A 45542-nucleotide genomic window follows, 5' to 3' on the forward strand; every position below is an offset into this window, starting at 1 on the left:
TGTACTTTGCGGGACATGAGATGCGCGCCGAGACTGTAATTGGGATCATAAAGGGTATCCCGTTTAACAAGGCTGTCGATGAATAAAATTAGTTCATGTGTCGCCAGTGTGCGTTCGAATATCAAACTGGTCACATCGAGAATTTGTAAATACTGGAGAATCTGATTTGTGAAAATTGATTCTTTCATACTGATATTCATTACTGAGAGCTGGCCGCGATTGACATTGATTGTGACATGCGGTCTGTATGAGAAAAATTTTGCTAAGTCGAGAAAGGGGCGCTCGGCTGCTTTGAGCGCGAGTTGATGCTGCGCGCCGTAGATGGACATCTTCTTGCATGCCATCGACAGTTCGCGGACAAGCGAATGGGCAAGTTCGTTGAGATCGGTTTTGAGTGAGCTTTCAGTGACCGGTTTGAGTGTGTTGTTCATTCTTTTCCCAAAAACAGGCGATGCGTCCGGATTCTGTCGCGACATAAATTCGCGAGCCATCGCTAATTGGCGCCTGCCCTATTGCTCCGGTCAATCTGTGTGTATAGATCGGAATGCCCGTTTCGGCATTAACAACAAACAGATGTCCCCCCAGCGTACCCACTGCCACAAAATTCCCGATTGCAAGCGGCGCGGCTTTGATAACTTCGCCGGCATCAAACCGCCATTTTTCCTCGCCAGTTGCCTTGTCAAAACAAACAAGTTGTCCGCCGCTATGCCCGATGAAGACATTGTCCTTTGACAAAGCCGGAGCGCCCCAAATAGGACCGAGAACTTTGGCTCTCCAGACGATGCTTCTGGATTCCGGGTCAATGGCATAGACTTGTCCTTCAATATCTCCTGCATATACCATACCATCGACAGCGACAGCCGTTGTCAAAGGGCCGTCAGCGGTAATTTTGAATAATTCTGTGCCGTCAGCCAACGAAAGGACATACAGAGTCCCTTTGTCTCCCGGTTGATAGATGCGGCCCTTTTCGAAGCTCGGCCCGGCAATAAAGCGCTCCTTGGCTTTGAACTTCCAAATCTGTTTACCTGTCGCCGGATCGAGCGCAGTTACCAATCCATCGACAGAACTGACAATCAGCTTGTTCTCCACTATTATCGTCCCGGGCGCGGCATCCTTAACGGACTTTTGCCATTTGGCCTCTCCCTCGCGCATATTATAGGCTACCAGCATGTTTCTCTTATGTCCCAGGGCAAAAAATGAGAGGGTGTCATGGCTGATAAAACCGCCATGAGCCAGTCCCTTTTGTTTGACCCGACCGGAGGGTGCTCCGTCGGATAGATTGAAGAATCGAAGCCTCTTCTTGCTACTCGGATATACCAACTGGTCGCTGAAAATGGTGAGGGGCCCAATCGGCTTGTCCCCCTCTTTTTGCTCCCAGAGCAGGGACAAGTTTCCGGTAAAGGATGGGTTATCGATTCTTCCCTGTGCAGACGCATTTCCGCGGGAGTATGCCCATGGTGATTCCGACACCGACTGGTCTTGTCCCAGCTTATATGACTTGGAACATCCGATACCCGCCGACATGAGGATAAGTGCAGCCAGCGCGGCAGTTCTTTTCTTCATTAGAAGTTCCATCCGAAAAAGAAGTCAAAATCTGTTTTAGGGCTGATTGACTTAAAGTCTGTTGTGCGCGAAAAGTCAAACCTCAGCATAGCCAGGTAACCCAAGCTGACTCGGATTCCAACACCGAATGAGCCATAGAGCCTATCGAAATCGTCGTCCCAAGCCGAACCGACATCGGCAAAGATAGCGCCGCGAATTGCCTGGAATCCGAGACCGCCGATAGGCAGACCGATGAAAAGATCATCGATAAGAGGAAAGCGGAGTTCATTTGAAGTGAACATAACATTTCGGTTATAGAAATGACGCCGGTCAAAACCACGGAATGACCACGAACCGCCCAAATAGACGCGTTGAGGCTCAGGGCCAGTCGAGCTATAGGCATAGATACGATTGGCGAAAGCTGAATATCGTCCCAGTCGAACGTAATGTCTGAAATCCGCCGAACCGCTTCGGTTATAATTACGACCCTCGTTCAACGAAGACGTAAGGCTTAAAGTCACATTGTATCGCCGGCCTTCAATAGGTCCGGAAATGTCCCAGAGTGAATTGTCATAGACCAAGCTCAAGGAATTCGTGACGAGAAAGCCTTCGCTGTCCCGAAGACCATAGCGGCGGTCTTTGAGTGAATATCTGGCGAATGTAACAAAATCAAAGCGGTTAAATTTTGAGAGCGGGTAAGAGAGCAGCGCAAGCCCGCCGGCCTGACGCTCAGTATAGTAGAAATCCAAATCATTATAAAATTCATCGTAAAGATGGTACAGCCCGACACCCCAATTAAGCCGCTTCTCTTTGTTCACATGGGTAATGCCCAAATTGAACGATGTCAAAAAGTTGTCTTTTGTGTCGGCTGTATTATTGAGGAGAAAGTAATATGCCTTGTTGCCCAGAATGTCCGAGACAGCCATTTGCAGACCGCCGGTAGAACCGTAGACGGGGTCGTATCCCACAGAAGACTGGGCAATATCAAAGGAATAGTCGGCGTCGTATTTAATCGAGGCGCGGCTATAGCTTGAGTCAATCCTCAGCGGCTCCCAGGTATGCGTCGAAGCAACAATGTTATGCTCCACAGCTTTTGGTTCTTCAAGAAGCTCCATCTGGTAAACTTGGTATGTCATCTCCTGATAGCCGGTATAAACGAGGGTCTTCCCGTCTTCTGTCAGACGCGGGTCGAACGCACCAGTTGCATACACCGACTGACGGGTCATCTCGCTGTTTGCTCCAAGCAGGAAGAGGTTAAAAGATCCCTCACGGTTTGAGCTGAAGAATACTCCCCGTGAAGTCGGCTCAGGCGTACGGTCTTCAAAATTACCGAAAGTGAGCTGAGCTGGCTCGCTGCCAGCGAGTGTGTCGAGCTTAAATATATTAGTGGCTCCCGTCGGACCGTCAACTGAGCGGTTGGAGGCAAAATAAATCGTCGCGCCATCTTTGGAAAAAGCCGGGTCGATATCATAATAATTATCGTTCGTTAAAGGCTTACACAGTCCAGTGCTAATATCGAGCACATATATGTCCGAGTAGCCGCTCTTCTGGAATCCAGTGAAAACAATCGTTTCGCCATCGGGTGAGAAGCGAGGTGAACGGCAGGCGACAATACCATCCATCTCATATCGACGGGTAACTTCTTCTTTGTTCAAGTCGTAGATATTGAGGACATCGCTGCCTTTATTTTTTGAAGAAAAGACTACCTTCCCTTCATTATTGGCATCGATGCCCGAACGAAGCAGATAAAGCGATTCATACGCGGGGCTTCGCTCTCCCTTGACCAGCGTTTTGACGTCTCCGCCTTCCCCGCGCGGTTTCATATACAGGCCAGAGTAACCCATACGATTGGCCATAAAGACAATCCATTCGGTGTTCCCTTCGCCGTCATCCCATGTGATCGGGACACCCTTGACAGCGAATCCGCGGCCTGATATTTGTTCTGACTCCATTTTGGGAAGAGCCATCGAATCCATTTCTGGATAGTATTTTTTCTTTAATGAATAGTGCCATTTCTTGGAAAGCTGTTCGAGGTTATCGCCGAGTGTCACTTTGACTATTTCATCAAAAGTGCGTCCCTTAGTCCAATTTTCATTCAACAAGGCAAGTTTGTCGGAACCGTAAGTCGAATCAATGAAAGTACAAAGCGACTCGCCGAGTTTGTACATATAGAATGTACCTTGGACTACATAGAGATTTTCAATAGTCGGCAGTCGGTTCGAAAGAACCATATCTTTAACAACCATGTCAGCTTCGGTGTCCCATTCCTTAGACCAAAATTCGGCCTGCCCTTCGGTGAACCAGAGCGGCGGAGAACTATGCTGGACAGAGGCCTGACGATTGACAGTATGTTCAAGTTTCGAAATTTGAAAGACGTGGACAAGTTCGTGGTTTATGACATGAAGGAAATCATGATACGAGCCGTTAAAAGGAAGCACTACGCGTCCTTTGAGAAATTCGGTAAAGCCACCGACGGATTCGGACAACATCCCACTGATCACATTGGTCTCGCTAAAGTAGCCAGGCGATGAATAGATAATCAGAGGAATTGGCTTTATGATTTCATGATTGAATTTTGCGGCAAGCGGGCGATAGGCATCCTCGGCGGCACGCGCGGCAACTCCGGCAATCTCAGCTTCTTCCTTATAGAAGTAGATTCTGAAATGCTCGGTGCTCATAACCTGCCAGTCAAATTCAGTATACTGAACTTTGTTTTTACCAAAGTGGTATTGTGCATGTACGGACGTCGGTGATAAAACGAACGCCAATACGGTCAGTAAGATAAGGGCCGATGTATAATATGATTTCATAAAGCGACCAGATGTGTTGTAATCCTTTTGCATGATCTGATAACTGTTCTTTTGGTCTAACACCAAAAAAATAACCCTGTTCCATCTTCTTACAAAAAAGGACGATTCAATATTGAAAAGGGTTCAATACTGTCTTGTAGTATCGGCAACTTTGATGTAAAGGCGAGATTAAACGGGCAAAAAGAAATTGAGGCTAAATAAGCTTTATTGCGTCAAGAATACTGAATACCACCTCAATGTCTCTGCCCACTTCGCGATTTGACAGGGCTGCTTCAGTACGCGTACCATAACCGGTTCTTACAAGAATCGACCTGGCCCCGATAACTTTCGCAAAGTTCATATCGTCTATCGTGTCGCCGATAACAATCGAACGCCGTAGTTCCACTCCTAACTCTTGTACAGCTCCCTCGGCCATCCCGGCTGAAGGTTTTCTACAATCACAGATAAGAGATGTGGTCGAGGGATAATGAGGGCAATAGTATAGTCCATCAAGTGTAATACCGTTGCTTGCCAAAATATTTCTGAGGCGGTCATTGACCGCTTCAACATTTTCTATTGTAAAGTAGCCTCGCGCGACACCAGACTGATTGGAGACAACAACGATCTTATAACCTTTCTGAGTGGCGAGATGCAATGCTTCTACTGCTCCATTTTCCAGTTCGACTTGTGCCGGGTCGGAGAGGTAATGTTTGTTTACAATCAGCGTACCATCACGATCAATGAAAACTACTGGCGCAAGAGCGCTAAGCTTATTCAGTTGAGCAATTGCCGATTGGGCGACGTCGTGCGGTAGTATACGTGTAAAACAAAACTGCTCCGGTCTCCAGCATGGAGTTTTGCCATGGAGCGAACAGGGCCGACAAAATTCATCGGTCTCGATAATAAGGTCGTGTGGTCCCCGCGGTGAAAATCCAAGGGCCGGGTGTGTTGGCCCGAAGATGCCAATTGTAGGCGTCCCGAGCGCTGATGATAAGTGCATGAGTCCGGAATCATTGGCGATAGTCAGACCTGCCTGAGCGATTAGATCTTTGAGAGTCGTCAAAGGCGCATCGATCAGTTCAGAAAATGATGTCGGCGGAAGAAATTTCTCAAGGGTTGATTTGCCTGCCTCGGCGCGGGTTGTTACCCAAATGATATGGGCCCCAGATCGCTCATGAATCAGCTTTGCGGTTTCGGCGAACTTCTCGACAGGCCATTGCTTGTTTGCATGAGCGGCGCCCGGTGCAATTATTACAGTCTGGCTGGGTCTTTTTGCTGAGCTGAGCGCCGGGACGTATTCGAACGAACGTCTGATATTCGGACGTTTGCAAAACGGGATTTTCCCGAGTTGAAGCAGGCAATCATTATATAAATCGATAGTATGCGGCCAGGAATTCGGAATGATTTGAGTCCGGACGATTTTTCGTCGCTCGAAACTCCGTTTGGGATAAACGATAGTCTTCCCCGCCCGGATAATCTTACTTGTCAGCCACGAGCGGGTATTACTATGCAGGTCAAAAAGAATATCAAATCCCTCTCGTTCTATGTCTATAAGCGTTGCCAGAAGTTTCCACAATCCTGAATTTGCAGGCAGGGTGGCGATTTGATCTATTTCAGGCAGAAGCTCGACGGCTGTTCGAAAGCGCTCTTTTGTAAGAAAGACTATATGGGCGGCGGGAAAATGAATTCTGAGATTTATCAGAAAAGCGGATGTGAGAAGGACGTCGCCCAGCGAACCAAAGCGAACAACCAGGATTCTTTGCTGCATTACCAGAAATAATACAGGCCAAATGCCCCTACGGCAAAACAATAATAGGCGAAATATTCAAACTTTCCCTTTTGGACAATCTTTAAGAGGCCTGCCACTGATAAGAGACCGAAAACAAAGGCGAATAAGGCACCAACAAGATAGGGGCCTATGTGCAGACTATCGACTGCTACCAGGGCGTCGGTTTTGAAAATAATTGCGCCGGTAATGGCCGGAATGGAAAGCAGGAATGAAAACTCAGCGGCCTTTACCGCATCGAGACCAGTATACATGCCCATTGAAATGGTCGCGCCAGACCTGGAGATACCGGGCAATATGGAGATCGCCTGCCCGATTCCCATCGTAATTGCATGAAACAAGCTCACTTTTTCGCTGGTGGGCTTGGCAAGTCTAACAAACAATAAAAGAAAGCCTGATATAATCAGCGATGCGGCAGTTGTTCGGGGGTCAGAGAAAGACGATTCAAAAAAATCGTTGAGAAATATTCCAGCCAGTCCGGCAGGTATGGTTCCTATGACAAGATATAATATGATTCTGCGCTCTTCAGTTTTAGCTCTGTCGAACAGAGCGAGCATCAAAGCCCAAAGCTTCTGGCGGTAGTACAAAATGACCGCGATTAAAGTCCCGATGTGGACAACTATTTCGAGCGTTATCCCCGGTTCTTTGACTCCAAGCAAAAATTGGGCGAAGACTAAATGCGCCGATGATGAGACTGGCAGAAACTCAGTGAGTCCCTGAACAATGCCGAGTATAATTGCGTCGAGGTATGTCATAAAATAAAAGCCCCGTTGATCGGGGCTTTCCAGATGCCACTGCAAGAAAACACGAATAATTTACATTATGTTAAAATCAATACCAAAAAAGATGCCGTCGTTGCCATCCAACTGGAATTCAAAGAAGCCCGCCACTGTCGGTGAAAAGTCATATTTCAGGCCGCCATTGAATCCGAACTCCAAATCAGAATTGGAATTGTCGCCGCTGAACCCCGGCCCAGTGTCAAATGATTTTGACTCGAGGCGGATATTGATTCGAGCATACGGACTGAGCGTGCTTCCATTTCTCATCGCAAATGGGTACGAACCAATGAGATGTCCTCCAAATTGCACGGCAGAGAAACCATTAACATCGACAAATTCGAAGAGGGCGCCGGTGGCCATATCAAAAGGAGCTCTTCTTCCTTCTTTAACATTCCAAAACTGCCATTTAAAGTCTGCTCCAAATGAAACGGCAAGATCATCGGTGTCTGCGTCATAAATTGCCAGTTTAAGCCGCCCGTCCGTATACGTCGACATTCCGAAAGTAAACTGGCCAAAAAAGGACGTCGCATCGGCGATTCCGGCCCCAATGAGGAAATTTCCCTTCCCTTGCCCGACAGTTCGCGCGGTCGTCAAAGTCCCAAAGGCTGATCCAATTGTAAAGTCGGCCTTTGCAAGTCCTGTTGTTGCAATTAACGTAAGGATAAATAGTACTGTTATTCTCTTCATTATTGACCCTCTCATCTGTGTCACATGCTTAGTTTGACAAGAAATTACCTTCAGACACGGAGCCTGTCACATAAAAAATAGACGGAAAACTGGGATTAAACCGAGTGGGATAACCGTAAAAGCTTGAAATTAGAAGGAAATCAATACAAATTGAACTTGGCGATTCGGTCGCGGAGGGTGTTGCGGGAAATCCCAAGCGTCTCTGAGGCTTTCACTTGATTTCCTTCGAAGTGCTTCAAACACGAGGAGATAACCGCCCGCTCAAGTGCCGACTCAAGGAAGTGATATATGCGGCCTGGCGAATTGCTGATAAGTTTCGGCATTACCGGGTCGATTATCTTCTTGAAAGTTTCGGTGTAGTCATCCTGAAGGACAGAGAGATCGAACTCGATTTTGGGAGTTCCCTCGGCGAGACTTGGGAAGTCCTCGGCCTCAAGGGTGTCATTTTTTGACATTACAAGCGCAGTATGGACATTATTCTCAAGTTCGCGCACATTTCCCGGCCACGGATATTTCAGCAGGAGGGCCATCGCCTTTTTCGAGACCGACTTTGTCTGCACTCCCAGACTATTCGAGAACTTGCTCCTGAAATAATCGACAAGCAGTCCTATATCCGGTTTGCGTTCCCTAAGCGGTGGAATAAAGAGCGAGACCACTTTTAATCTATAGAATAGGTCGACCCGGAAAGATCCTTCCTTCATCGCCTGCACAAGCGATTTATTGGTGGCCGCGATAATCCGTACATCGACCTTTATTGACTCGTTGCCACCCACTCGTTCGACCTGCTTTTCCTGGAGCACACGGAGGAGTTTGGCCTGCGTGAGCATTGACATATCACCAATCTCGTCAAGAAAGAGTGTTCCGGTATCGGCCTGTTCGAACTTGCCTATGCGTTTATAATACGCTCCGGTAAATGCGCCTTTTTCATGGCCAAAAAGCTCTGATTCGAGCAATGTTTCAGGAAGCGCGGCGCAGTTGACCGACAGAAATGCATTATTGCGGCGTTTCGAGTTGCGGTGAATGGCGCGAGCAACAAGCTCTTTGCCTGTCCCTGATTCGCCGAAAATAAGTACAGCGGCGTCCGATTTCGAAACCTGACCGATAAGTTTTGCTATTTCCACAATTTCGGGCGACTGTCCGACTATTTCATCGAGTTGCGTTGTTACAGAATCGGGAGAGGCCAGAGTCGGCAACTTGCGTGAAGCAACAAACCCGCATGCCTTGTTGACTGTATCAATGAGTTTTTCTATTTCGAAGGGTTTGGTCAGATACTCATAAGCCCCCTCACGCATTGCTTCCATAGCATTTTCAGTCGAAACAAATCCTGAGATCATAATGACTGGAACCTGGTCGAGGTGCTTACGAATCTGCTTGAGTACATCAAGACCCGACATCGTCGGCAGATTGACATCGAGCATGACCAGATCGACATCGTTGTTGGAGCTCAGGAAACGACTTACATCGGAGCCGTCTTCGAGAAAATTAAAATGGAATTTATCGCTGTCAAACAAGTTTGCCAGCGAGCGGGATACGTCTTTGTCATCGTCTACGAGAAGTATGTTTTTCATTCGTAATTTCTTTTGTTGGCTCTATAGAAAGAGTATCGGCCAAAATCAGGAATCTTTGAGAGGAATTATTTGCTCTTTTTTGAGGGGGTTCATGACGAAGGTTTGGATGGTGATGCACGAGAACGTACGACAGCCACAAGTGACAAGAGAATGAAGAATCCCTGAACCGTTCGCCTGCGGCGAACCGTTGGCGGAATCGCTACAAGACTAAGAAATTATGAAAATGAGAGGGCCGCGCCGGCCGGAGGTGGAAGATACACCAACCACGGTGTGGAGGGTTTTGCAAGAGTACTTTCCCCATTATGACGTTGGGAAGAAGGTTTAAACTATCGCTCTTTTTCGGAGAGAAATTTGGCCGCAGTGCTCATCCAGAAAAACGAGGCAAAAAGTTCTATCAGAAGGCCAAGGGCAAGTACCCCTGCGACTAACTCAGGTTTGAACCGCTGGATAAGCTGAGGGGAATAGCCTGCGGTTGCCGAAACTAAAGCCGGTCCCGCGAGAATTAGAGCCGAAAGGATAATGCAGGTCAAGGGACGGGAGGCAAATATCTTGAGAGATCGAACAATCGCCTTGAGGGCATTTTCTTTAAAAATCACAACGGATGGCAGGGCAAAGAATAACGGCGAAAGGATCAGAATATAGGCGCTTGGCAGCAGAACAAAATTAAAGGCCATAATTCTGCGCGGGCCGTCGAGCAGAGGCGCAAACCACTTGGGCAGGAATACGCCTGAGAGAAGGGTCAAGCCGTTTATTACAAGCCAGACAATCATCAATTGTACCATAAACGGGAGGGTCGATTTAATTGGGGATTGCTGTCCCTTCGTTCCGAAATAGACTCGCCCGAAGACAATCGCAATCACGCCCAGCGCAAAGCCTTCAAACAAGAAGCCGAGGATGAACTTGGCCCACCCGAAAAATTCCGGAAGCAGAATAAATTGGGTCGGATAGTGCGTATAGAACGTCGCCCGCTCGGGTCCGAATACAGAAAACCAGGCCGACATGATTCCTGAAAAGAGCGGAGACATAAAATCATAATGGGCCAAGAGAAGAAGCGCCAGCAGAATATAATAGGACAAAAGCACAAGCCATATTCTTCCCTGCTTAAACTGCCGAAACGTCTCAACAAAGAGAAAAATGACTTGATTGATTTTCCCAAGTATCGTCATCGCAGTTTTCTACAGTATGAAGACAATAATTTCATTTGATCCGGTCGCCAGACCATGACGGTCATAGACATAGATTCTGTAGCGCATCGTTGTTGCGGTTACATAATCGGTATAGGTGTCTGTCGACTTATTGTTTATTATCGAGACTAATTGATCGAGGGTATCCACAGTTCCTGATGGCGCCCGATAGATGCGATAACTTGCAAAATCAGCGTCTTCATTTCGGGTCCAGGCAAGTTTGATATTGTTTGGATCGGTGTATACTCCAGCAATTGTTACACCTGCAGGAGCGGTATTGGCCGGTGTGGTTGCACTATCTACATTTGAGCCGACCGAGAGTCCAATCGAATTGCATACATAAACACGGTAATAATATTTGCTCAATGGTTCAGCTGTGGTGTCAACAATATTAACCGTGTTCTTGTCCGTTATAGTCTGAACTAACAATGACAAATTGCTTACAAGATTTGTGCTGTGGCGGTAAATACGATACCATGAAAATGCCGAACTCGCATTGACCGTCCAGCTTAAATTTATTTTGAAGGTCGACAGCGCTGTGGCCGAAACAAGCTGCACTGCTTGCGGAGCGCTCTGAATGCTGAGCAGGCTTTTTGCAGTTGATGCAGTAGCCGCATTGCCAGCCTCGTCAGTGAATTTTCCGGTAACTACTGCATTTGCAATCACCAGATCCGTCTGCACGATATATCGCGCCATATACAATCCATCGCTGGCAATATCGCCCGCTACAGAGCCGTCGTCGAACAGTTCAATCTGGCTCAATCCCGGCAATGAAACGGTGGCATCTCCCCCGCTCTCACGGGAATTTAATCCAAAGTAGATGGTATCTGCCGCAGAGAAGGTCTTATTTTGGGGAATGAAAAATACTGAATCAATTGAAGCGCGTGTGTCTAAAATGATTTTGTCGCGAAGGGCTTGGCCAGTCTCCGAGCCATTCACAAAAGTAAGTCGCGCATAGACTGTCTTTTCCCCCTCGCCAGACGACAGGGTGAATGACTTCTGCGAAGTAAATGGAGTCCTTACCGCGTCGGCAAATGTCGAATCCTCGGAGAGGGTGATATGCGTAGTATTCGAAGTGGCATTGATCTGAATTTGGACCGAGCGGCTATTGACATACTTATTGTTGTTATTTACCGTGATTGTCAACACTGAAAGGGTAGCTACTACCGGTGATGAACGTTCTCCCTCTATACCGTCGGCGTTGACAGATGCGACGCTAAACTGATACCGCTGGTTGAGCAGCAGTCCCGTGACGGTAAAGGTGTAGGCAGTAGTAGTCTGACTTTGGAGGAGCGTGGTGCCCGTCGAGTCGTACGTATAGACCTTGAAGCTCACGATGCCAGCTGGATTGGCGACGCTCCATGTCAGGGTGACAGATTGATTATTTAATAGTGCCTGAATTTGAGATGGGGCGGGTGGCGCATCCGGGAGTGGGTTCACAGGATTGCGTGTTTCTATATGCCGGCTACAGCCAAATAAGGCAAGCGCCAACATACCTGTAGCGACAAGTAATCGTTTCGACATGGTCTTTCCGTTGGTTTAGAAGTTGCACGACAGAGTCATCCCCACCTTGTCAATTTGAAGTTCCGGAGCGAGGCTTAATCCCTTGATGGAAAAAGCGCCTCGGTCTTCGGGAAAAAAGAAAATTGCATCAACAACGCTGACAAGCCACACACCGGCGACAGCGCCGATGGAGATCCGGCGTAGATTCTCGGCGTCGTAAGCCTCTTCGCGGGCTTTATTAAGGCGGTTCGCATACGGCGCAAGGTCACCGGGGTTCGACTGTCTTGCGACAGCGCGATCATATTCGTCGGAGAAGGCTTGATGAACGTCAAGCTTTTCGTTGAAATGATCATTGACCAAAAGAAATCCGGTAATTGTCGTTACGGCCAGAAGATGGAATACGTATCCCTTCGATGATTGATCAGTGTAGCGTTGCCCCCAGCCCGGGACAAAGAACGAGCGGACGGCCGCTTTGAGCCTTGTCTTTGGAATAAGTGTGACATCGAGCTGCGAACTCTTTGCAGGATCGATATTCAAACGCGTGCTGTAGCGTTCGTATCCGAATCTCTTCACTATTATTTCGTAACTTCCAATAAGCGGATAACGAAAACTCACCGGCGAAATACCCGTGACGGTCGCCTCGCCCTTAAGCATTACTTCCGCCCCGCCCGGAGTCGATGTCACAGTGAAATCACCTGTTGCAGTATTTTGAGCAAAGAGAACGTTTGATGTTCCCAAAGCCATAATAACAAAAATGACGAAAATCCGTTTCTTCAAATCGCTCCCTTACTTGACTTGTAAAAAAACCTCTGCAACTATAATCGGTTAGTGTACACAATTACTATACCTTTTAGCAAGATTAAAGTCACAAAAAAGCCGATTTCGTACCGGCTAAACCATTATACAGCATGTCTGGACATTTAGCTGAGAAAGTACAAGTTTGAGTGGATTTAAAAAGATAGAAAAGTAGCTCAGCAAGCGCCGCGGCCAGTGACTACAACAATGACTGTCCGGCAGAGAATCCGCACGTCTGCCAAGAGAGACCAGCCTTTTATGTACTGCAGATCGAAACGCACTTTTTCAGTAACGCTGGCTATAGAAGAATCGTAGCCATTTTCGACCTGGGCTAATCCGGTCAGACCCGGTTTTACTTTGAGACGGTGACTATAGCCGTCGACTTTGGTAGACAAATCCCTCACAAAGCACGGGCGTTCCGGACGAGGTCCAACAAGGGACATCTCGCCTTTGAGGATATTAATGAATTGCGGGATTTCATCAATGCGGAACTTCCTTAAGAAAGAGCCGATTTTTGTAATTCGCTGATCATTTATGGACGACCAGACCGGGCCCGAAGCCTTCTCGGCATCATGAATCATGGTGCGAAACTTGATTACATTAAAAAGCGTCCCGAAATGTTGTTCACGTCGACGCTCGCGATCCCGCTGATCGGCAACGCCGACTTTTTTGACAAAGCGGCGATCAGATTTCCGACGGTTCACTCCTACACGAACTTGTGTGTAGAAAACAGGGCCGTTTGAACCGAGCTTTATCAATAGGGGAAGGATAATCCAAAATGGGAGGGTGAGAAACAAACCGGTCGAGGCACCGACAATATCAATAATTCTTTTCATCGCAGCATTCATCTGTGCCTTGAGCTGACCGGATTTGGTCAACGCCGCGGGCATCGCAAAAATATACAATGTTGTAAGCGCAATGAAAAGCAATCCGAACACTTCGCCAAAGAAAAACTTGATTCGGAGGGGGGAAAGGATGAAATCATTATTGTCCGAAAGTGAGTCTCCGGCAACTTCGGAACCGCTGGCATACCCATATCTAACAGAGCCTAAATTCGGCAATGCCACCGAGTTGTCGTTCGTTTGGGAATATTTCCCTTCAAGATTACTCACGCTTCTCCCTGTCCGTTATCCATAAAATACAGCAATACAAGCCAACATAGAGCAAAAGTGCTGCCAATATTTGTTCGCTATCCCTTATACTGGACGCTCGAAACCGTGGTTGCAGAACTAATCTACAAGTACCCGAAATTCAACCTTTTAAACGGCATTGCTAAACTCATACTTTATGAGTGCGCTGGAATGATTATTTTAGTGCTTATTGAGTACTATCAGTCTCCATAGAATTAAAGCATTAAAGTGCAATGTTTTGCGTAATTCGCGAGTAATTATGTGGGAAATACCCGTGTGTACGATAATTGTGTGAGACTAGTATAAGCTTTGGCCATCCAATGGCATTTAGCTCCTACTCCGCTTAATTCCCGAATTTAAATGAGAGCGAAAATCTATGAAGGGCATCGGACGTGTAGGCGTCGTCCGGAGTAAAAGCGTAGTCAAATTCCGCAGATGAAATGCGTAGACCTGCTCCAAAAGATAAGGATGCCACGGTGTTATTCATCTCGGTCGTCAAATAATGGTCAAATCCTGTCCGCAGGAAATATTTTTGGCTGAATCCAAATTCAAGACCGTTTCTCATTACAGTTTCGCCGTAGAGATTTTTCAATAGATCAGCCGAGGCAACCATGAGGTCGTCAAAAGGTCTGACAGCGACCCCAGCTCGCACTGATGCCGGCAAGTTCTCATCTATAGCATCAAATTTCATCTTTGTGCCAATGTTGGTTGCAGCCAATCCGAATGTCACAAAAGGCATTGAATACTTGACGCCAAAATCGGCGGCGTATGCCGAGCCGCTGTATGTATCCAGTCTTTGATTGATGATTTTCCCGGTTGCGCCGACGGAGAGTCGTTCATTGATGGCCATGCCAAGAGAAATACCTCCCGCCCAGTCATAGGCTTGCAGTTCACCAATCACAACGCCATTTTCATTAAAGCTTTCGATCGTCCCATAGTTGAGGTAGCTTATTGAAGCCGCAACCGACAACCTCTCGGAAATAGGCATCGCGAAGCTTCCGTGCTCAATAGAAATATCCTGATACCAGGTAAAGTGACTGAGAAAGACTTCCTTATTCTCCAGATGTCCAAGGCCGGCCGGGTTCCAGTAGGTGGATACGGCTCCCTCAGAGAGAGCGGTGAATGCGCCTCCAAGTCCTGCCGCCCGAGCACCCATGCCTATTTGAAGAAAGTCAGCTGTCGTTCTGCTTGAGTTTTGAGCATAAAGAGGAACCGTTACCAAGAGTGATATCAAAAACGGCACAATGCCATTTCTAATAGTGCGTACTAATCGTGCAATTTGCATAGTTGAATCCCTTCCGGTTATGGTTATCTCCCCTTTATGCAAGGCCAGTGCCGGAAGGGGACGGTTGCTGGTTGGCCGGAGATTAAATGTTGATCTATTGCTGTTGAGCATAACAACCAGTTGAGCCACCATCTGTTAAGCGAGTCATAAAATTACAGAAACTATTTCTCCGCGCTAAAAAAGATCCGTCGAAGAATTGTCGGAGCTTATCTATTTGCTCCTTATTTGGACAGAGCGGTTCCCCAATCAGACTTTGAGCAGGCCAAACGCCAACAACGCACCAGCTTCGGCCTCGCTGTTCAAAATCAGTATGCCTGTACTACTGTTTGTCGGAATATTGACTTGCAATTTGAGTATGTAATGGACAATATCCCACAATGTATTGGTTCGATTGTTTGTTAAGATTTTGAAGCGAATGGGCATTCTGCCGATATAAATAAGTACGAAGTCCATGAGAAGCTCCTCTGTATGAGAAGGTTGGCGTGGTGACGAATTATAAATGAAGAGGGGCGTGTGAAAAGGAGATCAAAATGAAGTTATCCGAACGGATATTATTTTTGTTAACTGTGCCTATGGTACTTTCGCTTCTGGGTTGCGGCGGTTCTGATTCTCCAGTAGAACCACAACCGACTGGACCGATGCTTTCGATTAACAATGTCGCAGTAAACGAGGGATCGAATGCCGTCCTAATAGTTTCACTGAGCGAGACTGTCGGCCAAGCTGTAACATTTACCTATTCAACCTCGCCGGGATCCGCAACCGCCGCCGATTACACAGTCCAGACAAATGTTTCCGGGTCAATTGCGTCAGGCGCGACAACAACAACTATCACCATAGTCACCATCGATGATGTCACTGCGGAAACCAGCGAAGCATTTTCGGTCGTCCTCTCCTCTCCTACAAATGCAGGAATTTCGGATGGAACAGGCTCAGTCACCATCAATGCCAACGATGGCGGCGCTGCAGGAGTTAGCTTCATGAATGATGTCCGTCCTATAATTACTTCCAGCTGCGCAATAGCCGCCTGTCATGGCGACGGCTCAAATCAAGGCAGTCTGACTTTTGGGTCGGCCACATACCCTGAGGTGAGGAATGCAAATGGGGGCAGTGGTCCTATTGTTATCGTCGGTAACGCCGCCAGCAGTAATCTGTACCTCAAAGTAACACCGACGCCGCCATTTGGATCGAGAATGCCAGTTGGGGGCCCGTTTCTTTCGGCAACTCAAATTAATCTTATCCGCGACTGGATAAACCAAGGCGCGCTGAATAATTAAGATTGTAGTCGGGTAGCACCTGTTCCGCGTTCCTGACATTTGTCGGGCGGTGCGATCTTATCTGTGGTATCGGGCGTCCCCGACGGGGCGGTTAGACTCGCCCGACACTATGATTAAACTGTCAGGCGGGGGCTGCCTGACAGTACAGACAGAGTACCCACCGTCCGCCACGGCGGAGTGGGGTACCCACGAGGTGCGGGAATTATAACATGAGATTGCCATCCAACGTGTCGGACAGCAAGTAGGTCAGTCCGCCGTGGCGGACTGACCTACTTAAAAGAAGGCAAAGCAATAACGGTGAGTGAGGGTTCAGCTTCGATAGCTTGTGTTCGTACCAGACCTACAGATTATTTTTGGGCGGCTTTGGGAAGACGAGCTTTCATTTGTTGGTAGCGTTCACGACCGTCTCGAAGATTTTTGGACAGTCCGCGCATTGAACTAATTTGCTCTTTCGCCCGGTCGATTCGTTCCTGGGTTTCAGGGTGTGAGCGAGACAACTTTTCAAACACATTGGTACTTGCGCCTGCACCGACCGCGGCAAGCTTATCAAACATTCCAATCGCGCCATTGGGATTGTAACCGGCATTTTTCATATAATAGATTCCAAAACTGTCGGCCTCGCGCTCGGCATCGCGAGAATACCCGGCGAAAGCCACTCCCATACCGATATTAATTGCTGCCGCAAGCACCTCGCTTGAATTCCCGCCTAACACCAGTTGCGAGGCCAGCCCTACACCGAGTGCGGTCTGCACTCGTTTCACTCCATGCCGGGCAACTACATGAGAAATTTCATGGGCCATCACCGCCGCCATTTCGGCCTCGGATTCCATATGTCTGAGCAGACCAGTGTAAAAATAAACATATCCACCGGGCGCGGCGAATGCATTGACATCATCAGATTCGATGACGGTAAAATGGTACACTATGTCTTTCCGGTCGCTCACAGCAACGATTTTATTGCCCACTTCGGCAAGGTATCTTTGCCACTCCATATCTTTGAAGGTTTTTTCAGTCGAAGCGACTTGCTTGGCCATTCCTGCGCCGATTGCGATTTCCTGGCTCGTAGGGATAATAATAAATGATTTGTCTCCGCCGGGGCCGGTTGTGGCGCATGATGTAAAAAGTGCTGCAACGAGGATGGAGAGGATTAAATATCGCATCCGATTCCTACAGGTTTGCCTTGTCTGCCAAATCACCGATGACAGGCAAGCGATGGTTTTTTCCCTGAAGGGCGAAGTAAATCCCCGCAGCGGCTAAGCCCAGCGCGGCGACCAGTAGTCCCCTAAACACAAAGTCAGCGATACGGTCAATAGAGAAAAGGATGGCAAGCATTTCTATGAAGAAGAGAACGACACCCTGACGGGCATGAAAATAGACCTGTTTGTTTTGCCGCATATTCATAAGAGGTATAAAACAGAGAAATGGCACATAGGCCATAATCGCGGCTACACGGGTCTCTTCATTGAGAAATTTCGCCTCTGCTTTTTCGGAGACAGAAACATTGATAACCACATCGTCCGCGGTTGTAGTGGTCGACGCATCGACGCCTGGCTCCACTGTCGGGTTATGAAAAAATGACTCGTTTGGATTCTGTTCTTCCATCGGGACCTCGATTTCCCCGCGTCATCATGAAACGCGGCATTTTGCTTAGAACGGCCAGAACAGTTCCTTGTCGGGCTCTGGCAATGTCACCGCAATCATTTCCTGTTCGGGCCAACTCTCTAATTTCTTCTCACCATCATAGAACGTAATTGACAATTCCGCAAGTCCAAACCCATCGGGTTGAACGAGATTGCGTCGGATAGCGATTTCTATATTTTCATCAAAAGCGTAACGGGTATCTGCATTGTCGGATTGATCCGCCGGCCCGGACGCATTCTTCAGTTGAAAATTCTCCGAGAAGCCGGATTGAAAACCAACCACCAAACGCGGCGCGGCAAGCGCATTGAGGACTTTCTTCACGGTCAGGTCGACCCGCAGGTAAAAATAATCCCGGTCAAATCCAAAATATATTGTCGAGGCCAGTCTATCCACGCGGTGCATTGTTCCGCCAGCTTTAAGACAGTCAAAAATCCCTGCGCCGCTCCATTCATAATAATATGATATACGACCGTCTATTTTGGGAGAGATGGTTCCTTCGGGAGCGATAAGAGTCGACGCCCGCAAACCGAGCGATATCGGCTTGAATAATGCCTCGGGTATATTGAGGCCGATTAGCGAATATACAGCCATAAGCTGTTTTCTGAAGATGATATCAAATTGCTGGTTATGGAACCCTTGGTGATCGTCGCCGTACCACCAACACCAATCCGAGCCCTCAGCGATATATATCTGAGTCCATGCGGCCTGCAATATAGTTTTATCGAACCGTGGATTTGCTGTAGAGAAGGCGCTCAAGGCATCGCGGGCATCGGTTAACAAATCCCATGCGGCATTATCTTCGGCATGGCCGATCCATATCCGGAAGTTATGATTTATCCATGAGCCGGCGAAAACCGAAGGCAATTCTTCGGAGGTCAGGGTTTGGGCCGCCTCGGTCATTGTCACCATTCTAATCTCGCTGTCACTGCTCAGTCTTTGGTAAAGCAAAGTCAAAAATTCATGGGCATCATCGGGGAAGTATTCCCATGCGTTCTCTCCGTCAAGAATGACAGGAACAACGGTCGAGTTTAAATTGTCGCGGCATCGCTCACGAATCTGTTTGAGATGGCCGATGAAATCAGAAACAGCGCGTTCGGCTGGCCATCCGGAATAGACAAAGCCGATTCTATCCGAGAGAACATGGTCGCGAAAAAATAACTTGAGCCCTTTGAATTGATACATTGAATACAGGGCATTTCGCGGGCGTTCTTTCCCTGATTTTCTCAGTGAATGGTAGAGAATTTCTTCATCGCTTGCCGCCCATGCGATCTTCTGCTGTGCAATCAAGGCCAAGGCATTTTCCGAGACTGAACCTTCGGATGGCCACATCCCAGTGAGCGGTCTACCAAAAAGGGCCTGAAATCGCTCCCCTGACATTCGAATTTGTGCAAGCGCGTCCTCAGGATGAATAAAACGCTGTTTGGGGAGTGATATATCGGGAATGGCCTCCCTGGCGGAATCGGTGTCGCACAGGAGCGGAAGTATCGGGTGATAGTACGGTGTGAATGAGATATCGATTCGATTTTCCAAGTAGAGTGATTTATAGGTCGGAACTATTTGGGCCATCAGCGAAAACTGCCAGTCAAGAAATTTGCGCTTCTCCTCTTCTGTAAAATGCCTCCCCTTGCTGAGCAGTGACTTTATGGGATCCTGGTTCCGAAAAAGAGGGTCAACCCAACAGAGGTTGGACCAGACTTGGATGTCCCGAATTTCAGAAGAGGAAAACAAGGCTGCAAGACTTTCCCCCCCACCGTTGGAGCTGCTCGCTTTTTCAAAGAGTTCATGATACCTACTGTGCGGAGCGATCATATGAGTTGGATTAGCCGAGAAAAAACTCTGAAGGATTTCCCGCTTGTCAAATATGCTGAGTGATTCGGCGTCAAGTCGGCTCAGGTCCAGATGCCGGTCCGTTCCGCCATTTGCGTACAGTTCAAGCTGATCGATGAGCGATGGGACGAGGTTAAATGTTACTTTGACATTTTCATGCGCGGTTGCAAGAAGCGGCATATCAAGATAATCCTTGAGCGCATGGAGACGCACCCAAGGCATGAGGAGCCTCTTAGAGGCCGGCTCCTGATAATTAGGCTGGTGCATGTGCCAGAGGATGGCAACATTCAGAGCGGAATTATTTGGCAAGCGGGTTCCTTAGGATCCCGATTTAGCAGCGCCCTTTTCGGCAAACATTCTTACAGCTTTGACGAGAGCGGGAGCGCTGGGATACTTGGATTCGAGACTATCGATTGCCATTTGGGCGTTTGTAGTGTTACCGGCTTCAAGAAATGTGCGCACCGCAGAGAGGTAGTAATCGGGCTCAAGCGGGCCATCGGGGTACTCCTTCACTGCCTCCAAATATTTGGCGCCGGCTTCGGCAACCTGACCTTGGTTCTCCATAATCGCAGCAAGGCCCGCAAGTGCAGCGGCCCGATTAAGCTTGTTATTTTTATACTTGGAAAGATACTGCTCAAAGAAACGCGTGGCTTCCGGATAAACACGGGACTCGAAATTAATCGTGGCAAGCAGGTAGGTCGCTTGCTCAGCCGCGGGATGGTCGGGATATTGATCCGTAATTTGTGTCAGGGAGAGCACGGCAATCTGACGGTTGCCGCTTTGATAATCGATGACTGCCTGTGAAAGTTTTGTCGATGCTTCCTGCGAGGCATTCGAACGGCTATTCATATAAAATATCAATCCCGCGATAAGAATCGCCGCTGCTACCACACCGATAACTATATATTGCCAGTTCGCTTCTGCCCGCTGGCGAGAGGTAAGCATAAAAGTGGCGAATTTATCTTCTTTAATTTCACGACGTGAAAGTTTGACTTTTCCCTGCATTAGAAATAACTCCCGAAAAAGGTACTGTGAATGGTTTGGCAGTGATTATACGTCCAGCCTGCCGACTTCAATTAAAAAAGGATGGAACATATCTAAATCCCCGTTCTATCCTTTTGTGGTCTTATGATCTATATACGTAACGGCCTTCGCTGAAGCATTGCTCAATTAAACTACTAAAAGTAGCCAGTAAACGTAATATTAAATCTGTTGTCACTCACCTTTGACGTCGGATTTTCCACGATCACTAGCCTAACGGCCTGAGGGTCGGGTGAGGTAATAATAGCAAGTGGGAGCACATAATCTCTCTCATAAGAGGTATGGGAATAGGAAAAGTCGAGGTGAATCTGGCTGAACCGAACACCAGTGCCAAGAGAAAATGTTGTGCTCTTTGGAGTTGTCGCGTTTACCCCGGTAATGAAACCTGTGGTGTCGACAATATAGGTGACATCGGCGGTTGGAAGACTCTCAAATCGAATACCGGCCCGCAAGGGAATAACCAAGCTTGAGGAAAGAGAGTCCTTCATATTCCACAGATACTCTGTTCCCAATCTGAATGATGGGGCGCTGCGATATTTAAGGTGGGCCAGCGTCGGGTCGTTACCCGGAACAAGAGTTGAATAAACCTCGGTGTCAGCTCCAGATGAAACTATGAAGGATGTTCTATTCTTTATTTCCGTCGAGGTAAAGTTGCGATACTCAACATCTCCGGCAACCAACCAACGATAATTAATCTTATAACCAATGCCTGCCGCCAGGAACAAAGGCATACTGATCTTAGTCACATTATTATCAGAAAGAATCGGCAGGGGGTTTGCCCGATCAGGAAGACCATTCGTAAAAGAAGTGAAGTCGAAGCGCAAATCCCTGCTCAATCCAAGGGCGAAAGGAGTACGGACTGTTAGTCCGACAGAGAACCTGCTCTGAGTCCATTTCAGGCCAAGAGTCAAATTCATGCCGGAATAACGGGTCGTATCCAACACACTTTCGTTGGCGGCCACATCTGCTAACTGACCTGGTTTGTCCAGGGGCTCGAAATCATCAAGACTATATCTGGTAACCTGTGAGTTAATTGATTTTCCCAAATAGACGTTGGTCGCTATGCCAAGCGCGAGTTGGTTATAGATACGTGTGCCAAAACCTACGCTGAAGACATCGACACCTGTCTCATATTCCGCAGAATATTTGGCACTGTACAGGCTCGTTTCATTTAAACCATCAAAGGGGTTCGCATCAAATTGTATCTCCAGAAGATTGCCCTCGTTGCGATATTCATCGAAACTGCGGTAGAAGTTACCCGAGAAAACAACGTGATGTCCCTTGATTCGAACCGGAGCCAGGAATGTAAGCATCGATATGGAGTTCAACGAGGCAGTCTGATTGGCAGTAGTCTTCAAGTTCACAAATTCCCCCCGTGGTCGAAACGACCCGAAAGAAATACCAAACATGGGAATCTGCTGAACGTATAATCCCGCAGGATTCCAGCTCACAGCAGTGATGTCGTCAGAAACACCTATATACGCATTGCCCATACCCATTGCTCTTGCCCCTGAGCCGGCAAAACCATAGGTAACGGGCAGACTCGGCAAGGGAACTATAAACTGAGTGCCCTGTTGTGAATGCCCGCTTGAGGCAATACAAAAGCAGGAGAACGCAAAACCGATAAATTTAACCCAACGTTTCATTCCAAACTCTCCCTATTGAAAATAAATCAATGTTCAGCCTATCATCGTAGAGACGCACAAGCCGTCTAAAACGACTAAAGAATATATGACTCAAAGACCGGCATTGTCAATCGATTTCGACCATCAATTTGATAAAATGGGGCTTTGGGGAAGGTCTCTCCTGTTTCTCCAGAGGGATAGACGAATTCGCCCAAAAACTCCACAGTCTCTGGTGGAGATCTGGTCAAAATACCCCCGGCAGGAATCGAACCTGCGACCGCCAGTTTAGGAAACTGTCGCTCTATCCGACTGAGCTACGGGGGCCTTTGGCCTTCAATCAGGCAGTATCGAAATAATCAAACTCGGAGTCGAGCCGAATTTTGCTATTCTGAATCAAAAGAGACGAGGTAATTGATACGGTAGGCCGACAGCTTCTTGTCAAACGGAAAAAAAGTCAGCGCAACGAGACTCGAAATACCAGTAACCTCTCCCCCAAGTCGTTCTACGAGCATTGCTGTCGCAGAGAGGGTACCGCCAGTCGCTATCAGGTCGTCGACAATCACGACCCTGTCCCCCTTCTTGATAGAATCTTCGTGCATCTGAAGTTTGTCGGTTCCATACTCAAGCTCATATTCCTGGGTAATGGTCTTGTAGGGGAGTTTTCCGAACTTCCGGGCCATCACAAAGCCAACATTCAGACGGTCAGCCAGAGCGGCACCAAGAATAAATCCTCGTGACTCTATCCCCACAATTTTAGAGGGCTTGCACGAAGAGACAAATCGCTCCATCCCATCAAGGGCGGCAGTGAAGGCCTGTGGATTCTGAAATAGGGTTGTTACATCATAGAAATTAATCCCCGGCTTTGGAAAATCAGGGACACTACGAATAAACTTTCTCAGATCATCCATTCATTATCTCACTATTTCAAATGTGGTGTAATTCATTGAACGGGGAAGCCACTCAACTGTGAGTGAACGGACATAGCCCGACATGGCGCCAGTCTTCAGGGAATCGATAAAGCCGTCCAGATCGGTCTTTGTTCCTTCGGCGTCCAGAGAGACCGTTCCATCCGGTTCATTTTTGATCCAACCGGTAATGGCGCCTTGCTTCGCCAGTTGAAGCGCGAAATAGCGAAATCCGACTCCTTGGACCCTGCCGGCTACCTTAATTTTGCCCCGGGCTCTGGTTTCGGTCAATCTATCTCATCCTCTTTGGCTTTTCGAAGTCTCGTTTTGACAGGAGTTTCAAAAGCAAGCCACGCCACCTCTTTAGCGTGCAAGCTGAAATTATCGGGGCGACTGGATTTGAACCAGCGACCTCTTAGTCCCGAACCAAGCGCGCTACCAACTGCGCCACGCCCCGAAATAACAGGCTTTTAAAATAGTCCATCATCGTTTAATGTCAATAGATTATAATTGGTGTGATTTCAGCAAGAAATAGAGTCACGACACTTAATCTGGTCGGCTTGTTCTTGGTGTCAGGACGGGCTATTTTTTTGTTCTTTTGGACAACGGTTTTGATTCGGAGAAGTCTTTGAGCCTTTCAAGGGTCTCACGATCTGTAAAATCGAGCTTTACTGGCGTGACTGAGACTTTACGGTTTTGGGTCGCGCTAAAATCAGAACCCTTGCTTGCCTTCCATTTTGGCTTTCCGGCGACCCAGTAATAGGGACGACCGCGTGGATCTGTTTTATTAATAACTATATCGCGATAGTGCCGAATGCCCTGTTTGGTAAATTCATAATCGCGATACGCTTTTCCATTGTCAGGCGGGAAATTGATATTCAAAAAGACATTAGGGGGAAGATCGAAGTCGTCGAGCTTGTTCGAAAATTTGACCACAAATTTTGCGGCGCGAGACATGGGCATCGCAACTTCATAATCAACCATGGAAATCGCCAGAGCGGGGACTTTCAAAATAGCTCCCTCGATCGCCGCTGCAACGGTTCCAGAATATGTGACATCGTCTCCCATATTCCCGCCATGATTTATTCCCGAAACAATGAGATCGGGCTTCCGTTTTTTGAAAAGTACATGCATCGCCAACATCACACAATCAGTAGGTGTGCCGTCGACCACAAACCGCCTCGTATCAAGAGGCCTCATACGAAGGGGACGGTGCAACGTCAGCGAATGCGAACTGGCTGATTGCTCCTGATCAGGGGCGACCATAAATACTTCGTCCTTCTTGGAGAACTCCTTGAAAAGGGCGTTTATGCCATCTGAGAAATAGCCGTCATCGTTGGTAATGAGAATAAGACGTTTAGCAGACATTTTAGCGGCGCTCTTTCTTTGACATTTACGCCCAGATACGTTTCCAAATTTGTCGGATAAATCGCCCTGTGTCAACAAAGGGATTTATATAGGAGCGCGAACCTTCGTAGATTGTCGATACCGGCACCTCAGCGATTCTCGCTCCCACCGCTCCAGCTTTGAAAAGCATCTCGGATTCAAAATCAAACTTCACCGTCTTTAATTGAATTGCTTTAAACAGGTCAACGGGAATCAGACGGTAGCCGGATTGACTGTCCCGAACTCTCTGAGTTGAAAATATCGAGATTATCAGAGATGTCAGATTATTTGTCAGCCAGCGTTCTAAGGGCATGATTGCGCGTGATATCTTTCTGGTTCCCAAAATAACACGCTCGCCGTTATCGAGCGCAAAAAAACGGATGACTTCTTCGGGAAGATGCTGTAAATCGGCATCGAGCGTCAAGACCGAGCGATAGCAATGTTCGATTGCATAATCAAAACCGGCTCTGAGCGCGGCGCCTTTGCCGCGATTTGTTTGGAACGAAATATGTCTAACGTTTAACTCTTTGAGTATCTGGACAGAATCATCTGAAGAGCCATCGTTAATAAAAAGAAGGTTGTCATTGCAGACGTACTGTCGCAGACGAGGCACAAGGTCCGGCAGGTATTTGGCCGCGTTGTAGGCTGGCACAAGGACAAGAATCGATTGGCTCTTCTCAGATGACATATAAGGAATTATACACGACATTCGCCCGCTTCAGATAGTGTGGATAGAGCAATAAAAATAGTCGGAGCCGAAAGTAAACATTTTACCTAGCCTCAACTCCACAATCCGGACAATATCCAAAACTCGAAGAGATTATGCTTTTGCATCCCTTACAAGATCTCTTGCCCACTGGAACTCCACAAATTGAACACAATTTGTACTGTGAAGTGAACCGACTTCCACAAGACTCGCATACTTGCTCAGGCGCATTAACTTGTTGATTCAATTTCGAAATAGGCTCGTCTAAGTGTGCAGTTCCCTCTGGAACCGGTTTGTCTTGCTTTAGACTCTTGAAGAACCTTTTGAGATCAAAACTACTTCCAATCCAGATCCCAATAACATTCAACGTTGCAAAAAACAATAGAAGAATCCCAGATCCAAATTCTTTGGATTGCATAGCGAAAATGATCACGAGAGTCAATCCTACCCACATTACTGTTGCAATCGTCCGCGCAATCCGTTTGTGAGGCTTCGACCAAATCGCAACAATAGTAATTATGCAAATCCCTCCGATTCCAGAAATGCTTCTGTTCGGCAAAACAATAAGACTAAGAATCATTCCTGCATTTGGAATTGTGCAGATCCAACGAAATAACCTATACATTGAATATATAGCCCCTTAGAAATCTGTAGAAGAGATATGTAAACATCATCGCTTTTTCTGTGACACAGATTGCTGTAAGTAGTTATTTGCTATCAAATCTGCTGCTATGGCAGTCTCTGAACTACGGTCATGGTGGAAATATTGAACACTCTCGTACCGACTTTCCAACGCTTTTACTTTATCGAAATACGGCTTTAGATTTGCTGCCTTTAGTCGATACACTCCGTTCAGATGACGTATGACTAGTTGACTATCCATCCAGACCTCTATCTCTTTCCTACAGTATGATGAGGCATTGTCGAGCGCATAAATGAGTCCAGAGTATTCGGCTTCATTTACACTCATTTCACCTAAATACTTACCAGATTCATGCAATTTATTTTTGAGATCTTTACTCCCATTGAGATAGAGAACACCACAGGCCGCCTTACCAAACTACTCCTTCCAGCGACATTAGCATCTGGAACTCGACAGCACGCATCACATACTACAATAAGCTTGGTTATTTTTACATTTGTAGATAGATTAGCGCTGTCCAGAAGTTACTCCTTCTTTCGTGCATTTTCAGTCGAAAAATAAGCCGTAAAAGCTCGAAATAAAAATGGTCGGAGCGACCCGATTTGAACGGGCGACCTCTCGCACCCCAAGCGAGTGCGCTACCAACTGCGCCACGCTCCGACAGCATACTTTCCTGCTTTCATAACGCGTCACCAGCGTGTTACGTTTTCCAAAGTAGACACGAACCAAGCTGATTTCAAGGGAAAAGTTTGAGCAAATCCGCCACGTCTTTGCGGACTTTTCCGATAAGCGTTCGAACACGGGCTTTGGAACTAATCTCGGTTGATTCCTCGCTTGAGCGTTTAAGCATCAGTTTTGCTCGCGTTCCATCGATGGTTAGCTTTTCTGTTTTGCGTAGATGATTGATTCGATTTATCAGTTCGATATCATGGGCTGTGTAGAGCCTGCTTCCACCCCGGTTCTTGCGCGGTTTGAGCGTCGGAAATTCTTTTTCCCAGAACCTGAGGACATAGGCCTCAAGACCAGTAATTTTTGCGACATCGCTTATTGAATAAAAGCGTTTGTCTTCGGTAGCAATTTTTGTCATGACCATCCTGTGAATAAGAAAGTTTGTTACTGCCAGATTTCTGCTTTAAGTGCGCGTCCCATGAGGTCAGCCACGGCTTCAGCCGCAGGTTTTGCTTCAAAGAGCACCCTATACATTTCGTTAGTGATAGGCATCTCCACCTTTTCGCGCTGTGCCAACTGATAGGCCGACCTCGCCGTTTCCACGCCTTCAGCAACCATAGTCATTGAAGATAAAATCTTCGCCAGTTGTTCTCCTTTGCCGATCCGGAAACCCAAGGTTCTGTTTCTGCTCTTTAGCGAAGAACATGTTGTAACCAGGTCACCAATCCCTGACAAACCCGCAAAGGTTGCAGCCTGAGCACCGAGTGTTGTTCCAAGACGCGTCATTTCTGCCAGACCGCGCGTTATCAATGCGCCTTTTGTATTATCACCTAAATGTAATCCATCGACGATGCCTGCCGCAATAGCGATTATATTTTTAAGCGACCCGCCCAACTCGACTCCAATTAAGTCTTCGCTCCCGTAAACGCGGAAATTTCCTATGCTGAAGACGCTCTGGATATGGCCAACAAACTCCCGCGAGACCCCAGCGGCCACAACAGTAGTTGGCATGCCAGAACTGACCTCCTCGGCAAGTGAGGGCCCGGAGAGTGTCGCAATAAACTCCGCTGGAAAAAATGTTTCGTCGGCGATAACTTCTGACATACGTTTGAGCGAGCCAGCCTCAATTCCTTTGGCCAAATTTAAGATGCGACATGGAGAATCCAGGCTGGCGGCGACCGCCCGAATGACTGGCCGGAGATACTGTGAAGGGGTGGCAAGGACTATCAAATCGGCTCGGTTTATAGTAGATGGAATGTCCTGCGATAAGCTAATCAAAGAGGACAGAGGGCGTTCGCCTACTTGTTCGAATGGTCTTCCAGTTTTCTGCAAAGATTCAAAATCGCGGGTATCATGCGCCCAAAGCCTTATTCTATGCCCGGCGCCGTCCAACAGTCCGGCAATTGCCCGTCCCCACGAACCCGCTCCACATATGGCAATAGTCTCAGGCATGACCATTTCTCTTTTCATATTTCGAGCTAAGCGAGAATCTGCTTTCCGTGCCCGAGGCAAGCCGGACAATATTTTCGCGGTGGGTGTATACGATCAGCAAAGCGAGGGCTATGGATAGATAGATGTAGACCGATGCGATAGGCATCGCGAAAATAAATTTCTGAATGAGCAGGGTCACGACAAGACAGATCCCCCCGAGAAGCGACCCAAGCGAGATATAGTGAGTGAGGGCGACGATAACAATAAACACCGTTAGCGCGACCAGCGCCTGCGCAGGCACAAGGGCAAAAAGAACGCCAAGCGCCGTATTCACACCCTTTCCTCCGCGGAAGGCCAGATACACTGGGAAAATGTGGCCAAGAACCGCAGATAAGGCGCACAAGACTAGAAAAATATCTCGATCCATAAATGTTTGATTAAATGCACGGGCTATCATTATCGCCGCTATACCCTTGCTTATATCCAGAATGTAGACCCAGATGGCGACTTTAGGTCCGGCAACACGCCAGACATTTGTCGCGCCGATATTTCCGGAGCCCAGCGCACGGATGTCTGTTATTCCGCGGGACTTGGCAATAAGCAGTCCAAATGGAATCGCGCCGAGAAGGTATGCGAGGAGGATGGGGATTATTATATCAAGCATCGGTATGAATTCACCACCTATGTGCCCCATTCAACGGGTGTATCTATTCTGTCATTATCGTGTCAGTTACCGTTGTCAAGTCGGACGACAGAGCCGTATCAGGCATTTCCGTAGCGGGCCACTCGCTCTGCAACCCAGGAAAGTAGCTTGTCATGGCATTTACCGCAGTATTGACATCGGCGCTGTCGATGTGCTTATCCAAGAATATGACCTGCATCTTCTGCATGAAAGCTGTGTATCTTTCGTCAGAGAGCAAATGCTCTTCCTTTTGTAATTTCTCGCTAAAGCTGGTAGTCAATCTGTCGAAAGCAACGCTGTCAACAGCAAGCGTTGAATCAGATAATACGTTTTGTTTGAATTTCGAGATTCCCACGACGGTAGCAATACGGACAATATCGTCCCTGAAGATAACACAACTGCCGATGAGAATAATCATCAGAACAATAAATGCGGTTGCGACAATTAGCACAATTTTCTTGGTCGAACTCATTCCGCCAGCTTGTAGTTCACTCATCTTTCCTCATCTTTGCTTTGGCATATGCGTGTGCCTTCACGATTATGTTTGACTCTGTGCAACCAATTCAATATATAAGTTTGGGTCGTAAATCCAATACTATTGCACATAAAAGAAAACCCGTCTTTCCTTGCGAAAAGACGGGTAAAATTGTCAAAGTATTGTTTTCAGTCAAGCCGATTTGCTTGCCGCCTTCTTGGCTGTCTTTTTGGGAGCGGTAGCGCTGGCTGCGGCTTCAGACTTGGCCTCTTTCTTGGTCTTTTTGACTTTGGGGTCAATCGGGGCAGGCTTTTCAATCATCAGTTCGATGATGGCCATATCGGAGCCGTCGCCTCGTCGCACACCGGCTTTAATTACACGGGTGTAGCCCGATGTTCTGTTGCCAAGTTTAGGAATTATTTCCTCATAGAAACGGGTGAAGGACTCGCGGGTGCGAAGCACCTGCGCGACCCGTCTTTTGGATGCGAGAGTGTCTTCCTTGCCGATTGTTATAAGGCGATCCATCACCGGCCGAAGGGCTTTCGCCTTGGTCTCGGTTGTCTTGATAATCCGATGAAGCAAAAGCGAAGCCGCCATATTGGAGAGCATAGCTTCGCGATGCGGCTTGGTTTTATTCAGTTTCCTGACTTTGTCTTGGTGTCGCATGATTGGTCTTCTACCTTACCTTTTTTGAGCTTCAAGGAAGGATGAGATGTCCATTCCAAACCCAAGATTCATATCTTCTAACAATGCGCCGATCTCGTTAAGTGACTTGCGGCCAAAGTTGCGGTACTTGAGCATTTCCGGTTCAGATTTTGTCACCAATTCGCCCAAGGTCTGAATATTGGCGGCGCGCAGACAGTTTGAGGAACGAACCGAGAGTTCAAGTTCTTCCACACGGGTCTTGAGAAGATTTCGCACGCGAAGGACTTCCTCATCTTCAGCCGGGGATTCTACGACCATGACTTCTTCGTCCAGATGGATAAACAGTTGCAAATGGTCTTTCATCAATTTGGCGGCGTAGCTGAGGGCGTCTTCTGGGGTAATAGCCCCGTTGGTGGTAATTTCCGTAATGAGGCGATCGTAGTCGGTCTTTTGACCGAGACGTGTGTTTTCAATCTGATAGCTGACTTTGGTGACTGGCGAGAAAAGGGAATCAATAAATATTGTTCCGACAGGAGCATCGGGGCGCTTATTCTGGTCGGCAATAAAATAACCGCGGCCAGCATCGACATCGATTTCCATATTGAAATCAATATCATCGGTTAACTCGCAGATAACCTGATCGGGATTCAAAATTTCAATTTCGGCATTGCTCTCGAACATACCGGCGGTGACTTTTCCTTTTTTCGTTGCATGGAGACGAAGCGTGCGCATTTCATCGGCATGAAGACGAAAAACCATTGTCTTCAAATTGAGCACAATATTGGTCACATCGTCGTAGACTCCCGGCACGGTGGAAAACTCGTGGAGATTTCCTCTGATGCGCATGGAGACAACCGCGGCTCCTTGAATCGACGACAGCAAAATGCGTCGCAGACAGTTTCCGAGTGTTACACCATAGCCGCGCTCCAGCGGTTCGACGGTGAATCGGGAAAAATTAGCATTAGCCGAGGAGTGGTCGCTGACGACTTCGCGCGGCATTGTCAATGGCTTCCATTTCATAAATTTCCAACCTCTTATCAGGAATTTGCGTTACTTGGAGTAGAGCTCCACGATCAACTGCTCGTTTGCCATAAGCGGAATTTCTGAGCGCTTTGGAATGTCGAGGAGTTCCCCTTCCAGCGATGCCTTATTCAAGCGCAACCACGGATATTCCGCTCCGCGTCCAACCTTGAGCGAGGCATGAATAAGGTCAAGATTCTTTGAACTGTCTTTGACCCGGATAAGCTGACGCGGCTTGACCTGATACGATGGAATATCAACCAGCGCACCATCGACGAGGATATGACGATGGCGGATAAGCTGACGCGCCGCTTTGCGTGATGAAGCAAATCCGAGCCGGTGGACGATATTATCAAGACGCAGCTCCAAGAATTGAACCAGGGCCTCGCCGGTGATACCGGACTTGGCGTCGGCATGCTCGAAGTAGTTACGGAACTGCTTTTCAAGCACGCCATAGATTCTTCTCACCTTTTGTTTTTCCCGCAACTGTAGACCGTAGTTTGAGACTTTTCGTCTCATATTCTGGCCATGCTGACCGGGAGGATATTGTCGTCTTTCAATCGCGCATTTGTCAGAAAAGCAGCGGGAGCCTTTGAGAAAAAGCTTCTCACCTTCCCGGCGGCACAATCTGCAGTTTGCTTCAGTGTAACGGGCCATCTATTCTCCTACTATCAATACAAAAATATTCATCATACTTAGACACGGCGGCGTTTGGGTGGGCGGCAACCGTTGTGAGCAATCGGCGTGACATCTTTGATCAACGTAATCTCGAGTCCTGCGGCAGAGAGCGAGCGGATTGCGGCTTCGCGCCCTGCGCCCGGTCCTTTGACCCAAACTTCAACCCGTCGCAAGCCAAGATCAATCGCTTCTTTGGCGGCTGTTCCCGCTGCGGTTTGGGCGGCGAAAGGAGTCGATTTTTTTGAACCCTTGAAGCCGGCCTTGCCAGCGGTTCCCCACGAGATCGTACGGCCTTGCATATCGGCGACGGTAATGATAGTGTTGTTGAAAGTCGCCTTGACATGGACGATTCCATTCGATTCAACACGTCCGACTCTTTTTTTAGTTCGCTTCTTTTTGGGTTCTGCCACGAATATCCTCTATCTTTATTTTATCTTTTACGTCTTTGAGGCTGGTTTCTTCTTCAACCCGCCAATTGACCGTCTTGGTCCCTTACGCGTGCGCGCATTTGTTTTAGTCCTCTGTCCGCGTACCGGAAGTCCGCGGCGATGGCGGAGTCCGCGATACGAGCCGATATCAATAAGGCGTTTGATATGCATGGACACTTGTCCACGCAACGCGCCCTCGACACTGACATCGCTTTCGATGACTGAGCGAAGTTTTGCAACTTCATCGTCGTGCAGCTTATGCACACGGGTGTCAGCGCTGATACCAGTCTTGCTAAGTATCTGCTGAGCTATATACGGACCAATGCCAAAGATATACTGCAAACCGATTTCAATTCGCTTATCTTTGGGCAGGTCAACACCGGCAATACGAGCCAAAGGCACTCTCCTTTATCTCAACATTCATAATCGTTCTTCCTGTGTCAGAATAATTCTGTATCAAATTCTTACCCTTGACGCTGTTTGTGGCTTGGGTTCTTCGAGCAGATAATCCGCAAGACACCGCGGCGGCGAATCAACTTGCAGTGTTCGCAACGCTTTTTTATCGAGGACTTAATCTTCATACAAGACGCTTTCTGAGCAACTCATTCATTATTTATATCTATACGTGATACGGCCGCGCGACAGGTCATACGGGGACAATTCCAATGTCACCTTATCGCCGGGAAGTATCTTAATAAAATTCATTCGCATCTTACCTGAGATATGGGCTAAAACGACATGACCGTTATCCAACTCCACCCGAAACATCGCATTGGGTAGAGGCTCTACAACTTTGCCTTCAACGGTAATCGTTTCTTCTTTGGCCATACTCTCCTTTTTAAGACAGCGTTAATATATCAGGACCGTTGTCCGTGATTGCAATAGTGTGCTCGAAATGAGCTGATGGAAGACCATCCGCAGTAACTACGGTCCAGCCGTCCGGCAACGTCTTCACTTCGTAGGTCCCCATTGTTATCATTGGCTCAACGGCCAAGACCATACCCGCCCGCAAAACTGGCCCATCTTTTTCTGAACCGAAATTAGGCACCTGGGGTTCCTCGTGCATACTCCGGCCAATACCATGTCCAACAAGCTGGCGGACAACACCAAATCCCTGTCCTTCAGCCACTTTTTGCACGGCTGCGGAAATAGAGCCTAATTTATTCCCTTTTCTGGCATTGTCAATACCCGCCATAAGGGATTTCAAGGTAAATTCCATCAAACGGCTCTTTTCGGGGCTGACTTTGCCTACGGCAAAGGTGCGCGCGGAATCGCCATAATAGTCATCGACAATCGAGCCAACATCGACCGAGACAATATCCCCTTCGGCTATGATCCGTTTGCCGGGGATACCATGGACGACTTCGTCATTGATTGAAATGCACGCTGAGGCTGGATATCCATGGTAATTCTTAAAGGCCGGAACTGCGCCTTTTGAACGAATAAAATCCTCGATAAGAGTATCAAGCTCTGCGGTACTCATACCTGGACGCAGGTTTTCACCGACCATATCAAGGGTTTGACCGACAACCCTACCCGCTCGTCTCATTATCTCAATTTCTTCTTTCGTTTTCAGCACAATCACATATTTCCCAATGCGTTTAAACCGCAGTTGCATTCAGGAGAGCCTGAAACACTTTATCAGGCGCAGATTCGGCCGGAATCTCGTACAGCAATTGTTCCGTGCGGTAGAAATCCTCTATAGGCCGAGTTTGTCTTTTGTACACTTCCAAACGGTGCACAACGACCGCCTCGTCATCGTCACTTCTCCGCTGCAGATGCGCGTTATCTTTATCGCATCGTCCGGTAACTTTCGGCACCGCAAGGGGATAATTGTATCCCGCATTACAGACTGGACAAAACCACCGTCCCGAGAGCCGCTTGACGATTTCCTCATCGGAAACCCGGAGCAAAATTACCATATCAAGCGAGATGTTGTTCCCGATGAAAAGCTCCTTGAGCTGTTCGGCCTGTGGAATGGTCCGAGGAAAGCCGTCAAGAATAAAGCCGTCATCGAGAGCGCCCGAGCTAATTTTCATTCGTATCATTTCCATGATCAGGTGATCCGGAACAAGTTCGCCATTCTTCATGAATGATTCGGCCTTTCTGCCCAACTCGTTGCCGAGCTTGACCGCTTCGCGAAGGATGTCGCCAGTTGATAAATGCAACCAGCCTTGCCTCTGCGACAGTCGCACAGCCTGTGTGCCTTTGCCGGAGCCGGGAGGGCCTAAGAAGACCAAGCGCAAGATTACATCGACCTCCCGCGGATCTTTCCTTTCTTCATAAAGCCATCATAATGTCTCATCAAAAGATGCGACTCAATCTGCTGCAGCGTGTCGAGGGCTACGCCAACAACAATCAGAAGACCGGTACCGCCGAAAAAGTAATTAATATCAAGTTGACCAATCAGCACCCAGGGCAGGACGGCAATAGCCGCAAAAAACAACGCGCCGGGAAGCGTAATCCGGGTTAAAATTCGTTCGATATAGTCAGCTGTGTTCTTGCCCGGTCGGACACCGGGAATGTAGCCGCCATTTTTACGCATATTGTCCGCAATCTCCATCGGATTAAAAACAATTGCCGTGTAAAAATATGCGAAGAAAACAATTATGAGAGCGTAGATCATTGAGTACCATAAACTGCCGGGAGCAAGTCCCTCGAGAACAAATGTCTGTACCCAGTCAACATCCGGAAATAGCTGGGCGATAGTCGACGGCAGGAACATGATCGACTGAGCAAAGATAATTGGAATCACACCGGCTGAATTAACCGAGAGCGGCAGGTGAGTTGTGGCTCCACCAAAGACGCGGCGTCCGACAACTTTACGGGGATACTGCACCGGTATTCTCCGCTGTCCCCGAGTAATCATGATAACCGCAGCGATAACCAGAAGCATCATCGCTACCAAAAGAAGAGCAATCCAAAGAGGACGCGAGCCTCCCATAATCAGCAGATATTCCTCGACAATGGCGTCTGGAAAGCGGGCAATGATACCGATGAAAATAATGAGTGAAATACCATTTCCTATTCCGCGCTCGGTAATCTGTTCGCCCAGCCACATGACAAAAATTGTGCCACAGGTAAAGGTCAGAATGGTCAGCGGGATAAAGGCTGCATGGCTCATGTGTACTGCGGCCACACCGTTAAAATTAATAGTCGTAAGAAATGTCGCTGTACCCCAGGCTTGCAGGGCCGCAATAAGCACGGTCAGATAGCGCGTATATTGGGTGATTTTTCTTCGGCCTTCTTCGCCTTCGCGCTGAAGGCGTTGCAAGTAGGGCACGACGGCGCCAAGCAATTGTAACATAATCGAAGCCGAGATGTAGGGCATAATACCCATCGCGAAAATTGTCGCTTTTGCGAACGCCCCTCCGGCAAAGAGGTCCAACAACCCAAAGATAGTCTGTGAGGAAAGCGCGGCTGTGATAACTGCGCCGTCGACACCGGGTGTCGGAATATGCCCGCCAATGCGGTAGACAACGAGTAGTCCGAGGGTAAAGAAAATTCGGTTGCGTAATTCTTCGATTTTAAAAATATCGCCGAAAGTCTTCAGCACGCCACCACCTCGGTTTTTCCACCTGCTGCTTCAATTTTCGTTATCGCGGATTTTGAGAAGGCCGCCGCTTTCACTGTGAATGCCTTCTCGACCGATCCATTGCCCAGAATCTTTACCGGGATACGCGAGTTCTTTATGATTCCTTCGGCTCTGAGAGTCTCGATAGTAACCTCGCTCGATGTACAGCGGGCCAATTCCGCGACATTGACAACCTGATATTCGGTCTTATAAATATTAGTGAATCCAAATTTCGGGAGCCGGCGGTGAATCGGCATCTGGCCGCCTTCTTTACCGTACTTGTAACTCCAGCCGCTACGCGCTTTTTGTCCCTTATGTCCACGACCGGAAGTTTTTCCGAGTCCACTACCTGAACCACGGCCAACGCGTCTGCGAGTTTGTGTTGAGCCCGGTGCCGGTTTTAGGGTATGCAAATCCATAATCTCTTATGCCTCTATTATTTTATTCTGGTGTGGCAGTCTACTTAATTTCTTCAACAGTGACTAAGTGAAGAACGGCATTAATCATACCGCGAATCTGCGGAGTATCGTTATGCACAACCGTTCGGTGCAGTTTGCCCAGACCGAGAGCAGTCATTGTTCTCTTCTGCGGTTCAATCCGGTCGATTGTGCTTTTCACTTGGGTAATTTTTAACTTTGCCATGATATATCCTCTGTTCCGCCTGTCTACAAAAGCGGCCTATGCGCTTTCGCGGAAGAGCGCCTCTTGTTCTTTTGTGCGAAGATGGCTGAGGCCGTTGAGAGTGGCCTTCACGACGTTCGAAGGATTGCGGCTTCCGATAACTTTGGCAAGAATATCATGCACGCCGAGCGATTCCAAAATAGCCCGAACAGCGCCTCCGGCAATCACTCCGGTTCCCGGTGAGGCCGGACGCATTACGACTGTGGAAGCGCCGTATTCGCCGTCGATTCGGTGAGGAATCGTTCCGTTGACCAAATTGACTTTGACCATCGCTTTGCGCGCGGCTTCGGTTCCTTTGCGAATCGCTTCGGATACTTCGGCCGCTTTCCCCAGACCGATTCCGACTTTTCCATTTTTATCCCCAACTGTGACAAGAGCGGTAAAGCTAAAACGCCGGCCACCCTTGACAACTTTCGCTACCCGGTTGACGGCAATTACCTTCTCTTTAAATTCGCGGTTCTCTGATTCAAACTTGGCCAAACATCACCTCATACAATAAATAAATAAAATTCTCACGTTAAAAATTGAGGCCGCCTTCGCGGGCTCCTTCAGCTACTGCTTTGATACGGCCATGGTATCGATGCTTGTTGCGGTCAAAGACCACTTGCCCGATGCCTTTGGCTTTAGATAGCTCGGCTAATTTCATGCCGACCTTTTTTGCGACGGCCGTTTTGGAGTCTTTGTCCGTAATCGACCCCTTGAGCTCTTTTGAGTTTGAGCTTATGCCCACAAGGGTCGTGTTGTTCTCGTCATCGATTATCTGCACAAAAACATTATTCAATGATTTTGCCACAGTCAACCGCGGACGCTGGGCGGTACCAGCGACCTTGGAACGCACACGGGTGCGACGACGGTCGCTTTTAAACGCTTTTTCTTTACTTTTATCTGCCATTAGTTCAACACCATCTCTTAACCGGCTGTCTTACCGGCTTTGGTTCTGACTTGTTCACCGACATATCGCACGCCTTTGCCTTTGTAGGGCTCGGGCTTGCGGAATGAACGAATTTTTGCAGCGGTAAGACCGACAAGGGCCTTGTCCGCTCCGGATATCTTCAATTTATTTTCTTTGGCTTCATAGGCAATGGCGATTCCTTCAGGAGGAATAAACAAAATCGGATGCGAGTATCCGAGGTTCAACTGGAGTACTTTGCCTTTTGCTTCGGCGCGAAATCCGACGCCGATTATTTCAAGCTCGCGAGTGAACCCTTCGGTCACGCCGGTAACCATATTTTGAATCAGCGCGCGCGTTAAACCATGAAGGGCGCGGTGTCTCTTTTGATCGGAAGGACGACTGACAAGCAGTTCCTTTCCTTCAATCTTAGCTGATATCTCCGGATGGATCGTGTGCACAAGCGTGCCTTTGGCTCCGGTCACAGTGACCTTCGATCCGGCGATTTCAACCTTTGCCTTGTCCGGTATTATTACCGGCATTTTGCCTATACGCGACATCTTTGTTCCTCTTTATCCTACCAGCACCGCAGCACGACTTCGCCGCCGATACGTCTCTGTGCGGCATCGTAGTTGGTCATCATACCGGCAGATGTTGAAATAATCGAAATGCCCTGAATGTTATGGGTCGAGAGCTTTATTGCGTCGGATGCAATGTACTTTCGCAGTCCTGGACGTGACACGCGCTGGATTCCTCTAATAACCGGCGCGTCGCCCCGGCTGTAACGCAAATACACGCGCAGAATGCCCTGCTTGTTATCCGGCAGTTCGATATAGTCACGAATATACTTTGTGTCTTTCAAAATTCGCACAATCTCCCGTTTGACATTCGACGCTGGAACATCCACGGCGGGCCGTTTGGCCTTTGAGCCATTGCGAAGTCTGGTCAGCAGGTCTGCGACCGGATCGGTCATACTCATCGATTATTTCTCCTCACGTGTTCCAACATCTACCAACTGGCCTTTACCACGCCGGGCAGATCGCCGGCCAGGGCCATATTACGGAAGCAAATTCTGCACAGACCGAATCGGCGCATAAATGCATGCGGACGTCCGCATCGGCGGCAGCGGCTATATGCGCGGACCGCAAACCTCGGTGTGCGCTTTTGCTTCTCTATGAGACATTTCTTTGCCATCGTTCTCCTATTTTTGGAAGGGCATTCCCAGTTCGGCCAACAACTGCCGGGCTTCGTCATCGGAGCGCGCGGTTGTTGTGAACGAAATGGTCATACCACGAACCTTATCAATTTTATCATAGTCAATTTCCGGAAAGATCAACTGTTCTTTCAAGCCGAGGTTGTAGTTTCCCCGGCCATCGAACGATTTCGCGCTCACACCGCGGAAGTCCCGGATTCGCGGCATAGCAACATTGACCAGGCGGTCAAAAAATTCGTACATCTTTTCGCGGCGCAATGTCACGGCGCAGCCGATAGCAAGCCCCTCGCGGAGTTTGAAGTTCGAGATGCTTTTACGGGCTTTGGTCAATAGCGGCTTTTGTCCGGTAATAGCCTGAAGGTCGCCTGCGGCGGCCTCAAGAACTTTTGCGTTTTGGGTCGCTTCACCCACGCCGATATTGATGGTAATCTTTGATAAGCGCGGCACCTGCATAACTGATGTATAACTGTTGTCCTTCATCAATTTCGGTGTGATATCTTTTGTGTATTTGTCTTTTAATCTTGCCATCGCACTTTACCTCTTAAATCTGTTCGCCAGTCACGCGGCTAATGCGTACTTTGGTTCGCTTGCCGCCATCTTCAATAATCCGGCTTGAAAGACGGGTCGGACGGGGTCCTTTAGAGCCAGAGACATGCAACGCCACATTGCTGATATGGATAGGGGCCTCTTTTGAAATAATACCGCCCTTTGGGCTTTTTTGCGTCGGCTTCTGGTGCTTCTTGCGCAGGTTCAGTCCCTCGACAAGCACCTGGTCTTTGTCCGGGATTACAAACAGGACGCGGCCCGTCTTTCCGCGGCTTTGGCCGCAGAGTATGAGAACATTATCACCTTTTCTTATGCGCATCGTCTCTTCAATCCTCTTTATATAACTTCAGGGGCCAGGGATACAATTTTCATGAACTGCTTGTCGCGAAGCTCACGGGCGACCGGGCCAAAAATGCGGGTTCCACGAGGCTCTTTGGCCTCGTTGATAATCACCGCGGCGTTATCGCTAAACCGGATCCGCGAGCCGTCCTTGCGAAGCACAGCGGTCTTAGTACGCACAACCACCGCTTTGCATACCTCGGATTTCTTGACCGTTCCGCCGGGAATGGCTTCTTTGACGGCAACGACGATAATATCGCCGATCGACGCATATTTCTTGCGGCTACCGCCGAGAATACGGAAACACATCGCGCGCTTTGCGCCTGAATTATCCGCCACCGTAAGAACTGTAAATTCCTGAATCATTGTGATAAACCTTTCAAACCGTCAACTCGCAGTCGAGCCTACTTCGCTTTCTCCACCACTTCAATCAAACGCCAGCGCTTTGTCTTCGAGAGCGGGCGAGTTTCCATCACTTTAACAAAATCTCCGATACCGGCATCGTTTTTCTCGTCATGAGCATACAGCTTGCTCGATGTTTTGAGAGTCTTGGAATACAGCGGATGCTTGATCGTTCGGTCAATACGAATGACTATTGTCTTATTCATTTTGTTCGACACGACCGTCCCCTGACGAATCTTACGTTTGGTTCTCTCAATTGTCTGCTGTGTTTCCGGCATCAATTATCTCAGCTTTCCTTTTTTGCTTTTGTCTTAGTCTTTGTCTGCTTTTCGCCAAGAATGCCCGTCTTGCTCTCGGCAAGCTTGCGAATTCCAAGTTCGTCTTCGCGCAGGAGAGTCATGATCTGACCGACATCGCGGCCAATGTGGCGCAGGCGAAGCGGATTATCAAGCGTTTTGACTGAGCGGCGCATTCTCAAATTAAACAGTTCTTCTTCGAGGTCTTTGCGACGCTGAAGAAGTTCATCGCGCGTCAATTCGCGTAAAGTACTGATTTTCATATCTTCTATATTACCTCGGTCTCAGCGCGTGAGACAAATTTCGTCTTCAGAGGCAACTTATTGGCCGCAAGTAACAACGCTTCGCGGGCCAAAGCCTCGGTCACGCCTTCAATTTCAAACAACACTCTTCCCGGCTTGATAACGGCCACCCAATACTCCGGCGCGCCTTTACCCTTTCCCATACGGGTTTCTGCAGGCTTTTTTGTTACGGGCTTATCCGGAAAGACCCGAATCCAAATTTTTCCACCGCGCTTGATGTGGCGGGTTAAAGCCACACGAGCGGCTTCGATTTGCCGGTTGGTTAACCAGCACGGCTCGAGAGCCTTGAGTCCGTACTCACCGAAATCCACTGCGGCTCCGCCTTTGGCTTTGCCGGTCATCCGCCCACGCTGGGCTTTTCGAAACTTGCTTCTTTTGGGCTGCAACATATCTCTTTACCTACTCCTGCTCTGTGCCGATCAAACGTCTTTTTTCGGCGTCGCCGGGTTTGTTGGTGTCGAGCTACCGCCGGACTCCCCTTCGGGACGACGACCTCTTGGAGCATTGGCATCTGAATCACCTGGGCGTCTCACACGACCGCGGGGACGCTCAGCGCTGCCGCCACCGCCGCGATTATCACCGCCGCGTCCACGGCCCCCGCCAGGTCCGCGCCCATCACCTCGACCGCCACCCTGCTGTGGTTTGCCGCTGCCACCACCCGGACGACCACCGCCGCTCGGGCGATCATCGCGTCGAGGGCGACCTCCGCCTTGGTCCATATCGCGCGGGGCCTGCTGTTGTTCATTCTTGGGAGCGTCGGAACTGTCCTGGATGAATTGGCCGGCTTCGAGTATCTCGCCTTTGCATATCCATACTTTCACGCCGATACACCCATAGGTCGTATTGGCTGTAGCAAGGGCATAATCAATATCAGCTCGCAAAGTATGAAGCGGGGTGCGGCCGTCCTTGTATTTTTCTGTGCGGGCGATTTCAGCGCCTCCAAGGCGTCCTCCGCACTGTATTTTTATTCCCTCAGCGCCCATCTTCATCGTTGCGGCAAGAGCTTTCTTCATCGCGCGTCGGAAAGAGACACGTCCTTCGAGTTGGCGGGCGACAGAATCAGCGACAAGTTTAGCATTCAATTCAGGTTTGCGGACCTCGACGATATTGAGCAGAATATCTTTCTTGGTCAACATCTGTAATTCTTCGCGAAGTTTGTCGACTTCGGCGCCTCGACGTCCGATAACAATGCCCGGCCGCGAGGTATGAATATCGACAGTAACTTTTTTCGCGGCTCGTGAGATTATCACAGCGGAGATTCCGGCATTATCAAGTCGCTTGTTTATATAGCGCTTAATCATCATGTCTTCGAAAACGAGATCGGCGAAATTACGCTGGGGTGCGTACCAACGGCTGTTCCAGCCCTTGATAATCCCGAGGCGAAATCCGACCGGATGTGTCTTTTGACCCAATTTCTGCTCCTTACTTTCCTGTACTTTTCATCTATTCAGCAGATTCAGAACTCTTCTTACTCTTGGTCGTCTTACTCGTGGTAGTCTTGGCAACTGCTTTGCGGGGCGCTCGCTTTGTCGCAGACTTGGCTTCAGATTCAACCGTCGCGGCCTTTTTAGTGGCGCCCTTGGCTTTCACTGAGGACTTTGCAACCGGAGCAACCACCGGGCGTTTTTCCTGCAACTTGATTGTCAAATGGCAAAAACGTTTTTTATAGCGAAAAACGCGTCCCATGGACTGAAAGCGAAGCCGCTTCGCGGTTGGCGCTTCATCGACGAAGATTTCCTTAACATACAAGTCCTCAGGTCGAAGCGACGCCGTTCCATTATTGGACAGGGCGTTGGCGGCAGCAGATTTGAGGGTCTGCGCGACATGCCCGGCGGCCACACGGCGGGTGAAGTTCATGATGTTGATCGCCTTTTCGACAGGCATACCTTTGATCAAGTTAGCCACAAGCCGCATTTTGCGAGCGGGTATGCTGACATATCTCAATTTTGCAACGGATTCAATAGGCATGGCTATCCTTTCAATGAGCTTGCGCGTTCGACGAGCTTGCCGCCATGACCGCGATAGGTGCGGGTCGGGGCGAATTCGCCGAGCTTGTGTCCGACCATATTTTCAGAAACATAGATCGGAATAAATTTATTCCCGTTGTGGACCGCGAATGTATGTCCCACAAACTCCGGGCTGATCGTAGAGCGCCGCGACCATGTCTTAATTACCTTCTTATCACCACTTTTGTTCAGAGCTTCGACCTTGTCGAGGAGGTGATCATCGATGAACGGACCTTTTTTAAGAGAACGAGGCATTAGTTATTGCTCCACACATCCAGTTATTTCGATTTCTTCTTTCTTCTATCCTCGATCAAATGATCGAGCGATTTGCGCTTCTTGCGCGTCTTCAAACCCTTGGTCTTCTTGCCCCAAGGCGTGGTAGGATGACGTCCGCCGGAACTACGGCCTTCGCCGCCGCCCATCGGGTGATCAACCGGATTCATAACGACTCCGCGCACTGAGGGACGACGTCCGCGCCAACGCGAGGCGCCGGCCTTGCCAAGAACCAAGTTCTTATGGTCAATATTTGAAACCTGACCTATGGTCGCATAACACAATGCAGACACGGTGCGAACCTCGCCAGAAGGCATTTTCAGAGTGACTTTTGCGCCTTCTTTGGCAACAAGCTGCACAATTGTTCCCGCCGAACGAGCCATCTGCGCGCCTTTGCCGGGACGAAGCTCAATGTTATGAATTTCTGTTCCAAGCGGGATACGCGATAGCGGCATGGCATTGCCGATTTTGATGTCCGCCATATCGCCGGAGACGAGCATATCGTTCACCACGACCCCAGCCGGGGCAATAATATAACGCTTTTCTCCGTCAACATAATGCAGCAGAGCCAAACGAGCCGAGCGATTCGGATCGTATTCAATTGAGGCGACACGCGCTGGAATATCTTTTTTGTTCCGCTTAAAGTCAATGATGCGGTAGTTGCGCTTGTGTCCACCGCCTCTCTGCCAAGCTGTGATGTGACCGTTGTTATTTCGGCCTCCGGTTCTACGAAGCGGTTCAACAAGCGACTTCTCCGGAACCGAGGAGGTTATCTCTTCGAATGTTGAGATAGCGCGAAACCGCTGAGAGGGTGTCAAGGGACGGAATTTTTTAATCGGCATCTTCTTTTACTCTGTCGTCTCTTACGCGTTTTCAAAGATCGCAATGGTCTGATCTTTTTTCAGTTTCACAATGGCTTTTTTCCAAGTCGGCGTCTTGCCGGCAAAACGTCCCATGCGTCGAATCTTACCCGGGACAATCGTCGTGCGGACATCTACAACTTTTACCTTGAAGGCGGCTTCGATTGCTTCCTTGATGAGAAACTTGTTGGCTTTCTTATCGACTTCAAAAACATACTCATTGTTGTCCGCTTTGAGCTGGGTTGTGCGCTCGGTAGTGATATGGCTTTTGATGATTCTTCGCGGATCACTAATCATGCGAACACCTCTTCGGCTTTCTCAAGGCCGGCTTTGGTAAAGACGATATAATCGGCATGGAGCAGTTCGTATCCATTGGCCAATGCGGCGCGGCCATAACGTATCCCCGGAAGATTCCGGCATGAATACCACAGCTTTTCATTTCGGCCTTCATCAAGGATAATGCACTTCTTTCCGGCAAGCGAGAGCTTGGAGAGCATCGCTACAATTGATTTCGTCTTAAACTCAGCCATTTCAATCTTATCAATAACCTTAATTCGCTCCATGCGAGCTTTGTCCGAGAAGACCGAGGCAATAGCCAACCGTTTCATCTTCTTCGGAAATTTGGTCCCATACAAACGAGGGTGCGGACCAAAAACAATACCACCCCCACGCCACAGAGGTGAACGTATAGTACCGGCGCGCGCGCGTCCAGTCCCTTTTTGCTTCCAGGGCTTCTTTCCGCCGCCGGAAACATCCTTGCGAGTCTTCGAGTCAGAGTTTCCTTGACGCTGACGAGCAAGCAGATTCACAATATACTGGTGGACCAGCGCTTCGTTTGGTTCAATTCCGAAAAGCTCGGCTTTTAACGTAACCGAGCCTATCTGCGAACCTTCCTGATTATAAAGAGTCGTATCCATCGTTAATTAATCCTAACGCCGACGTCGGGTTGATTTACGTACTTTCACAAGTGAACCGCGATGCCCGGGAATGGAGCCTTTTACAAGCATCAAATTTTCACTGCCAATAATTTTTACGATAACTGAGTTGATGACCGTTACTTGATCGCGTCCCATTTTTCCAGCCATGCGCATTCCCTTGAATACGCGTGAGGGGAAAGACGACTGTCCAATCGATCCTGGGGCTCGCATACGGTCCGACTGACCATGGGTCTTCTGTGATCCGGAAAAGTTGTGGCGCTTCATTACACCGGCAAACCCCAATCCGCGCGATGTGCCGGTAATGTCAACCGACTCACCTTCTTTGAAAACATCCACTTTTAATTCAGCGCCGATTTCAAGCACGGCCTCGTCGTAACGAACTTCTTTCAAATGCATACGCGGCTCAACCTGCGCTTTGGCATAATGACCGGCAAGCGGTTTGTTTGCCTGCGAGGAATGCTTCTTGCCATTTTTGGCTATGCTCGTGCGAATGGTGCGGACCGGGCCGAACCCGACCTGATACGCCTCATAGCCGTCCTTCTCGACGGTCTTACGCGCGACCACCGGACAGGGGCCGGCTTCGATAACTGTGACTGGCACAGTATCGCCGTTCGCCGTGAAGATGCGTGTGCAGCCGATTTTTTTACCTATGATTTCTTTCATCGCTCTCTCAATCAGGTCTTGATCTCGACATCGACTCCGGCGGGGAGATCCAGTTTCATCAGGGCATCGACTGTTTGCGGAGTCGAATCATAAATGTCCATCAGACGCTTGTGAACGCGGGTCTCAAATTGCTCGCGGGACTTCTTGTCCACATGCGGCGAACGGAGAACCGTGTACACTGAGCGTTTGGTCGGAAGGGGCACCGGACCAACCAGCTTGGCTCCAGTGCGGAGAACAGTGCGGGCGATCTCTTTGGCCGAGCGATCAATTGAATAATGATCGTAGGCTTTCAGTCGAATTCGAATTTTTTGCGTTTCCATTAGTGTAAGATCACCTTTTCTTTATTCCAAAATATCGGCAATGACACCGGCGCCGACCGTGCGGCCGCCTTCTCTGATGGCAAAGCGAAGCTCTTTTTCCATCGCTATTGGAGTTA

At 48.6% G+C, this 45542-nt stretch carries 59 protein-coding genes and 3 tRNA genes (1 of these 62 only partly in view); 1 reads left to right on the top strand and 61 read right to left on the bottom strand.

Annotated elements, in window-relative coordinates:
• From SGI97_08830 to SGI97_08890, 13 genes are all read right to left on the bottom strand, one after another.
• Window positions 1-431, bottom strand: partial view of a HEAT repeat domain-containing protein gene (locus SGI97_08830; GenBank protein MDZ4723990.1) — the 5' end (the start) only. The gene continues 1777 nt to the left of window position 1, outside the view; the window shows 431 of its 2208 coding nt (coding positions 1-431); the start codon lies at window positions 429-431; the stop codon falls past the left edge of the window.
• A complete protein-coding gene (locus SGI97_08835; GenBank protein ID MDZ4723991.1) occupies window positions 403-1563 on the bottom strand; it encodes a PQQ-binding-like beta-propeller repeat protein in 1161 nt (386 codons plus the stop codon). Before SGI97_08835 ends, SGI97_08830 begins: the two co-directional genes overlap by 29 nt.
• Window positions 1563-4352, bottom strand: coding sequence for a hypothetical protein (locus tag SGI97_08840; protein MDZ4723992.1), 2790 nt, complete (start codon window positions 4350-4352; stop codon window positions 1563-1565). Before SGI97_08840 ends, SGI97_08835 begins: the two co-directional genes overlap by 1 nt.
• 193 nt (window positions 4353-4545) lie before the next feature.
• The gene (locus tag SGI97_08845; GenBank protein ID MDZ4723993.1) at window positions 4546-6099 is read right to left on the bottom strand and encodes an HAD-IIIA family hydrolase; all 1554 of its coding nucleotides are present in this window, start codon (window positions 6097-6099) and stop codon (window positions 4546-4548) included.
• Window positions 6099-6872: an undecaprenyl-diphosphate phosphatase gene (locus SGI97_08850; protein MDZ4723994.1), complete on the bottom strand. Its 774-nt coding sequence runs from the start codon at window positions 6870-6872 to the stop codon at window positions 6099-6101. The genes SGI97_08845 and SGI97_08850 overlap by 1 nt, the downstream gene beginning before the upstream one ends.
• A 60-nt stretch (window positions 6873-6932) precedes the next feature.
• Entirely contained in the window at window positions 6933-7583 is a 651-nt protein-coding gene (locus tag SGI97_08855; protein MDZ4723995.1) for a hypothetical protein, read from the bottom strand.
• Between the two features lie 140 nt (window positions 7584-7723).
• Window positions 7724-9151 (bottom strand): sigma-54 dependent transcriptional regulator, encoded by a 1428-nt coding sequence (locus SGI97_08860; GenBank protein MDZ4723996.1) that lies wholly within the window; start codon window positions 9149-9151, stop codon window positions 7724-7726.
• A gap of 326 nt (window positions 9152-9477) precedes the next feature.
• Window positions 9478-10317, bottom strand: a complete 840-nt coding sequence (locus SGI97_08865; GenBank protein MDZ4723997.1) for a hypothetical protein — start codon at window positions 10315-10317, stop codon at window positions 9478-9480.
• A gap of 9 nt (window positions 10318-10326) precedes the next feature.
• Entirely contained in the window at window positions 10327-11859 is a 1533-nt protein-coding gene (locus SGI97_08870) for a fibronectin type III domain-containing protein (protein ID MDZ4723998.1), read from the bottom strand.
• A gap of 15 nt (window positions 11860-11874) precedes the next feature.
• Window positions 11875-12615 carry a DUF5683 domain-containing protein gene (locus SGI97_08875; GenBank protein MDZ4723999.1) on the bottom strand — a complete coding sequence of 247 codons (741 nt, stop codon included), beginning with the start codon at window positions 12613-12615 and terminating at the stop codon, window positions 11875-11877.
• 194 nt (window positions 12616-12809) lie between these two features.
• The gene (locus SGI97_08880; GenBank protein ID MDZ4724000.1) at window positions 12810-13745 is read right to left on the bottom strand and encodes a sugar transferase; all 936 of its coding nucleotides are present in this window, start codon (window positions 13743-13745) and stop codon (window positions 12810-12812) included.
• 361 nt (window positions 13746-14106) lie between these two features.
• Window positions 14107-15180, bottom strand: coding sequence for a PorV/PorQ family protein (locus SGI97_08885; GenBank protein ID MDZ4724001.1), 1074 nt, complete (start codon window positions 15178-15180; stop codon window positions 14107-14109).
• Window positions 15181-15294: 114 nt separating this feature from the next.
• The gene (locus tag SGI97_08890; GenBank protein MDZ4724002.1) at window positions 15295-15501 is read right to left on the bottom strand and encodes a hypothetical protein; all 207 of its coding nucleotides are present in this window, start codon (window positions 15499-15501) and stop codon (window positions 15295-15297) included.
• A 77-nt stretch (window positions 15502-15578) separates the two neighbouring features.
• Between SGI97_08890 and SGI97_08895 the strand changes: the two genes are divergently transcribed.
• Window positions 15579-16322, top strand: a complete 744-nt coding sequence (locus tag SGI97_08895; protein MDZ4724003.1) for a Calx-beta domain-containing protein — start codon at window positions 15579-15581, stop codon at window positions 16320-16322.
• A 347-nt stretch (window positions 16323-16669) separates the two neighbouring features.
• Here SGI97_08895 and SGI97_08900 read toward each other — a convergent pair whose 3' ends face one another.
• From SGI97_08900 to SGI97_09135, 48 genes are all read right to left on the bottom strand, one after another.
• Window positions 16670-17482 (bottom strand): M48 family metallopeptidase, encoded by an 813-nt coding sequence (locus tag SGI97_08900; GenBank protein MDZ4724004.1) that lies wholly within the window; start codon window positions 17480-17482, stop codon window positions 16670-16672.
• Window positions 17483-17489: 7 nt separating this feature from the next.
• Window positions 17490-17924, bottom strand: coding sequence for a hypothetical protein (locus tag SGI97_08905; GenBank protein MDZ4724005.1), 435 nt, complete (start codon window positions 17922-17924; stop codon window positions 17490-17492).
• 45 nt (window positions 17925-17969) lie between these two features.
• On the bottom strand, window positions 17970-20099 hold the full coding sequence (locus SGI97_08910) for a glycoside hydrolase family 57 protein (GenBank protein ID MDZ4724006.1): 2130 nt from the start codon (window positions 20097-20099) through the stop codon (window positions 17970-17972).
• Window positions 20100-20108: 9 nt separating this feature from the next.
• The gene (locus tag SGI97_08915; GenBank protein MDZ4724007.1) at window positions 20109-20795 is read right to left on the bottom strand and encodes a tetratricopeptide repeat protein; all 687 of its coding nucleotides are present in this window, start codon (window positions 20793-20795) and stop codon (window positions 20109-20111) included.
• A gap of 173 nt (window positions 20796-20968) precedes the next feature.
• Window positions 20969-22477, bottom strand: a complete 1509-nt coding sequence (locus SGI97_08920; GenBank protein ID MDZ4724008.1) for a hypothetical protein — start codon at window positions 22475-22477, stop codon at window positions 20969-20971.
• A 229-nt stretch (window positions 22478-22706) separates the two neighbouring features.
• Window positions 22707-22780: transfer RNA gene (locus SGI97_08925), tRNA-Arg, on the bottom strand.
• Window positions 22781-22839: 59 nt separating this feature from the next.
• Window positions 22840-23364, bottom strand: coding sequence for an adenine phosphoribosyltransferase (locus SGI97_08930; GenBank protein MDZ4724009.1), 525 nt, complete (start codon window positions 23362-23364; stop codon window positions 22840-22842).
• Between the two features lie 3 nt (window positions 23365-23367).
• Entirely contained in the window at window positions 23368-23652 is a 285-nt protein-coding gene (locus SGI97_08935) for an acylphosphatase (protein MDZ4724010.1), read from the bottom strand.
• A gap of 93 nt (window positions 23653-23745) precedes the next feature.
• A tRNA-Pro gene (locus tag SGI97_08940) sits at window positions 23746-23818 on the bottom strand.
• 125 nt (window positions 23819-23943) lie between these two features.
• Window positions 23944-24729: a 5'/3'-nucleotidase SurE gene (gene surE, locus SGI97_08945; GenBank protein ID MDZ4724011.1), complete on the bottom strand. Its 786-nt coding sequence runs from the start codon at window positions 24727-24729 to the stop codon at window positions 23944-23946.
• A 25-nt stretch (window positions 24730-24754) separates the two neighbouring features.
• On the bottom strand, window positions 24755-25456 hold the full coding sequence (locus SGI97_08950; GenBank protein ID MDZ4724012.1) for a glycosyltransferase family 2 protein: 702 nt from the start codon (window positions 25454-25456) through the stop codon (window positions 24755-24757).
• A 1224-nt stretch (window positions 25457-26680) separates the two neighbouring features.
• Window positions 26681-26756, bottom strand: a tRNA-Pro gene (locus SGI97_08955).
• A gap of 76 nt (window positions 26757-26832) precedes the next feature.
• Entirely contained in the window at window positions 26833-27183 is a 351-nt protein-coding gene (locus tag SGI97_08960) for a MerR family transcriptional regulator (GenBank protein ID MDZ4724013.1), read from the bottom strand.
• A gap of 26 nt (window positions 27184-27209) precedes the next feature.
• Window positions 27210-28217, bottom strand: a complete 1008-nt coding sequence (locus SGI97_08965; GenBank protein MDZ4724014.1) for an NAD(P)H-dependent glycerol-3-phosphate dehydrogenase — start codon at window positions 28215-28217, stop codon at window positions 27210-27212.
• Window positions 28210-28860: a glycerol-3-phosphate 1-O-acyltransferase PlsY gene (plsY, locus tag SGI97_08970; protein ID MDZ4724015.1), complete on the bottom strand. Its 651-nt coding sequence runs from the start codon at window positions 28858-28860 to the stop codon at window positions 28210-28212. Before plsY ends, SGI97_08965 begins: the two co-directional genes overlap by 8 nt.
• Window positions 28861-28903: 43 nt before the next feature.
• Window positions 28904-29374: a hypothetical protein gene (locus tag SGI97_08975; protein ID MDZ4724016.1), complete on the bottom strand. Its 471-nt coding sequence runs from the start codon at window positions 29372-29374 to the stop codon at window positions 28904-28906.
• A 171-nt stretch (window positions 29375-29545) separates the two neighbouring features.
• Window positions 29546-30019, bottom strand: a complete 474-nt coding sequence (gene rplQ / locus SGI97_08980) for a 50S ribosomal protein L17 (GenBank protein ID MDZ4724017.1) — start codon at window positions 30017-30019, stop codon at window positions 29546-29548.
• Between the two features lie 15 nt (window positions 30020-30034).
• Window positions 30035-31018: a DNA-directed RNA polymerase subunit alpha gene (locus SGI97_08985; GenBank protein MDZ4724018.1), complete on the bottom strand. Its 984-nt coding sequence runs from the start codon at window positions 31016-31018 to the stop codon at window positions 30035-30037.
• Window positions 31019-31048: 30 nt separating this feature from the next.
• Entirely contained in the window at window positions 31049-31675 is a 627-nt protein-coding gene (rpsD, locus tag SGI97_08990; GenBank protein ID MDZ4724019.1) for a 30S ribosomal protein S4, read from the bottom strand.
• A gap of 38 nt (window positions 31676-31713) precedes the next feature.
• The gene (rpsK, locus tag SGI97_08995) at window positions 31714-32106 is read right to left on the bottom strand and encodes a 30S ribosomal protein S11 (GenBank protein MDZ4724020.1); all 393 of its coding nucleotides are present in this window, start codon (window positions 32104-32106) and stop codon (window positions 31714-31716) included.
• A gap of 27 nt (window positions 32107-32133) precedes the next feature.
• A complete protein-coding gene (rpsM, locus tag SGI97_09000; GenBank protein ID MDZ4724021.1) occupies window positions 32134-32520 on the bottom strand; it encodes a 30S ribosomal protein S13 in 387 nt (128 codons plus the stop codon).
• A gap of 68 nt (window positions 32521-32588) precedes the next feature.
• Window positions 32589-32705, bottom strand: coding sequence for a 50S ribosomal protein L36 (rpmJ, locus tag SGI97_09005; protein MDZ4724022.1), 117 nt, complete (start codon window positions 32703-32705; stop codon window positions 32589-32591).
• A 28-nt stretch (window positions 32706-32733) separates the two neighbouring features.
• Entirely contained in the window at window positions 32734-32952 is a 219-nt protein-coding gene (gene infA / locus SGI97_09010; GenBank protein MDZ4724023.1) for a translation initiation factor IF-1, read from the bottom strand.
• A gap of 10 nt (window positions 32953-32962) precedes the next feature.
• Window positions 32963-33709, bottom strand: a complete 747-nt coding sequence (map, locus tag SGI97_09015; GenBank protein ID MDZ4724024.1) for a type I methionyl aminopeptidase — start codon at window positions 33707-33709, stop codon at window positions 32963-32965.
• Window positions 33710-33725: 16 nt separating this feature from the next.
• Window positions 33726-34370: an adenylate kinase gene (locus SGI97_09020; protein MDZ4724025.1), complete on the bottom strand. Its 645-nt coding sequence runs from the start codon at window positions 34368-34370 to the stop codon at window positions 33726-33728.
• 2 nt (window positions 34371-34372) lie between these two features.
• Window positions 34373-35680, bottom strand: coding sequence for a preprotein translocase subunit SecY (gene secY, locus SGI97_09025; GenBank protein MDZ4724026.1), 1308 nt, complete (start codon window positions 35678-35680; stop codon window positions 34373-34375).
• Entirely contained in the window at window positions 35674-36117 is a 444-nt protein-coding gene (gene rplO / locus SGI97_09030; GenBank protein MDZ4724027.1) for a 50S ribosomal protein L15, read from the bottom strand. The genes secY and rplO overlap by 7 nt, the downstream gene beginning before the upstream one ends.
• 40 nt (window positions 36118-36157) lie before the next feature.
• On the bottom strand, window positions 36158-36340 hold the full coding sequence (gene rpmD, locus SGI97_09035) for a 50S ribosomal protein L30 (GenBank protein ID MDZ4724028.1): 183 nt from the start codon (window positions 36338-36340) through the stop codon (window positions 36158-36160).
• A gap of 36 nt (window positions 36341-36376) precedes the next feature.
• The gene (gene rpsE / locus SGI97_09040) at window positions 36377-36859 is read right to left on the bottom strand and encodes a 30S ribosomal protein S5 (GenBank protein MDZ4724029.1); all 483 of its coding nucleotides are present in this window, start codon (window positions 36857-36859) and stop codon (window positions 36377-36379) included.
• A 37-nt stretch (window positions 36860-36896) separates the two neighbouring features.
• The gene (gene rplR / locus SGI97_09045; protein MDZ4724030.1) at window positions 36897-37271 is read right to left on the bottom strand and encodes a 50S ribosomal protein L18; all 375 of its coding nucleotides are present in this window, start codon (window positions 37269-37271) and stop codon (window positions 36897-36899) included.
• A gap of 17 nt (window positions 37272-37288) precedes the next feature.
• On the bottom strand, window positions 37289-37828 hold the full coding sequence (rplF, locus tag SGI97_09050) for a 50S ribosomal protein L6 (GenBank protein MDZ4724031.1): 540 nt from the start codon (window positions 37826-37828) through the stop codon (window positions 37289-37291).
• A 17-nt stretch (window positions 37829-37845) separates the two neighbouring features.
• Window positions 37846-38247: a 30S ribosomal protein S8 gene (gene rpsH / locus SGI97_09055; GenBank protein MDZ4724032.1), complete on the bottom strand. Its 402-nt coding sequence runs from the start codon at window positions 38245-38247 to the stop codon at window positions 37846-37848.
• A 29-nt stretch (window positions 38248-38276) separates the two neighbouring features.
• Window positions 38277-38462 carry a type Z 30S ribosomal protein S14 gene (locus SGI97_09060; protein MDZ4724033.1) on the bottom strand — a complete coding sequence of 62 codons (186 nt, stop codon included), beginning with the start codon at window positions 38460-38462 and terminating at the stop codon, window positions 38277-38279.
• A gap of 7 nt (window positions 38463-38469) precedes the next feature.
• On the bottom strand, window positions 38470-39009 hold the full coding sequence (gene rplE, locus SGI97_09065) for a 50S ribosomal protein L5 (protein MDZ4724034.1): 540 nt from the start codon (window positions 39007-39009) through the stop codon (window positions 38470-38472).
• Between the two features lie 13 nt (window positions 39010-39022).
• Window positions 39023-39346, bottom strand: coding sequence for a 50S ribosomal protein L24 (gene rplX, locus SGI97_09070; protein ID MDZ4724035.1), 324 nt, complete (start codon window positions 39344-39346; stop codon window positions 39023-39025).
• A 17-nt stretch (window positions 39347-39363) separates the two neighbouring features.
• On the bottom strand, window positions 39364-39732 hold the full coding sequence (gene rplN, locus SGI97_09075; protein MDZ4724036.1) for a 50S ribosomal protein L14: 369 nt from the start codon (window positions 39730-39732) through the stop codon (window positions 39364-39366).
• A gap of 38 nt (window positions 39733-39770) precedes the next feature.
• Window positions 39771-40046: a 30S ribosomal protein S17 gene (gene rpsQ / locus SGI97_09080; GenBank protein ID MDZ4724037.1), complete on the bottom strand. Its 276-nt coding sequence runs from the start codon at window positions 40044-40046 to the stop codon at window positions 39771-39773.
• Window positions 40047-40054: 8 nt separating this feature from the next.
• Window positions 40055-40327 (bottom strand): 50S ribosomal protein L29, encoded by a 273-nt coding sequence (gene rpmC, locus SGI97_09085; protein MDZ4724038.1) that lies wholly within the window; start codon window positions 40325-40327, stop codon window positions 40055-40057.
• Window positions 40328-40332: 5 nt separating this feature from the next.
• Window positions 40333-40755, bottom strand: a complete 423-nt coding sequence (rplP, locus tag SGI97_09090; GenBank protein MDZ4724039.1) for a 50S ribosomal protein L16 — start codon at window positions 40753-40755, stop codon at window positions 40333-40335.
• Between the two features lie 30 nt (window positions 40756-40785).
• Window positions 40786-41778, bottom strand: coding sequence for a 30S ribosomal protein S3 (gene rpsC / locus SGI97_09095; GenBank protein MDZ4724040.1), 993 nt, complete (start codon window positions 41776-41778; stop codon window positions 40786-40788).
• 31 nt (window positions 41779-41809) lie between these two features.
• Window positions 41810-42334, bottom strand: a complete 525-nt coding sequence (gene rplV, locus SGI97_09100) for a 50S ribosomal protein L22 (GenBank protein MDZ4724041.1) — start codon at window positions 42332-42334, stop codon at window positions 41810-41812.
• A 2-nt stretch (window positions 42335-42336) separates the two neighbouring features.
• Window positions 42337-42627 carry a 30S ribosomal protein S19 gene (gene rpsS, locus SGI97_09105; protein ID MDZ4724042.1) on the bottom strand — a complete coding sequence of 97 codons (291 nt, stop codon included), beginning with the start codon at window positions 42625-42627 and terminating at the stop codon, window positions 42337-42339.
• Between the two features lie 23 nt (window positions 42628-42650).
• Complete coding sequence (rplB, locus tag SGI97_09110) at window positions 42651-43487, bottom strand: 50S ribosomal protein L2 (protein ID MDZ4724043.1); 837 nt, start codon at window positions 43485-43487, stop codon at window positions 42651-42653.
• Between the two features lie 21 nt (window positions 43488-43508).
• Window positions 43509-43802: a 50S ribosomal protein L23 gene (gene rplW / locus SGI97_09115; protein ID MDZ4724044.1), complete on the bottom strand. Its 294-nt coding sequence runs from the start codon at window positions 43800-43802 to the stop codon at window positions 43509-43511.
• On the bottom strand, window positions 43799-44422 hold the full coding sequence (gene rplD / locus SGI97_09120) for a 50S ribosomal protein L4 (protein ID MDZ4724045.1): 624 nt from the start codon (window positions 44420-44422) through the stop codon (window positions 43799-43801). The genes rplW and rplD overlap by 4 nt, the downstream gene beginning before the upstream one ends.
• A 12-nt stretch (window positions 44423-44434) precedes the next feature.
• Complete coding sequence (gene rplC, locus SGI97_09125; protein ID MDZ4724046.1) at window positions 44435-45106, bottom strand: 50S ribosomal protein L3; 672 nt, start codon at window positions 45104-45106, stop codon at window positions 44435-44437.
• An 11-nt stretch (window positions 45107-45117) separates the two neighbouring features.
• On the bottom strand, window positions 45118-45426 hold the full coding sequence (gene rpsJ, locus SGI97_09130; protein ID MDZ4724047.1) for a 30S ribosomal protein S10: 309 nt from the start codon (window positions 45424-45426) through the stop codon (window positions 45118-45120).
• Window positions 45427-45447: 21 nt separating this feature from the next.
• The coding region (locus tag SGI97_09135; GenBank protein MDZ4724048.1) for a hypothetical protein at window positions 45448-45542 on the bottom strand (95 nt) is incomplete at its 5' end.

It is taken from the genome of Candidatus Zixiibacteriota bacterium, assembly GCA_034439475.1.
GTDB lineage: Bacteria > Zixibacteria > MSB-5A5 > GN15 > FEB-12 > JAWXAN01.

What these genes read in the sequence shown, in the direction of transcription:
- SGI97_08885 (MDZ4724001.1), bottom strand. Translation starts at nt 15,180, where the DNA reads ATGGTGGCTCAACTGGTTGTTATGCTCAACAGCAATAGATCAACATTT.
- rplX (MDZ4724035.1), bottom strand. Translation starts at nt 39,346, where the DNA reads ATGCGCATAAGAAAAGGTGATAATGTTCTCATACTCTGCGGCCAAAGC.
- SGI97_08845 (MDZ4723993.1), bottom strand. Translation starts at nt 6,099, where the DNA reads ATGCAGCAAAGAATCCTGGTTGTTCGCTTTGGTTCGCTGGGCGACGTC.
- rplE (MDZ4724034.1), bottom strand. Translation starts at nt 39,009, where the DNA reads ATGGCAAGATTAAAAGACAAATACACAAAAGATATCACACCGAAATTG.
- SGI97_08865 (MDZ4723997.1), bottom strand. Translation starts at nt 10,317, where the DNA reads ATGACGATACTTGGGAAAATCAATCAAGTCATTTTTCTCTTTGTTGAG.
- SGI97_08835 (MDZ4723991.1), bottom strand. Translation starts at nt 1,563, where the DNA reads ATGAAGAAAAGAACTGCCGCGCTGGCTGCACTTATCCTCATGTCGGCG.
- plsY (MDZ4724015.1), bottom strand. Translation starts at nt 28,860, where the DNA reads ATGCTTGATATAATAATCCCCATCCTCCTCGCATACCTTCTCGGCGCG.
- SGI97_08905 (MDZ4724005.1), bottom strand. Translation starts at nt 17,924, where the DNA reads ATGGAAGAACAGAATCCAAACGAGTCATTTTTTCATAACCCGACAGTG.
- rpsH (MDZ4724032.1), bottom strand. Translation starts at nt 38,247, where the DNA reads ATGAGTATGACCGATCCGGTCGCAGACCTGCTGACCAGACTTCGCAAT.
- SGI97_08965 (MDZ4724014.1), bottom strand. Translation starts at nt 28,217, where the DNA reads ATGCCTGAGACTATTGCCATATGTGGAGCGGGTTCGTGGGGACGGGCA.
- SGI97_08850 (MDZ4723994.1), bottom strand. Translation starts at nt 6,872, where the DNA reads ATGACATACCTCGACGCAATTATACTCGGCATTGTTCAGGGACTCACT.
- rplB (MDZ4724043.1), bottom strand. Translation starts at nt 43,487, where the DNA reads ATGCCGATTAAAAAATTCCGTCCCTTGACACCCTCTCAGCGGTTTCGC.
- rpmJ (MDZ4724022.1), bottom strand. Translation starts at nt 32,705, where the DNA reads ATGAAGATTAAGTCCTCGATAAAAAAGCGTTGCGAACACTGCAAGTTG.
- SGI97_08960 (MDZ4724013.1), bottom strand. Translation starts at nt 27,183, where the DNA reads ATGACAAAAATTGCTACCGAAGACAAACGCTTTTATTCAATAAGCGAT.
- rpsJ (MDZ4724047.1), bottom strand. Translation starts at nt 45,426, where the DNA reads ATGGAAACGCAAAAAATTCGAATTCGACTGAAAGCCTACGATCATTAT.
- rplF (MDZ4724031.1), bottom strand. Translation starts at nt 37,828, where the DNA reads ATGTCGCGTATAGGCAAAATGCCGGTAATAATACCGGACAAGGCAAAG.
- rplC (MDZ4724046.1), bottom strand. Translation starts at nt 45,106, where the DNA reads ATGAAAGAAATCATAGGTAAAAAAATCGGCTGCACACGCATCTTCACG.
- SGI97_08860 (MDZ4723996.1), bottom strand. Translation starts at nt 9,151, where the DNA reads ATGAAAAACATACTTCTCGTAGACGATGACAAAGACGTATCCCGCTCG.
- infA (MDZ4724023.1), bottom strand. Translation starts at nt 32,952, where the DNA reads ATGGCCAAAGAAGAAACGATTACCGTTGAAGGCAAAGTTGTAGAGCCT.
- SGI97_08985 (MDZ4724018.1), bottom strand. Translation starts at nt 31,018, where the DNA reads ATGAAATGGAAGCCATTGACAATGCCGCGCGAAGTCGTCAGCGACCAC.
- rpsQ (MDZ4724037.1), bottom strand. Translation starts at nt 40,046, where the DNA reads ATGCCGGAAACACAGCAGACAATTGAGAGAACCAAACGTAAGATTCGT.
- rpmD (MDZ4724028.1), bottom strand. Translation starts at nt 36,340, where the DNA reads ATGGCAAAGTTAAAAATTACCCAAGTGAAAAGCACAATCGACCGGATT.
- rplW (MDZ4724044.1), bottom strand. Translation starts at nt 43,802, where the DNA reads ATGATTAGTGATCCGCGAAGAATCATCAAAAGCCATATCACTACCGAG.
- SGI97_08915 (MDZ4724007.1), bottom strand. Translation starts at nt 20,795, where the DNA reads ATGCAGGGAAAAGTCAAACTTTCACGTCGTGAAATTAAAGAAGATAAA.
- rplO (MDZ4724027.1), bottom strand. Translation starts at nt 36,117, where the DNA reads ATGGATTTGCATACCCTAAAACCGGCACCGGGCTCAACACAAACTCGC.
- rpsD (MDZ4724019.1), bottom strand. Translation starts at nt 31,675, where the DNA reads ATGGCCCGTTACACTGAAGCAAACTGCAGATTGTGCCGCCGGGAAGGT.
- rplQ (MDZ4724017.1), bottom strand. Translation starts at nt 30,019, where the DNA reads ATGCGACACCAAGACAAAGTCAGGAAACTGAATAAAACCAAGCCGCAT.
- surE (MDZ4724011.1), bottom strand. Translation starts at nt 24,729, where the DNA reads ATGTCTGCTAAACGTCTTATTCTCATTACCAACGATGACGGCTATTTC.
- rplR (MDZ4724030.1), bottom strand. Translation starts at nt 37,271, where the DNA reads ATGGCAGATAAAAGTAAAGAAAAAGCGTTTAAAAGCGACCGTCGTCGC.
- SGI97_08950 (MDZ4724012.1), bottom strand. Translation starts at nt 25,456, where the DNA reads ATGTCGTGTATAATTCCTTATATGTCATCTGAGAAGAGCCAATCGATT.
- SGI97_08975 (MDZ4724016.1), bottom strand. Translation starts at nt 29,374, where the DNA reads ATGAGTGAACTACAAGCTGGCGGAATGAGTTCGACCAAGAAAATTGTG.
- SGI97_08840 (MDZ4723992.1), bottom strand. Translation starts at nt 4,352, where the DNA reads ATGAAATCATATTATACATCGGCCCTTATCTTACTGACCGTATTGGCG.
- rplV (MDZ4724041.1), bottom strand. Translation starts at nt 42,334, where the DNA reads ATGCCTATTGAATCCGTTGCAAAATTGAGATATGTCAGCATACCCGCT.
- SGI97_08920 (MDZ4724008.1), bottom strand. Translation starts at nt 22,477, where the DNA reads ATGAAACGTTGGGTTAAATTTATCGGTTTTGCGTTCTCCTGCTTTTGT.
- rpsS (MDZ4724042.1), bottom strand. Translation starts at nt 42,627, where the DNA reads ATGCCTCGTTCTCTTAAAAAAGGTCCGTTCATCGATGATCACCTCCTC.
- SGI97_08890 (MDZ4724002.1), bottom strand. Translation starts at nt 15,501, where the DNA reads ATGGACTTCGTACTTATTTATATCGGCAGAATGCCCATTCGCTTCAAA.
- rplD (MDZ4724045.1), bottom strand. Translation starts at nt 44,422, where the DNA reads ATGGATACGACTCTTTATAATCAGGAAGGTTCGCAGATAGGCTCGGTT.
- SGI97_08930 (MDZ4724009.1), bottom strand. Translation starts at nt 23,364, where the DNA reads ATGGATGATCTGAGAAAGTTTATTCGTAGTGTCCCTGATTTTCCAAAG.
- SGI97_09060 (MDZ4724033.1), bottom strand. Translation starts at nt 38,462, where the DNA reads ATGGCAAAGAAATGTCTCATAGAGAAGCAAAAGCGCACACCGAGGTTT.
- rplP (MDZ4724039.1), bottom strand. Translation starts at nt 40,755, where the DNA reads ATGTTGCAGCCCAAAAGAAGCAAGTTTCGAAAAGCCCAGCGTGGGCGG.
- SGI97_08855 (MDZ4723995.1), bottom strand. Translation starts at nt 7,583, where the DNA reads ATGAAGAGAATAACAGTACTATTTATCCTTACGTTAATTGCAACAACA.
- SGI97_08895 (MDZ4724003.1), top strand. Translation starts at nt 15,579, where the DNA reads ATGAAGTTATCCGAACGGATATTATTTTTGTTAACTGTGCCTATGGTA.
- SGI97_08900 (MDZ4724004.1), bottom strand. Translation starts at nt 17,482, where the DNA reads ATGCGATATTTAATCCTCTCCATCCTCGTTGCAGCACTTTTTACATCA.
- rplN (MDZ4724036.1), bottom strand. Translation starts at nt 39,732, where the DNA reads ATGATTCAGGAATTTACAGTTCTTACGGTGGCGGATAATTCAGGCGCA.
- rpmC (MDZ4724038.1), bottom strand. Translation starts at nt 40,327, where the DNA reads ATGAAAATCAGTACTTTACGCGAATTGACGCGCGATGAACTTCTTCAG.
- SGI97_08870 (MDZ4723998.1), bottom strand. Translation starts at nt 11,859, where the DNA reads ATGTCGAAACGATTACTTGTCGCTACAGGTATGTTGGCGCTTGCCTTA.